Origin of the sequence: Methylomonas aurea (assembly GCF_024505045.1) — a bacterium.
Taxonomy (GTDB): domain Bacteria; phylum Pseudomonadota; class Gammaproteobacteria; order Methylococcales; family Methylomonadaceae; genus Methylomonas; species Methylomonas aurea.
On sequence record NZ_JANIBM010000004.1, the window covers coordinates 57,672 to 115,342 of the forward strand.

Genomic DNA, 57,671 nt, shown 5'->3' on the forward strand with positions numbered 1-57,671 from the left:
GACGGTTAGCGAAGACGGTCTCACCATTGCTTTCGAGTTGCGCGACGACGTCACTTTCTCCGACGGCCAGCCGCTGACCGCCGACGACGTGGTGTTCAGCTTCAATTTCATCATGACCGAGGCGATCCAGGCGCCGCGCGAACGTGCCTATTTGCAGAAGATTCAGTCGGTCAAGGCCGAAGGCAAATACCGGGTGGTGTTCACCTACAAGGAACCGTATTTCGAAGCACTGTCCCTGGCTGGCGGCATGAATATCCTGCCCAAGCATTTTTACGAACCTTACTTAAAAGAACCGCAAAAATTCAACGAATCCAAAGGCCTGTTGTTGGGTAGCGGCCCGTATAAATTGGCCGATCCGAACAGCTGGACCCCGGACCGGGGCAACGTGGAGCTGGTGCGCAACGAGCGCTACTGGGGTGACGTGCAGCCGGCCTACAACCGCATCTTGTGGAAAATCATCCAAAACGACAGCGCCCGCCTGACCACCTACCGCAACGGCGATATCGACTCCTACTCGGCGCGAGCCTCGGAATACAAACAACTGCAAAACGACGCCCAGATTCAAGCCAAGAGCCAAAGCTTCGAATACATGCCGCCGGTAGTCGGATATAGCTACATCGGCTGGAACCAGCTGCGCGGCGGCAAGCCGACTCGTTTCGCCGACAAGCGCGTGCGCCAGGCCATGAGCTATTTGACCGACACCGGCCGCATCATCAAGGACGTGTTCCTGGGCTATGCCGAGCCGGCGGTCAGTCCGTTCGGCAACGCCAGCAAGCAGCACGACGCTACCTTGCAGCCGTATCAGGCCAATTTGGACAAGGCCAAGGCTTTATTGAAAGACGCCGGCTACGAAGACCGCAACCAGGACGGCGTGTTGGAAGACAAAACAGGTCAGCCGTTCGAATTCAAACTGACTTACTTCCAGGCCAACGAAGACACCAGCCGCATGGTGCTGTTGTTGAAGGATCTGTACGCCAAGGCCGGCGTCAAACTGGTGCCGTTCCCGCAGGAATGGCCGGTGATGCTGGAGAACCTGGATAAAAAAGACTTCGACGCGATCACCCTGGGCTGGACCAGCAGCATCGAAACCGATCTGTACCAAGCCTTCCATAGCTCGCAGGCGGTCAGCAAAGGCGACAACTTCATCGGCTATCAAAATCCGGAACTGGACAAATTGATCGACGCCGCCCGCCGTACCGTCGACGAAGGCAAACGCATGCCGCTGTGGCAGCAGGCCGAACGCATCCTCTACGAAGACCAACCCTATACCTTCCTGATGCGCCGCAAAAGCCTGTTGTTCGTCGACAAGCGTATTCGCAATCTACAAATGACCAAACTGGGCTTGAACCTGGGTTCGCTGCCGCTGGAAAACTACGTGCCGCTGGCCCAGCAAAAATACACCCAATAAGCCGGAGGACGCCGGATGCTGACTTATCTGCTGCGCCGCCTGCTGTTGATGGTGCCGACTTTGCTGGGCATCACCATCGTCGTGTTCACGGTGATGGCCGCGTCGCCGGGTGGCATCAGCGCCCAGACCCTGGTCGGCGGCATGGACATGAAGCCGCAGGAAAAGCAGGCCCTGCTGGACTATTACAACAAGCGCTACGGCCTGGACCAGCCGGCGCCGCTGCAATACCTGCGCTGGCTGAACAATGTTTCGCCGGTCGGTTTCGTCGCCGACGAGCAGGGCCGCCAGTCGTTCTCGCTGAGCAAAGGCATGGACCTCGGTACCAGTTTTCAATACGGCCGGCCGGTCGCCGACATCCTCGCCGAGCGCATCCCGATTACCTTGCTGCTCAATCTGGTGACGATACCGTTCACTTACGCGCTGGCGATCTGGATCGGCATGAAATCGGCGACCGAGCGCGGCGGCGCGTTCGATGTCGGTTCCAGCCTGGCGATGTTGGGCTTGTGGTCGATCCCGACCATGCTGGCCGGCGTCCTGCTGCTGGGTTTCTTCGCCAACGTCCAATATTTTCAATGGTTTCCCACCGCCGGCCTCAGCGCCCGCGAAGCGCTGGACATGCCGTTTTTGCCGCATTGGGACGACAGCGGTTTCGTGCGCGGCTTTTTGCTGGATCGCATCTGGCACTTGGTGTTGCCGGTGATTTGTCTGTCCTACGGCGGCTTTGCCGCGCTGGCCAAGCTGACCCGCACCTCGATCCTGGAGAACCTGCACGCCGACTATGCCCGCACCGCCCGCGCCAAGGGCCTGTCCGAAAACGACGTGTTGTGGAAACACGTGTTCCGCAACAGCCTGTTGCCGTTGATTACCGTCTCGGCCGGCTTGCTGCCGAGTTTGCTGGCGGGTTCGTTGATCGTCGAGAACATTTTCAGCATCAACGGCATGGGCCAACTGGCGGTCGAAGCGGTGAAGGGCAGAGACCGCGAGCTGGTGTTGTCGATCACCTGGATCAGCGGCTTTTTGACCCTGATCGGCTATCTGATCGCCGACTTCTGTTACACGCTGGCCGACCCGCGGGTGAGTTATGACTAGGCCTGTGGTCAGCCGGCAATCCTTCGCCGCTCGCATCTGGCGCCGCACGCTGGACGGCGTCGGCGTCAAATTCGGCTTGGCCTGGGTTGGCGTGTTGGTGTTCTTTGCGGTGTTCGCGCCATTTTTGGCCAACTCGATGCCGCTATTGATGAGCAAAAACGGCGAAATTTCCGCGCCGGTGCTGCGCTATCTATCGATCGAGGACGCCTGGATTCTGGCGGGGTTTTTCATCGCGTTGGCGGTGTCGCGGTTGCCGTTGGCAGGCGGCGCCAAGTTTTTACTGTTTCTGGCCGGCACCGGGCTGGCTGCCTTGATTGCCAACCTGACCGTGCAACCGCCGGCGCTGGTGATTTACGACGATTTTCGCGGCCCGGAATACAGCCAGGTCGATTGGAAAGTCATGCCGCCGATTCCCTATGCGCCCGGCGATTACCTGCGCGACCTCGGTAGCAAGGGTCTGGAAGCGCCGTTCGCCAGCGCGGGCCACGTCCATTGGCTGGGCACCGAAGAAAACGGCGCCGACGTGTTGAGCCGGATGATCCACGCCAGCCGCATCGCTCTCAGCATCGGTTTCATCGCCACCGGCATTGCCCTGGCGATCGGCATCGTCGTCGGCGGGTTGATGGGCTATTTTTCCGGTGTGGTCGATATGCTCGGCATGCGCCTGGTGGAAATCTTCGAGGATATTCCCACGCTATTTCTACTGCTGACCTTCGTCGCCTTCTTCGGCCGCAGCCTGTACATGATGATGGTCATCATCGGTGTCACCGGCTGGTCGGGCTATGCCCGCTACGTGCGTACCGAGTTTCTGAAACTGCGCAAGCAGGATTACGTGCAGGCGGCGATTGCTAGCGGCTTGCCGCTGCCGTCGATCCTGTTCCGCCACATGTTACCCAACGGTGTCGCGCCACTGCTGGTCGCGGTCAGCTTCGGCGTGGCCGGGGCGATTTTGTCGGAAGCCACCTTGAGTTTTCTCGGTCTCGGCGTGGTCGATGCGCCGTCTTGGGGAGCGATGTTGGACCAGGCGGTCAAGTCCTCGACCTTCAACTGGTGGATGGCGGTATTTCCCGGCGGGGCGATTTTCATGACGGTGTTCGCCTACAACCTGATCGGCGAAGCGTTCAGGGACGCGATCGATCCGAAATTGTCGCGCCGCAACGGAGGCGAGTCGTGAGCGCGCCGTTATTGCAAGTCAAAAACCTGCGCACCTACCTGCACACCGGCGCCGAGCCGGTTAAAGCCGTGGAAGACGTCAGCTTCGAGATTCCGCAAGGCGAAACCTTTTGCCTGGTCGGCGAATCCGGCAGCGGCAAGTCGATCAGCGCCTTGTCGGTGATCCGTTTGTTGCCGGACGGTATCGCCAACCATCCCAGCGGCCAAATTCTGTTCGAGGGCCGCGACCTGCTGACCTTGCCCGATGCCGATATCCGCCAGGTGCGCGGCGCGCAGATTGCGATGATCTTCCAGGAACCGATGACTTCACTGAACCCGGTGTTGACAGTCGGCGAGCAAATCATCGAAGCGCTGCAACTGCATTACCCGGACATGAACCCGGACGAGGCGGAGCAACGCGCGGTCGCTGCCTTGACCCAGGTGCAGATACCCAGTCCCGGCTCGCGCTTTCGCGATTACCCACACCAACTGTCCGGCGGCCAGCGCCAGCGAGTGATGATCGCGATGGCGTTGGCCTGCCAGCCAAAACTGCTGATCGCCGACGAGCCGACCACTGCGCTGGACGTCACCGTGCAGGCCGAAATCCTGCGCCTGATGCGGCAGCTGCAAGACGACACCGGCATGAGCATGCTGTTCATCACCCACGACTTCGGCGTCGTCGCGCAAATGGCGCACTGGGTCGGCGTGATGCAGTCCGGCCATCTGGTAGAAGCCGGCCGCTGCCGCGACGTGCTGGGCAATCCGCAACATCCTTACACGCAAAAACTGTTGGCTTCGGTGCCGGAGAATCTGGCCAAGCCCGATGTCTCCGCATCCCCGAAAGCCGTTCGCGCTGAGCCCGTCGAAGCGCCGCCACCACTCACCGAAATACCACCACCTCTCTCCGCTCACGCTGAGAAGGATCGAAAATCGCTTTCCGTTTTGGAACGGGCCGGTCTGAAGCTGCAGGCGGCATCGGCTACCGCAGTTGATGTCATTCCGGTCGAGGCACAGGCAGCCGCTGCGCGGGTTGAACCCACCGCGAACCTGCAACCAGCCGAGCCTGCAATTGGAACAAAACTGCAAGCCGCTACCGAAAGCGAAGCGCTAATCCAGATCCGCAACCTGAAAGTCTGGTTCCCGGTGCGCAAGGGTCTGCTGCGCCGCGTGGTCGATCACATCAAAGCCGTCGACGACGTGTCGTTGGATATCCCGCGCGGCGAAATCGTCGCGCTGGTCGGCGAATCCGGTTGCGGCAAAACCACGCTGGGCCGCGCCGTGCTGCAACTGGAGCCGCCGACCGAGGGCAGCATCAAGATAGCCGGCCGGGAGCTGGTCGGCTTGTCCGCCAAAGAATTGCGGCCGTTGCGTCGGCAAATGCAGATCGCCTTTCAAGATCCGCAATCGTCGTTGAATCCGCGATTATTGATAGAAACTACCTTGACCGAACCGATGCAGGTGCACGGCATCGGCGCCAGCCGCGACGAACGCATCGCGCTGGCCGAGCAACTGTTGGACGACATGCAGCTCGGCCGCGAGGCGCTGTGGCGCTATCCGCACGAATTCTCCGGCGGCCAACGCCAGCGCATCGGCCTGGCGCGGGCTTTGGCGTTAAATCCGGAATTCATCGTCTGCGACGAAATCACCAGCGCGCTGGACGTGTCGGTGCAGGCGGAAATTCTGCAATTGTTGCTGGACATCCGCCGCCGGCGTAATCTGACTTTGTTGTTTATCACCCATAACATTGGGGTGGTGGAGTATTTGAGCGATAGGACGGTGGTAATGTATAGAGGGAAGGTGGTGGAGCAGGGGGCGACGGCGAAGGTTTGCGGGGCGCCGGAGCATGAGTATACGCAGAGGTTGTTGTCGGCGGTGCCGAGGTTGGTAATTTGATTTTAAATTGATCTAGACAACTCTTTAATAAAAGGACAGTAAAATACCTGTAGGCGAGTTTATATATTGGCTTTCAATTTTTTAGCTAATCGTTGTCGAACAAAAATTAAGATTTCGAAGTTTTTATTTTTACAAAGGGAATATGAAACCAACTTCAGCTGCAAAACAATTGTTTTTTAACACCGTCAAGATAGATACGAAAACTGCTGCCGGTGGATCAGGAACGGGAACAGGATTTTCTTTTGTCTATAGCGAAAATGGCGAGCATTATCCGTTTATTGTTACAAATAAGCATGTTGTCTCCAATGCCGTTGAGACTGGAATAACTTTTATAACAAAAAAAGACGGGAAGCCTCAATTAGGTAACGGCTTCAGATTGGTAATTGATAGAAGTCTTGATTTATGGCATGGCCATCCCGATGAAGATATAGACGTTACTGTTATTCCTCTTGCGCCATTAGAGAATAGTTTAAAAGAGTTGGGTCAAGAGGTTTTTATTCAGCCAGTCTCCGAAGAAATTATTGCTTCGCATGATGATTTGAAAGGCTTAGATGCGCTGGAAGAAATAACTTTTATCGGTTACCCAAACGGTTTATGGGACTCTAAAAACCTTACACCAATCATGCGAAAGGGATATACAGCAACACCTATCGAATTAGATTTTCAAGGTCGCCCTATTTTTTTAATTGATGCATCGGTTTTTCCAGGATCAAGTGGTAGTCCTGTATTCGTATTTAATCAAGGAAGTTATGTGAAAGATGGAAATATTAACCTGGGTAGTAGATTAATATTTGTTGGCATAGTTGCTGAAGTATTCGTTAAACAGGATTTAAATGATTTGCTTGAAATATCTGTGCCAGTTGCTAATAAAAAGCTTGTTACTATCTCGAATCAAATGATAGATATTGGTGTGGTCTTTAAATCTACGACTGTTATAGAAACTATTAAAAGCTGCATAAATAAATACGAGGGCCATAGGTTGTGCTGAACGAAGCCCGCGTAGGTACGATTAGCAAGTAGCCTCGATGGAATCGAGGTTTCGAAGGCAGACACCCTTCAATTGCCGATGTGGGTTTGGTTGTTGTCAGGCTGACGTCCTCGATTCCGCTCGCGCTGCATCTAGGCAAAAGCTTCCGTAGGTACGATTAGCGGTAGCGTAATCGTACGCATGGTGTGAATTTGCCACGACCTGTTTTTATGTCGGGTCTCGGCCCGACAGCCGAGATACTTTTCTTTGCTTGTCCAAAGAAAAGTATCCAAAAGAAACGACACCCCATGCCGCTTGTTTCCTGCGCTCCTCGGGTTTGAGCGGGGTTTTTCGAAGGGGCATCCCAGCCCCTGCGAAAAACGCGCGGCTTCCCTGCCGCGCCCCTTCGGGCTGTTCCGCTCAAACCCTCCGGTGCTCGGCGCGGCATCAGGGGAGGAAAGCCATCCCGATTGCGCGGTATGGTTGCATAGGGTGTGCTGAGCCAACAGCGAAGCAAGTAGCCTCGATGGAATCGAGGTTTCGAAGGCAGACACCCTTCAATTGCCGATGTGGGTTTGGTTGTTGTCAGGCTGATGTCCTCGATTCCGCTCGCGCTGCATCTAGGCAAAAGCTTCCGTAGGTACGATTAGCGGTAGCGTAATCGTACGCATGCTGTGAATTTACCTAATGTGGTTCACGAAACACATCCGGATGTTTCGCCCTGCGGGTGCTCCGCATGCAAATCGGCTATCCTGCCGATTTGTCGACCCGACAGCCGAAATTCTTAAAAGAAAGTATCCAAAGACAAATCCGCAGGGAGCGGATTTGGACGCCTGCGGCGCACGAAGTGCGAGCGCCTGGATGGCGCGGTCAGCAGGCCGCCCATGCCGCTTAATCCTGCGCGCCGGCGATTTGACGAGGGTTTTCGGAAGCGCTGTCCTAGCCCTCCGAAAACGAGCGGCGTCCGTGCCGCTCCCCTGACGGGCAACTTCGCTCAAACCCTCCGGTGCTCGGCGCGGCATCAGGGGAGGAAAGCCATCGCGATTGCACGGTATGCATGCGAAGGATGTGCTGCGATAACGGCGAGGCGCATCGGTCACGTTTCCTGGTTGCCAAGGTCCTCCGGGGGAACCCATGAAACAGGCGAACGTTCCCGGCATTTGCGGCTAAGCTTGCACTTCATTCCAACTTTTCCAGGCCGCTGATATGAGCCGATATCCCACAGCAATCGATCCCGCAATGGTTGGCGAGTATCCGGCTTATGCCAAGTCTGGCGCGGGTTATTTTTTCGACGAGGTGTTGGAGTATCGGGTCTGGTGTCATCCGCAACGTGGCGCGGCGGACGAGTTCGATGGCGAGGATTATTACTACGCCTTCGAGATTTACGAGGAGGCGTTGGAATTTGCCGAACAAACCGCAGGCGCGGAAGCGCCTTTGGTGTTGATCCGGCAGTGGGAATGGATCAATGAGGCGTCTCCAGGCGAGTTCATCCATGAACGCGGAGAACGGGTGGCGGAATGGTTGCCGGAGTGGCTGGTTCGCGGTGCCCGCCAACCCGGTCAGATCGAGGCTTTCATCGCTCGCGGCGGATGCGGGTAGATTAACCGCAGGTAGCGCACTAGGGTAACGATTCCATTCGGTCCAACAACGCAAACCACCTGTAGTCGCGGTTTCCGCGCTCGGGGGTGGGAACGCCTGTGGGGCTGACTATTTGTGGTGTCTCGGCTTTTTCGCTAAAGCGGGTATGGGTTGCCACGAACGACCGCGGGAACCTGACTATCAGGCTAAATCCGGCTTTCACCCGGCCGGCGGCCAAGGCGCCAAAGCCCCTCAAGGCTGGACCGAACCGCGGTAGCGCGCCCGATATCGACGAAACGTTGTACCAAGCGGGGGATGACTTTGTTGGCGACGGCGAGGTAGTCGTGTTGGGCGTAGCGGAAGAAGGCCTACCCGCAGCTACGGCTAAGCGGCAGCGTACTCATACGCATCATGTTGAACTTGAGCGACTCATAGTCCTATCGCTACAGGTAGCTGAAGGTCCAGCGGTGTATTACATGTCATGAAAATGTCACCGAATTGCAACTTAAATTTCTTGAGCACTGGTTAGCATTGTTTTTGCGAATTCTGTGAGGCAGATTTTTTGCGAAACATCCAAAACCAATAACCGACTTGCTTTAGGAATAACCCATCATGAAAGTCTTTAAATTGACGTTGATCGCCGCTGCCGTGGCGTCTGTTGTTTCCCCTTTGGCTGCTCAGGCGGCTTCGACCGATTTCGACAACTTCACGGCGTTGTCTTCGTCGGTAGCAGCAGGCAGCTTACCGGAAGCAGCGCCGCTGCAATTGGCTAACCCGAATTGGACCCAAAGAACTTTGGATGCCAATACCGGCGTCCGCCGGGGCGACAACTGGGATATGAACACCCAGAATGAAACCGGCGCGGAAAAAGGGCGTTACATTTTTACGCCTTACGAAGTTTTCCCTAATCCAGGCCAAAGTCCAGCGGCAGGTGTAAAACGTTTCGACTTGTGGACCAACACTTCCTTGGAAATCGTCGCGCCTGGCAGAAACAATTTCGTTGCCGGCGATGCTTCTCGCTGGACCCCTTGGGGCGCCTACTTGACAGGTGAAGAGTCTTGGGGAGCCGGTAGCAGCTACGGTCGCTTGTTCGAAGTGACAAACCCAACCGCCACCACTGGCGATTCGACTACCAATTTCCTGCAGCGTACTGTGATTCCTCGCACTTCGCACGAAGGCCTGGCGTTCGACAGCAACAATAACCTGTATTTCATCGACGAATTTAACAGCGGTAGCATCTATAAGTTTACCTCGGCCAACCCATTCGCCACCAACGGCAACGATTTCTTCATTGCCGGTCAAACCTTCGCCTTGAAAGTCGGCGCGGGCAACAATGCCAGCGTGGCCGGCGCATTCACTTGGGAGGCCATTACCAATGCCAGCGGTTCCGCATTGGCTGCAACGGCCTCGGCGGTGTTGAACGACGGCACTCTGGATGGCCGGGTTGCGGCTGATTTGGTGGGAGCGACCGCTTACAACCGTCCGGAAGACTTGGAAATCAGAACCCTGGCCGACGGTTCGCAACAATTGTTCGTGGCTACCACCGGTACCCATGATGTGTGGACGATCGATCTGGCTACCAGCTCGATCAAACAATTTGCGAGCAGGGCTACCATCAACCAAGCCACCAATGCTGCTGTGGGCACGGAATTGACTGCTACTGACAACCTGGCGATGGATGCGGAAGGTAACATTTATATCATCGAAGACCAGCCGGCCGGCTCTGCTGACATTTGGTTTGCCAAAGATGCCGACAAAGACGGCGTGGCCGAGTCTATCGGCCGCTGGGCAACCATGAGCACAGCGGGTGCGGAACCAACCGGTCTGTACTTTGACATCAACGATCCCAACGTCGCTTATCTCAATATCCAACACACCGATAGTGATATTGATCGTTTGATTGAAATCCGCACGCCTGCTGCCGTACCCGTTCCGGGTGCGGTTTGGTTATTCGGCTCCGCTTTGGCGGCTATGGTTGGCTTGCGCCGTCGCAGCGCCTGAGTTAGCGCTGATCGTAGGCCGCTATTCCCTCGTTCCCACGCCTCTGCGTGGGAATGCATAAGCGGCTATGAGATAGCCGCGTTAGCCTGAGATTCGTAGTGTAGAAGTCGCGAGCTTTGCGACAGCCCCCCCAGCGCGCGATGCGCTGAGCTATTGCTTTGCGCTCACGTTTGCTTCCAGCCCGCTGGCCGTGGCCGAGCCATGGGCACCGTGTAGAGCCGCGCCATCGAGCTTGGCATGGTTGAAATCGGCGTTCGCCAGATTGGCGCCGGACAGGTTCGCGCCGGATAGGTCGGCCCAGCGTAGCCGTGCACCCCGCAAGTCGGCGTTTTGCAGTTTGGCGTAAGCCATGACGGCATGGGTCAAATTGACCCCGCGCAGATCGGCCCCGGCCAACACCGCATTGTTCATTTCCACCCGGGCCGGAGCCATGCCTTGGTTGGCCATGTCGGCGCCGAAATCGGCTCCTGCCAGGCCGGCTCCGCTCAGATTCGCGCCGTTCAGCAAGCCGATTACCCGGCTGCCGGCCAGATTGGCGGCAGTCAAATCCGCACCGTCCATCACCACCGCATACAAGCTGGCGTCGGACAAATCGGCTCCGCGTAAACTGGCCTTGCGCAGTTGCGCCCGGTTCAGATTCGCGCCGTGCAATTTGGCTCCATCGAGACGGGCGCCGTCCAGATTGGCGGAGAACAGGTCGGCGCCCTGCAAGTCGATGCCGGACAGGTCCAGGCCGGACAAGTCCCTGTTTGCCAACTTCAATGGCGCGCCGGCAGCGATCTGTGCCGAAATTTGCTCGCGGCTCAGTTCCGCGGCGGGCGCCATCAACGGATCGCCGGCCAATAGGGTGACGGTAAACAAGATAAGGGGGTTAGAGGCCATAGTGTCGTCCCGTTTCAGCGGATGATGGCGGCAGTCTAAAACGCGCTGTCCTGAAAAGCGCCGCTGGAACGGAAAAAAGGAAATTCTCGCAACGGCCGCAGGCCCTAGGCGGATGCTATGGGGTATTTGCCAATCCGGACATTGCGGGCAAACTTATCGGCTGTTGCCGCGGCCGCCAATACGGCGTTAATGGTCGGGGCGGCGCGGCATCGAATTTGCGCAATTGGCGGCGGCGTCGGACTCAGTTATCAGCAGGGAAACAAGTTTTGCAGATGGCGCTTGTAAAACCGGTTTTTCGAACGCGCTTTCAGAAAGTCGCTGAACAGTTGTTCCGGAACGTGGCAAAATTCCTGAGATGGGCGGTCTTTGAAGGAAACGCGCATTCTGTGGCTGTCTTTGTCGTAACCGACCACCTCTATCGTGCTGGATTTAACGGCTTGCATTTGCATAACGGCCTCCGTGGGATTCAGGGTTTCGATGTGGCGGTCAGGCATGCGAAACGCCGAATAGTTCCGGATAAATCCCGATTTTGCCGCTGGGTAATCCGGCATTTTTTTAGCGGCCGACCGGCCGCGGTAATTTTGGTTTCAATCGATTTTTGGAGGCTTTCACAATGAAAACACTATTGGTCACCGGCGCCAACCGCGGCTTGGGTTTGGAATTTTGCCGGCAATACGCGGCGGCCGGTTGCAACGTCATCGCGGCGTGCCGGCGGCCGGAGCAGGCCGGGCAATTGCAGGCTTTGGCCGGCCGATACGCCAACCTTGAGATTGAAGCGCTGGATGTCGCCGATTTCAGCCAAATCGAAGCCTTGGCGGCCAAGTTGGCCGAGCGCCGAATCGACGTGTTGCTGAACAACGCCGGTGTTTATGGCGACCGCTCAGGGCGCGGTTTCGGTAGCCTGGATTACCAAGCCTGGGCCGAGACGTTGGCGATCAACGTCTTGGCGCCGGTAAAACTGGCCGAATGCTTTTTACCGCAGTTGCAGCGCAGCGAGACCCCGTTGATTGCGTCATTGAGCAGTTTGATGGGCAGTATGGCCGACAACAGCAGCGGCGGCAGTATTTTGTACCGCTCCAGCAAGGCCGGTTTGAATGCGGCAATGAAAAGCTTATCCATCGATTTGCGTTCCAACGGCATCGGCGTGTTGATCTTGCATCCGGGTTGGGTCAGGACCGACATGGGCGGTCCGAACGGCTTGATCGACGTCGAGGAAAGCGTCAGCGGCATGCGCCGCCTGATCGACAGCTTCGACTTGGCCGACAGCGGCCGTTTCGTCAAATACGACGGTTCGCCGTTGCCGTGGTAAGCGGCCTGCCGCCGCCAGCTAACCTCAATTTGCGGCGTCGCTGGCTGGTTGCGGTGGCACACTAGTTGCTCCGGCGGGCGGGTGCCGAATCCGCAATAGCCGGCATCGGTATTATTGGCAGAGCAGCCGCATAAATCGCCGATGGACCAAAAGCCTGCTTGGCCGTGGTCTTGCGGCCGGCGCGATAACGGGCAGAAATTCGGAATCGAGATGGATGCGGTCGATTCGTCGAGCATGCAGGCCATTTCCGCCCGCAAAAATTGGCAGTTGATAGCGGCTTAGAAGTTCGAAGACCCGTCGAATGCAGCTGCGGGCGCTAGCCAACATTTTCCATTGACCTGGCAGCAGCCTGCGCGCCGGGCCCAAGACTGTCGCAGGTTTGTCATTTTTCTCCGTACAAAAACCGGTTTTTCTTCAGCGCGCGTCGAGACAGAGCGATATTGCTTGCATAATAATTTCGATTCGATATCATTTAGTCGGCGGCCGGCAAATGAGTAAGTTGGTGGTGGCCCGATAGCGGAGTGAATTCCGCGTTTATAACTAAAACTGAAAAAGTGCGAGGGCGGTTTTATGCAAACACCTGCCAAATTATTACTGGAAAACAAAGCCTGGTCGGAAGCCATGGTCAAGCAACGGCCCGATTATTTCAAAAATTTGGCTAAGGAGCAGCGTCCGGAGTTTCTTTGGATCGGTTGCGCCGATAGCCGGGTGCCGGCCGACACCATCGTCAAGGCCGAGCCCGGCGAAATTTTCGTGCACCGTAACATAGCCAACCAGGTCATCACCACCGATTTCAATGGCTTGAGCGTATTGCAATACGCGGTCAACGTGCTCAAGGTCAAGCACGTCATCGTCTGCGGCCATTACGGCTGCGGCGGCGTCGAAGCGGCTCTGCGTTCGCAACGCGGCGACTTGGCGATCGCCAACAAGTGGCTATCGCATATCAAGGAAATTTACCGGCTGTACCAGGACGAACTCGATAACCTGCCGCCGCGCAAACGGGTCGACCGCCTGGTGGAATGGAATGTGATCGAGCAAGTGCACCGGTTGGCCCATACATCCATCGTCCAGGCGGCGTGGGATGCCGGGCAATCCTTGAGTTTGCGCGGTTGGGTCTACGGTTTGAACGACGGCCTGCTCAACGAATTGGTGCACATGGACCAGCAGTCGCCGATCCACGAAATTTACCAATATGCCGGCTGACGCCTAGTTTTGGCCAGGAGACTTAGCATGAAAACCCATTTTTCCTCCTACTTGAAGTATCTGCGCCAGGATATCCCGGCCAGCATCGTGGTGTTTTTGGTGGCGCTGCCACTATGTCTCGGCATCGCGCTGGCGTCGGGCGCACCGTTGTTCTCCGGAGTGATCGCCGGCATGGTCGGCGGCATCGTCGTCGCCTGGTTCAGCGGCTCGCAACTCAGCGTGTCCGGCCCCGCCGCCGGTCTGACAGTAATCGTCTACAACGCCATCGAAACTCTGGGAAATTTCAAGGCTTTTCTGTTGAGTCTGGTGATTGCCGGAGTTATGCAGATGGGGCTGGGATTCCTGCGAGCGGGTCTGATCGGCGCGTTTTTCCCCGCTTCGGTGATTAAAGGCATGCTGGCGGCGATTGGCATGATTTTGATCATTAAACAGACACCGCATGCCACCGGTTACGATGCAGGCTATGCCGCCGACGAGAGCTATCTGCCGGAAACCGCCAGATCGAGTTTTCTGGAGTTTACCCAATCGCTGAACGGAATTTCGCCAGGGGCGACATTGGTGGCCTGCGTTGCTTTACTGATTCTGGTCGCTTGGGAAAGCGGCTTCATTAAACGCTCCCCCACATTGAAAATGATACCCGGCCCGTTATTGGCGGTAGTGTGGGGTGTCGCATTCAATAATTGGGCCTTGGCTTACGCGCCGGAGTGGGCGATTGCCGAGAAATATCTAGTGTCGCTGCCGGAATTGGGCTCTACCAGCAATTTCGTCAACCAGTTGCGCCTGCCGGATTTCAGTTACCTCGACAATCCGAAAATTTACAGCGTAGCGGCAACCTTGGCCATTATCGCCAGTCTGGAAACGCTGTTGAGCATCGAAGCGGTCGATAAACTCGACCCGCACAAACGTATCTCGCCGACCAACCGCGAGTTGAAGGCGCAAGGCTTGGGTAATTTGATCAGCGGCCTGATGGGCGGTTTGCCGATCACCGCAGTAATCGTGCGCAGTTCGGCCAACATCAATGCCGGCGGCCAAACCCGGATATCGTGTTTTCTGCATGGCGTGTTATTGATGGTCAGCGTGCTGTTTTTCGCCCACTACCTGAATATGATTCCGCTATCCTGCCTGGCGGCGATTTTGTTGCAGACCGGCTACAAATTGGCGAAACCGGCGATGTTCTTCGAGTTTTACCGTAAAGGCCTGAATCAATTTCTGCCGTTCACGATTACCGTATTCGCCATTTTATTTACCGACTTGCTGCAAGGCATTGCCATCGGGATGGCCTGCGGCATTTTCTTCGTACTCCGTGCCAATTTCCATGTGGCGATGTCTTTGACCCAACACGGTTCGCATTACCTGCTGAGGCTGCACAAGGATGTGTCTTTTTTGAACAAGGCTTTGTTGCGTAACCATTTGAGCAATATTCCGGACGATAGCGAACTGATTATCGACGGCGGCAAAACCCTGTTCATCGACCATGACATCCTGGAAACCATTGCCGACTTCCTATTGGCAGCGCCGGAACGGAATATTCAGGTGGAGTTGCAGGGATTCGATTTGGCGTTCCCGGCGTTAGGCTATGAACCGGGCTTTGTGCCGAAGCTGGTCGGATCGCTCGGGCACGCCTGAGCTATCCTAACCGATTCAGGAGTCCGGAAATCTCGGAGCCGCTGAACCAAAAAAACTCCGGTCGAGGTATTCGGACTTAACCGGCTTCTGTAGCCTTCGCAGACGGCCATCCCGAATTTTCCAGTAACGCCATCGCTACTTGGTGGCGAGAGCTATCGTTTTGTCCGGATGATTATGTATAGAGTCAAGCGGCTTTTAACGGTTTGGTGGATTGCCAATTGTGCGGCGTTAACGCCGTCTGTCGCACCGGCGGAAAGTGACGTAGCGCAGTCGGCCGGCCTGTTATCGGCGTTAGTGCCGAGCATGGACCCCAATGCATCCGAGGCGTTCAGCCACTGGCGCTTGAAGTGGGGCGGTTGGCTGAATGCCGGGGTTAGCTATAATGCGAATCAACCGGCCGACCGATTTAACGCTACTGCCAGTTTTTCCGACCGGACCGAAGAGTTGCAACTGAACCAGTTGTACCAATTCTTGGAACGTAGCGTAGTCGGTAACGGTTCCGAATGGAGCTGGGGTGGGCGCTTGGATTTCGTCTTCGGCAGCGACGCCTTTTATACCCGTTCGATGGGCGATCCCGCCGACCACTGGGATGCGCACCTGTTGCACCAACGAATATACGGTATCGCGTTTCCGCAAGCCTATCTGGAATTGATGGTGCCGGTGGCCAACGGTTTGCGCTTGAAATTGGGCGAGTTTTACACCGTGATCGGTAACGAGAGCGTGACGGCGCCGGATAACTTTTTTTACTCGCATTCCTACGCCATGCAGTTCGGCGAACCGTTCTCGCACACGGGGCTGTTGGCCAGCTATTCGCTGAATAGCGAATTGGAACTGAAAGCGGGCGCGGTGACCGGTAGCCCTTATGCCGGCTGGGACGGCAGCTTCCAGCATCGGCTGGAAAATTGGGGCTTCATCGGCGGCGTGAACTGGAATATGCCGCAAACCGGATCATCGTTGGCGTTGAGCGCTGCGCACGGCGGTTTGAGCGAGCCCGACTCGCGCGACGTCAATCTTTACAGTGCGGTCTGGAAACAGGAATTCGCGGAGCGCTGGCATGTTACCTTGCAACACGATTACGGTTGGGTCCGGCCATCGGCGAGCGGCGCCGGCGCCGAGTGGTACGGTGTCGTCGGCTACCTGCATTACGATTTGTCCGAACGCCTCGGTTTGGGGCTGCGCCTGGAATGGTTTCGCGACGACGACGGCGTCCGGGTGGGCGTCCCGGCCAGGAAACCGGAATTGCAAAGCCAGGCGGCTAACTACTACGCCGCTACCATCGGGGCGAATTGGAAGCCATGGCCATGGCTGGCGTTGCGGCCAAGTCTGCGTTACGACATCAGCGACGGCTGGCGGGCCTTCGATGTCGGTAACAGTCATCAGCAACTATTGGTTTCGACCGACTTGATCATCCAGTTCTGATGAGGCTGGCTTAAAGCGGTGGCGGAAGCGCGGCTTGGATAAAGTCGATAAAGGCTCTGGTCTTGCCGGGCATCAGCCGCCGGCCGGGAAATACCAGCCAGGCCGTGGTTTGCGGCAAGCACCACTCCGGCAAGACCCGCTGCAATTCGCCGCTTTGCAGGTAAGCCGCCGCATAGGAATCGGGAGCGGCGACGATGCCCCGGCCGCGGCAGGCCAGCTTGACCAGCAACTCCGGCGAATTCGCCAGAATCCGGGCCGGCGGCAAACCCTGCCAGCGGCGCCCGCCGCAAGCGAGTTGCCATTGCGGTTGCTCGCGGTAACGGCCGGGCAGGCTCAGCGCGTGGTAGCGGCCCAAGTCTTCCGGGTGTTCCGGCGGCCCGTGCCGCTCCAGGTAGGCCGGCGCCGCGTACAAGCCCCAACTTTGTCGGTTCAGGCGTTTGGCGGTCAAGCTGGCGTCGTCCGGCAGATCGCCCATCCGGATCGCCAGATCGAAATTCTCGCCGACCAGATCCACCCGCCGCGCGGACAAGTCGATTTCCAGCGCAATCGCCGGGTAAACGGCGCTGAACTCGGCCAACACCGGTACCAGAAACAGCGTGGCAAAGTCGTTTGGCAGCGAAATGCGCAGCGTACCGCTGGGTTGGGTTTGCCTGTGTTCGGCCCAGGCCCGGGCCGCGTCGATTTCCTCGCCGATCTGACGGCCGTGCTGCAACAGGCGCGTCCCGAATTCGGTCAATTGCAACTGGCGAGTGGTGCGCTGCAACAGGCGTTCGCCCAATTGCTTCTCCAAGTGGCTGATGCGGCGCGATAAAGTCGATTTCGGCAAACCCAGCAATTCCCCGGCCTTGGAAAAACTGCCGGCGTCGGCGACTTTGGCAAACAGCCATAAATCGTTGGCCTCGATAGTCATTAATTGTTCCTCCTGTGGAACAATGTTATCCGTTTTCAGGTCTTCTGCCCATTATCAGCCAAGCGTATAGTTTTCCCGACTTCAACATTTAGGGAGACCGCGATGAACATCCTGCAAATCAATTCCAGTATTCGGGCCGAAAACGCCCATTCCAACCGTCTGGCCGATAATTTGGCCGAGTCATTGCGCCGCCGTTTTCCGAACGCGCGGCTCACCGTGCGCGATCTGGCGAAAACCCCGCATCCGTTGCTGGACGAGGCGGCTTTGATCGCGCTGAGTACGCCGGCCGAACAGCGCACCGCGGAACAGGCGCAACGGGTGGAATTGGACGACGCCCTGATCGCCGAAATCCAGCAAGCCGACCGGATCGTGATCGGCGCGCCGATGTATAACTTCGGCATTCCGGCTCAGTTGAAAGCCTGGATCGATGCGATTGCTCGGGCCAGAGTCACGTTCCGCTATACCGAACACGGCGTCGAAGGTTTGCTGAAGCATAAAAAAGTCTATGTGATTCAAACCGCTGGCGGCGTGCACAGCGGTTCGGCGACCGACAGCCAATCCCTTTACCTGCGCACGGTGTTGGGATTTTTGGGGATGGACGACATCGAATTCATTTACGCGGAAGGACTGGCGTTGGGTGAGGGCGCCGGGCAAATGGCCTTGCAAGCCGCGGCAGACAAAATCTCGGCTTTGGCCGCTTAACTTTTCGAGATTGGAGATTGGTCATGAACTTACAAATCAAACCAGCCGAGACCGTGCAACAATCGCGGCATATCGAACAACTGGTCGAGGGCAGGGCGACTTCCGACGGCGCCGGCGTCAAATTGACTCGGCTATTGGGCCAGGACTTGCAGCGGCGGCTGGACCCGTTTCTGATGCTGGACGCATTTGCCAGCGAGTCGGCCGACGATTATATCGCCGGCTTTCCGAACCATCCGCACCGCGGCTTCGAGACCTTGACCTATCTGGTGGCGGGACGCATGCGCCACCGCGATAACGCCGGCCACGAGGGCTTGTTGGAAACCGGCGGCATGCAATGGATGACGGCCGGCCGCGGCATCGTTCACTCGGAAATGCCGGAACAACAAGACGGTTTGCTGGCCGGGTTTCAGTTGTGGATCAACCTGCCGGCGGCCGACAAGATGGTGCCGGCTTGGTACCGCGACGTGCAAAGCCCCGACATTCCGCAATTCGGCGTCGCCGGCGCCCAGGTGCGGGTGTTAGCTGGGGCCAGCCACGGCGTAGTCGGAGCGATTCAGCGGCCGAAGACCGAACCTTTGGTGCTGGATCTGGCCCTGCCGGCCGGAACCCGATTCCAACAGCCATTACCGGCCGGACATAACGCGTTTTTTTACGTCTACGCCGGCGAGGTCGACGTGGCCGGGCGCCGAGCCGGCCGGGGGCGCATGGCGGTGTTGAGCACGAATCCGCCGGCCGACGGCGTCGCTTTGCACGCGCTGGCCGACAGCCGGGTACTGCTGGTTGCCGGCGCGCCGCTCGGCGAAGCCATCGTCCAACACGGCCCGTTCGTCATGAACAGCCGCGAGCAGATCGAACAGGCGGTATTCGATTACCAGCACGGCCGCTTCGTCTTCCACGGTGAGGACTGAGCTGCGTTCTCCGCGTGGAGAGATAACCATGCTCTTGAATATCCGTTCGTCCCGAGCTAGCTCGAAGGGCTCGAGACGAACGGGAGTTTTCGGGGCCAAACCACTTTCTTTAGATAAAACCTTCATACCTTCGACAGCTTGCGTTACCCGATTTGCTAGCAAGCGGTTCGAAGACCTCATTCGTGCGAATCCGTCCGGCGCAAAACTATTTACCGGACGTTCCTCCTGATTCGGTGTAAATTAGCCCACATTAACGGCCTTTCGGTCGGTGTCTAACCGAAAACGGTATTCGGTGTCGAGTAGCAATGCCGGAAGGGGGAATGTGTGGCAGAACGCAGAAACGATTTATCGATTTGGCATCCGAGTTCGATTAGCTAAGCTTATGCCGCTCTAGTGCTTTGTACCTAATTTGAACCAAATCCGAATCGCCATGCTTTGTTTGACCGGAAACCGCCGCGCCGCGTTGCTGGCCGCCTGTTTGTTGCTGAATGCCGCGGCCGCGTGCGCCGACGACGGCTTCGCCGCGCCGCCGGCCGGCGAAGACGAACAGGCGGTATTGTTCGGCGAGCTGCCGTCGGTCTTCAGCGCCTCTCGCCACGAGCAGCCGATCACCAAAGCGCCGGCCGCGGTCGACGTCATTACTTCGGAGCAGATCAAGCATTACGGCTGGCGCACCGTGGCGGCCATGCTGGGTAGTTTGCCCGGCTTTTTGGCGACCTACGACCGCGCCTACCAACGCGTCGGCGTGCGCGGCTTCGCGCCGCCCGGCGACTACAACACCCGGATCCTGGTGCTGATCGACGGCCACCGGGTCAACGAAAGTTTGCAGGACTATGCCGGCCTGGGCCGCGATTTTCTGGTCGATGTCGAAAACATCGAGCGGGTGGAAGTGGTGCGCGGCCCGGCATCGTCCTTATACGGCAGTAGCGCGGTGTTTGCGGTGGTCAACGTCATCACCCAGCGCGGCCGCGATTTGCAGGGGGCGCGGCTGGGCGGCGAGGTGGCCAGTTACGGCAGCGAGCAGGGCCAGGTTAGTTACGGCCAGAAATTCGCCAACGGTCTGGAAGGCCTGGTATCGGCCAGTTACTACCATAGCGACGGCCATAATTCGCTGAGCTACGGCAATCTGGGCTCGGCCGATTGGCTGGACCAGGAACAGGTCGAGCGCCTGTTCGGCAAACTGGCCTGGGGCGACTTTACCCTGAGCGGCGGCTATATGCAGCGCAAAAAATACCTGCCGGCCGGCAGCGTCGGCGCCGACTTCGGCGTGCCCGGCAGCAATTACCACGACCGCCGGGCCTACGCGGATTTGAACTATCGGCATACCTTCAGCGGCGATTGGGAAGCCACCGGCCGCTTGTTTTGGGACGGCTACGAATTCGACGACGATCTGAACAGTCGACCGGCGCCGCAGCAATTGTTGACCAACCAGGATTATTGGCAGGGCAACTGGCTGGGCGGCGAGGTGTTATTGAGCCACACTTTTTTCGACAGCCACCGCTTGACGCTGGGTAGCGAATACCGCCGCAACTATTCCCAGCACATGGCCAATTACGATCTGCAGACCGGTTTCCAATGGGCCGACAACCGCTTGAACAGCAGTATCGCCGGCGTGTTCCTGCAAGACGAATGGGCCATTCTCGACAATCTGAGTCTGCACGCCGGCGCTCGCTACGACCATTACGACAATTTCGGCGGCACCGCCAATCCGCGGCTGGGCCTGATTTACCAGCCTTTCGCCGATACCACGCTCAAGTTGCTGTACGGCACGGCATTCCGGGCGCCGAACGCCTTCGAGACCTATTACACCTGCTGTTCCGGCACCTGGATCGGCAACCCGGCCTTGAAACCGGAACAAATCAAGTCTTACGAAATCGTGCTGGAGCAGAAAATCGGCGAGTATTTCAACCTTCGCCTCAGTCCTTATTACAACAAGCTGAGCAATTTGATCAACCAGGTCGATGCCGGCGTCAGGCAGTTCCGCAACCAGGGCAACGCCGAAGCGCACGGACTGGAAGCCCAATTGCAGGGCCATTACCGCAGCTTCGAAGGCCGCATCAGTTACACCTACCAGCAAACCCGGATCGCCGGATTGGAGCAGGCGCCCAATTCGCCGTCGCATATGGTCAAATTCAATTTGAGCGCGCCACTGTGGCAGGACAAATTGTTCGCCAGTTGGGAATTGCAGTACGTCAGCCAGCGCGCCAATCCGGGCTACGCCGTGACCGGCGATTACACCGTCAGCAATCTGGTGCTGTTCTCCCGTAAATGGCTGCCGGGCGTCGAATTGACCGGCGGCATTTACAATTTGTTCGACGAGGATTATGCCGATCCGCGGATTCCGCCCAATGCCAGTCTGCCCGACCACATTCCTCAGGATGGCCGCAACCTGCGCCTGAGGTTGGCCCTTGAATTCTAAAACGGTGTCTGCGGCTCGACAGTGGGTCGTCGGCGGCTTGTCCGGTTGGCAGCGGCTGCCGGCGCTATGGCTACGGTTGCGGGCCAAGTCCGGATTGGGCCGTGGTTGCGCCCGGATTTGCTTGGGGCTCGCCGCGCTTTGCCCCGGGGCTAGAGCCTTGGCAATCGATATTCTGGTGTTGCAAAGCCACGACTCCGCACCGTATCGGCAAACTGTGCAAGGTTTTAGCGCCGCTTTAACGCAGCGCGGCTTGCAAGCCAATATCGAAACCCGCACAGTCGGCGGTGCCGGCGAAAGCGGCATCGATACGCGGCCGGGCGGCCAGGAGCCGCAATTGCTGTTCGCTTTGGGAACGCCGGCCACGCGAGCCATACTCGCCGGGGGGCAATCGGTCCCGATCGTGGCCGGATTGTTGCTGGACAGCGAAGATTTGCGCGGCAAACCTCGCTTGACCGGCGTCGGCCTGGATTTTCCGCCGGCATTGCAATGGCGTTGGTTGCGGCGGCTGTTGCCGGACGTCCGCCACATTGCCGTGATCTACGATCCGCACCGCGGGCTATCGACGTTCGAGGCCTTGCAACAATTGGCCAGGGCCGACGGCGTCGAGCTGGTGCCGGCACCGGCCGCCGCGCCGGAAGACCTGCCGAGGTTGCTGAAGGAATTGCCGGCCCAGCTCGATGCCTTGTGGGCGGTCGACGGCGTGGCCGCCTTCAATGCCGTTGCGGTGCGAGAGTTGTTGTTGTATTCGTTTCGTAACCGGACGCCGCTGATCGGCTTGTCGGAACAATGGGTCAAGGCCGGTGCGATTTACGCGCTGGATTGGGATTATGCCGATCTCGGCGCCCAGGCGGCCGAGTTGGCCTGGAACATCCTGGCCAACGGCGCGGCGCCGGCCAGCCTGCCGCCGCAATCGCCGCGCAAAGTCCGGGTGGTCTACAACGGCCGCACGCTGGAACACATGAAATTGAGCCTGCCGGAGCGCTGGCTGCCGGAAATCAGCGAGGTGGCGCCATGAGCCGAAGCTCGATGAACATGGCGACACGCTTCAATTTGTTGAATGCGGTGCTGGTGCTGGTGACTGCGCTCGGCGTCGGCTTTATCGCCACCTACACCCAATTGACCCGTCAATTCGAGGCGCGCCAGCAGCATAGCCTGGCGCTGGCGACGATGTTGGCCGAGACCAGCGAATATGCGGTGTTCACCGGTCAGGGCAAATTGCTCGAACATCAATTGGAACGTCTGCGCAAGGTGCCGGGCCTGGCCTATGCCGTCATCGTCGACGCCCAGGGCCGCGAATTGGCGCGGATGTCGGTCGACGCCCGCTACGACTCCAGGCCGGCGCCCCAGTCCGGCAAAGCGCCGGAGAGCTTCTGGAATTGGTGGCAGGCCTCGCACCGCCACGGTTTGTTGGAGATCGTGCAGCCGATTACCAGCGGCGGTTTTCAAAACGAGGATGCGCTGTTTCTACAAGCGCCGACCAGCAGCGCCGTAATCGGCGAGGTGCGGCTGGCGATGAATCTGGACGATTTCGTCGCGGTCGTGCGCCACGCGGTGCGCTGGGGCTTGCTGGTGGTGGCGGTGATTCTGCTGATCGGCCTGGCCGTGTCGTTGGCGATGACGGCCAGGATCGCGTCGCCGCTGAAACGTTTGGCCGATGCCGCGCACCAATTGATAGACGGCCGCATACAGCCGGTGGATCTGGACAGCGGCGGCCCGGAAGTGCGCGAATTGGGGCATGCTTTCAATTTGATGGTGTCGTGGTTGACCGACTACCGCGCCGAAGTGCAAAGTTACCAGAGCATGCTCGAGCGGCAAGCGTTCTACGACGAACTGACCGGGCTGGCCAACCGTAATTTGCTGAAAGACCACCTGCAATTGGCTTTGAACCAGACCCATCGCCGGCGCAGTTCGATGGCTTTGTTGTTTCTCGACCTGGACCGCTTCAAGTACGTCAACGACACGCTGGGCCACTCGTTCGGCGACCAATTGTTGCAGGAAGTGTCGGAGCGCCTGCGCAATGCGGTCAGGGCCACCGATACGGTCGGGCGCATGGGCGGCGACGAGTTCGTCATCATTCTCGACGACCTGGACCGCGAACCGGCCGTGGCTCGCCGGGAAGCGGCGCGGGCGGCGGAACAGATCGGGCAAGTGTTGCACCAGCCGTTTTCGATTCGCGGCCACGATATCAGCACCAGCTTCAGTATCGGCATCGCCTTGTGCCCGCACGACGGCGACGACCGCGAAGCGTTGATCCGCTACGCCGACTGCGCGATGTACGATGCCAAGACCCAAGGCCGCAACACCTACCGCTTTTACGAGCCGGCGCTACAGCAGCGCGGCGCCCGGCGCCTGAATCTGGAAAACGGCTTGAAACGCGCCCTGGAACTGGGCGAACTGATGCTGTATTTCCAGCCCAAGTACGACTGTGCTCGCCGCCGCCTGATCGGTGCCGAGGCCTTGCTGCGCTGGCAGCACAAGCAAGAATGGATCTCGCCGACCGAATTCATCCCGTTGGCGGAGGAAACCGGCCTGATTCTGCCGCTCGGCGAATGGGTGTTGGAAACCGCATTGCTTACGCTCGCGGATTGGAGGCGGCAGGATTTGGTCGACCCAGAGTTCCATATCGGCGTCAACGTGTCGCCGGCCCAATTCTGGCACCCGCAATTCGCGCAACGCACGTTGGCGATCTTGCAACGTTGTCTGCCCAGCGGCCAGGGTTTGTTGGAATTGGAATTGACCGAAAGCTGCCTGCTCAGGCCGTCCGAGGAAAGCCAGCGTACCTTTAATGCCCTGCGCCAGGCCGGTGTGCGTTTTGCCGTAGACGACTTCGGTACCGGCTACTCCAACTTAGGTTATTTGAAACAGTTTCCGCTCGACGTGTTGAAGATCGACCAATCCTTCGTCCGCGACTGTATCGAAGATCTCAGCGATGCCACCATCATCCGCGCCATCATCGCGATGGCGCGCGGCCTGGGGTTGGCCGTGATCGCCGAGGGCGTCGAGACCTTCGAACACGCCGACTTTTTGAAACGTGAAGGCTGCGAGTTGTTGCAAGGTTACCTGCTGGCCAAACCGATGCCGGCCGACCAGTTCGCCGAGTTTTGCCGGGAGTTGGCTTTCCATCCGTTATTGGCGGCAAGCCATTCCGCCGGCGCCGAATTGCCGAGTTAGCCGGTTCGGTCCGGGATGGCCGGGGCGGTTCGACGTTTGCAACACTGTTGGCTTGCAAATAATTTGAGCGCGCTCCGGAACCATGTTAGATACACAGCAACACTGACCCTATTGCCGGAGGCCGCCATGTCCGATTGCCGCTTAGCCAAATCTGCCCGCCGTACCGCGATCGGTTGCGGTTTGTTGTTAGTTGTCGCGGCTGCTGCCGGCCATGCCGCCGACTGCGGCATGGCGCAAGCCTTCAAGCAGCCGGACGGCAACGCCAAAACCGGCCTCACCCCGGTTTGGTCGGATCGCGAGGCCAAGGCGCTGTTTTTCATCGAAGCGTTGAACGTCAATACCGACGGTACCCGCCGCTCGTACAGCGTCGACGATTTTTGGGGTGAGGAAAAAGCCTTGAACAACCTGTGCAACGCCATGAGCGATGCTTGTGCCGGACTCGGCAAAGATGGGCTGCGCAGCCGGCGTTTGCTCACCCAAAAAGCCTTCGCCGCCGGATGGCCGGCCGCGCTATTGGCCCAAACCAAAATATCGCCGGCGATCATTCCGTTCAAGGGCGGGAAACCCTGTCCGCCGGTGGACGGATTTTTGGTGTCCGCCACCGCGTTGCACAAACCGAATGTGGCCGACGTCTGCGACATCGGCAACTATGCCGATGCTTTGGTCACGCCGGCCCTGGTGCTGCCGAAAAATCCCGCTAAGAACACCTTATCGGAATTTGCCAAACGCCATGCCAAGGTCGGCGATTTGGCCGTGGCGCTGGTGCCGGGCAGTTCCGCACCGGTATTTGCCGTGGTCGGCGATACCGGCCCGGCCAGCGAACTGGGCGAAGGTTCGGTCGCCTTGAACGGTAAATTGCTCGGTAAAAGCGCGCCGCCGGCCAACTACCAGGAGGTGCGCGGCAAGGGCGCATTCAAAGGCAAGGCCTGGACGGTACCGCAAGCGATGGTGCTGATCTTCCCGGCCAGCGGCGACAGCGCCAATCCCTACCTGACGCCGGAACGCATCGACACGGCGGCGAAAAAACTGTTCGAAGATTGGGGCGGCGTGGCACGGCTCAACGCCTGCGCCGCCGATTACCGCCGGTAGTGATATGTTGCGGATTTCGGCCGATGCGGATGCAAAGCGTAATTGCATGTTCTGATGAAAACTTCCTCCGATTACGCTATTGCTAATCAGAGCGAACTGGCCAAGCATGAGCAACCATCGGGTGGCGATCCATCATTCGGTGCTTGGTGCAGCGGCAGCACCGGCCAAGATTCCACCATCCATGTTAAGTTCCGCACCGTTCATGTAAGCAGCCTCGTCGGAGGCGAGCATGATGGCTACGGCCGCCACTTCATCCGGCCGGCCGAAGCGTCGCATCGGGCAATCCTGCACGAACTCGCGCATCCTGATTTCCCGCTCAGGCCCCTCCCCGAGCATCGGCTCCCACATGGGGGTAAGGACGGCCGCCGGGTGGATCGAGTTGCAGCGTATCGGCAGACCCTGTTCGGCGCAGTAGAGCGCAACCGTTTTGGTGTGGTTGCGGACAGCCGCTTTCGACGACGCATAGGCGGCCGCGGCGGGAATGCCGACCAGGCCGGAGCGCGAGGAAATATTGATGATCGACCCCGCGCTCGCCGACCGGCGCATTGCCTGAATGGCATGCTTGCAGCCAAGGAAGACGCCATCGAGGTTGGTGCGATGCACCGCATGCCAATCCTCGAGCGAGGCATGCTCCGGATCATGAACGAAACAGCCGCTCTCGAATCCTGTGATGCCGGCGTTATTGACCAGCACGTTCAAGCTGGCGCGTTGGTCGAGGACCCGTGCCATGACAGACTGCCATTGACCTTCATCGCGCACGTCAAGATGGACATAGCGTGCCTGGCCGCCCAGGCCGACGGCCAGCTCCTGGCCCGGAGCATCGTCAATATCGGTCAGATAGACGAAAGCGCCATTGTCGACAAAGGCCGTAGCAATCGCAGCCCCGATGCCACGCGCAGCACCGGTGACCAAGGCGGTCTTGCCCTCAAGTCGTTTCATAATGTTGTTCCTCATGGTGAACTGTCCCTTTGTCGGACGGGGCGTTAGATGAACTGAACCAGACTGCTTGGCAGGCGACGAACGCCATCAACCCCGAAAGCCAATCGATGCCGAAGTCCTGCAAACAGCGTAATCCCCTTCTCGAGGATGACTGGCACCCACGACAGTGTCAGCTCGTCGACCACCCCATCTACCAACCCCTGACGGACTGCTTCCGCCGTCCAGACACACATCGCGAGAGCCTGGTTCCCACAGTTGCTTCAGGACTTCATCTATCGAACCGGCTTGGGCCGTTTCCCCGTAGCGGGGAGACAAAGGGCGATGCGTCATCAGCACGACAACCCGTTTTCCCGAATAGGGCCACTCATCGAAACAGCGCAGCTTTTCACCGGTATTGCGCCCCATGGCCAGTGTATCGGCAGGGCTCATCTGGCGATTATAGCCAGTCTCAACCGGGCTGCCGCTAGAGTAGGGGCGAACCAGGCGAGATCGCCATGCGGGCCGGCGATGAATCCATCAAAACTCAAGGCGAGAAATCCGCTGACGATTGGTCGATCCCTGTGGCACTGCTAGAATTCGAGATTTAAACGTGCCCACTTGTTGCGCCGATTACAGAATGGTCATAGAAAACACACTCACGTACTTGCCCGTCGTGGAGCGGCAGCGATGAAAGTTGCTTTGGTGCCCTATCAATACCGCTGGCAGGATGACTTTGCTCGCCATCGTCAGGCCATTGAAAAAGCGCTATCGGACTTTGTCCCTGACGTCGAGCATATCGGGAGTACCTCACTGGGCGACATCGCCGCCAAACCCATCATTGACATCCTGGTTGGCTTGCAGGACGAACAATCCCTTGACGCCGCGGTCATCCCGCTACTTGACGCCGGCTACACCTACATCGAAAAGTTCAATGCCGGCATGCCCTATCGGCGCTTCTTTGTCGCACTGGTTGCGCTCAAGGACATTCCGTTGCCGCGCATCCTCGGTGATAAGGACGAACTGGCTTTCGGGCGTGAGTACGACTCCGTCGCCAATATCCATGTCATGACCAGAGGCAGTTACCACTGGATACGGCACCTCGCATTCCGCGATTATCTACGCACGCACCCGGAGGTCAGGAAGTCCTACGAGGCCCTCAAGCTCAAGATTGCGGAAATCGATTTCGCCGATCCTCTCGAATACAACAGCCACAAAGAGGATTTCATCGCCGAGCAGCAGGAGAAGGCGGTGGCTTGGTTCGTCCGGGTGCATGGAATCGAAATCCAGGATCGCTTGGCCTGAGTTTCCTTGCTGAAGTTATGGGGATGAACCCGCACAGACGCGAATTTGCCGAATGAGATCGTCCGGTGTTGCAGACGCTGTATGTCGCTTAACGGGCTGCGGCTTTTCCGTGGCTCGATCGCTAGGATGCGGTAAACAACGTGCGCGGCATCGTTCGCGAATGGTGCGGTTCGTAAACGTACTACACCCTAAGCCTGCTTTTGGCTGGACATTTGCCATTGGCACTGTTGTTTCGTCTGGCGGCTTTGGGTCGAACTGACAGGTACCGCGCTGGCTCTGACATCGACATCGGTCACTTGAAAATGGACTTTGCTCATCGTTGCAATTCCCCAAATAGCTTGGCCAGCTTGTCGCGATTGGCTTTTGCCCATACCAGCAGCCGGACATTTCGCGCGGGGCGTGTGCAGTGGATGATTCCCGGAGTGCCCCCTACATCTCGTAATGTTTTGTGGCCTCCGGTTGAAAATAGATCATGTCGATCCGGATGGATTTGAGCCCTTCCGGAAATTGCCATTCAACGGTGCTGCCAACGGAAAAACCGATAATCGCAACTCCCAGATCGGAAAGAATGGATAGTTTACCTTGCTGGATATCTTCATCGTTCGGGAACACCAGCGTATATGTCATCGTCTTTCCCGTGGTTATGTCGGTGAGGCGGACACAGGTATTCATCGTGACGACATAAGGCGGGATCTCTTCCGGCGGCAGAATGGTGGCTCGGTTGAGTTCGCCTTCCAGCGTATCCAAGAGAGCCGACTGCGTGGAACCGAATTGTCTTGCCGTTATGATCAAATCCCGTAAACGGGCGCAGTCGAGCGCGGAAAGAATGATGTTTCTGGCTTTCATGATGTCTTTCATGGTCGTCGCTTCGCCGTGTGAATGATGATAGAGAGCTTGTGTCGGACTGTTCTTTCCAAATTGAAATAGTCTGATTGGGCTTCCGACTTAAGCCGGGACAAAAACAAGCGTTTCTGCGCAGTCCTTTGTCGAGTTAACGATCAAAAAAAGCACATAAGGAGCCCGCAACTCACCGTTCGATTATCAATCAGCTGGTTGGTCGTGGCAACAAAAGTCTTCGGCAGCTAACTCGATACCATGCGCTCCCGGGAGAGGTAGGCCGAACAGCGAGAGGCGCAACGGTCGCGATCGATGTGCCTACTGGTGTTATAGCCTGCGTTCGACCGGCAAAGCCTATTCGGACCGATACGATTAACCGGCGAGTTTGTTTGCTAAACAATCGAGCATGTTTAGGCGAGAGTTAGCTGTGGCCCGGTGGGCGCTGTACTGGCGCGGCAACGGGGCGGCGTCCGCCGGCGACGCAGAGCAGCACGATGGCCGCGGCGATGACCTGGCCGGGTTCGATCGCTTCGCCCAGTACCAGCGCCGCGCCGGCGAGGCTAAAAAACGGCTGTACCAGTTGCAACTGGCCGATCCGGGCAATGCCGCCCAGCGCCAAGCCTTTGTACCAGGCGAAGAACGCTAAGTACATGCTGACGACGCTGACGTAGCCGAATCCGGCCAGGCTGCGCCAGCCGACCGCCGACCATGCCGGCGGCACGGCCTGCCAGACGACGGGCGCCAACAGCGGCGCCGGCAACAACAAGGCCCAGCTGATGGTCTGCCAGGCGCCCAATTCCCGCGCCAGCCGGGCGCCTTCGGCGTAACCGAGGCCGACGGCGGCAACCGCCGCCAGCAATAACAGGTCGGCGCCGTTCGGCTTACCGCCGGCGCTGAATCCGCAAAAGCCGACGATGGTCGCGCTGCCGATCAAGGTTGCCAACCAATAACGCGGCCCCGGCCGTTCGCCGGCCAGCCAGGCGGCGAACAGCGCTGTCGCCAGCGGCGCCAGTCCGACCACTACCGAAGCGTGGCCGGCGGCCGCAGTTCGCATCGCCAAAGTCGACAACAACGGATAACCGACCACGACGCCGGACGCGGTCAATGCCAGCCGGCCCCATTGCCGGCGTGACGGCCGCGGTGCTTTGGCCCACCATAACATCGCGGCCGCCAGCGCGGCGGCAACCAGCGCCCGGCCCAGGCCGACGAACACCGGGTCCAGGTCGGCGACCGCCAGCCGGGTGGCCGGTAAGGTCAAACTAAAGCCCAGGATGCCCAGCATCCCGAATGCGGCGCCTTGCCGCTCGGGCGGCGTTCCGTGTTTCGTAGTCATCGCTTATTCTCGCTATCGAATGAAAAAACGCCGCGTTGATGATCGGTCTGATCCAGCGGCGATTGACGGCGATATGCTAGCCGGCTAAGCTGGTACCTACACAGACGTACTTGTGTGAAATTCTAGCGATACAGATGGCGTGTAACCCTCTCTGTATCGGTCCGCGCCACCCTGATCTGTACCACTAGCCCGATGACGTTGCTGTACCAGGAAATTGCCGAACATCTCGATCAGGCGATCGCTCAGGGCGTTTACCGGCCCGGTGAGCGCTTGCCCAGCGTGCGCCAGCTCGGCGAGCAGCACCGGGTCAGTCCGGCGACCGCGGTACAGGCCTTGCGCTTGTTGGAAGACAGCGGCCGGATCGCCGCCCGGCCGCGTTCCGGCTATTACGTTACCGAACGGCGCGAATCGGTATTGCCGGAGCCCGCAACCTCCGCGCCGCTGCTACAACCGACGCCGGTCAGCGGCCAGGCCTTGGTGTTGCAGCTGGCCAAGGCGGCGGCCGAACGGCGCAGCGTCCCGCTCGGCGCGGCGGTACCGGCGGCGTCGTTTCTGCCGACCTTGAAAATCGAACGCGCGTTGGCCGGTTGCGCCCGCCGCCATCGGCAGCGCATCGCCGGCTACGAATTCGCGCTGGGCAATCCGGAGTTGCGCCGCCAGATCGCCAGACGGATGTCGGAAGCCGGCTGTACCTTGAGCGCCGACGACATCGTCGTCACCAACGGTTGCCAGGAAGCGATCGCGCTGGCGTTGCGGGCGGTGACCGAGCCGGGCGACATCGTCGCGATCGAGTCGCCGATCTTTTACGGCCAGTTGCAGGTGATCGAATCGCTGGGTCTGAAGGCCATCGAAATCCCGACCCACCCGCGCGACGGCCTGTCGCTGGCCGCGTTGCAACTGGCCTGCGAGCAATGGCCGGTCAAGGCTTGTCTGGTGGTGCCCAATTTCAGCAACCCGTTGGGTTATTTGATGAGCGAAACCGGCAAACGCGAATTGTTGGCGTTGGCCAGGCGCCACGACTTCGCGCTGATCGAAGACGACGTCTACGGCGATCTCGGCTTCGCGGCGAGCCGGCCGCCGGTGGTCAAGGCCTGGGACGAGGAGGGCAGGGTGCTGCATTGTTCGTCGTTTTCCAAGTCGCTGTCGCCGGGCTTGCGCATCGGCTGGATTGCACCGGGGCGTTACTTGCAGCGCATCGAATATCTGAAATACGTGGCGAATCTGGCCTCGCCTTCCTTATCGCAGATCGCGACCGCCGAAATCCTGGCCGACGGCGGTTTCGAGCGCCATCTGCGCCAAATCCGCCGGCGTTACGCCGAGGCGGTCGACCGGATGACCGATGCCGTGGCTCGCCATTTTCCGCACGGCACCAAATCCACCCAACCCGCCGGCGGCTTCGTGTTATGGCTGGAATTGCCGGAAGGCAGCGACGCCTTGGCCTTGGCGCAACGAGCCTTGTTGGAAGGCATCAGCATTGCGCCGGGGCCGATTTTTTCTGCCAGCGGCAAATACCGCAATTTCATTCGGCTCAATTGCGCCTGCGACTGGGACCGCAACGTCGAACGGGCGCTGGAGAAACTCGGCCGCTTGGCAGCGGCCGGCTGAAACCGCTTTGCGCGGATCGTTCAATTAGACCTTCGCTTCCGGATAGCCCGCGACTATTGGCGGAGCCCACCATAATTCGCGGCATGCTGCGGGCTGTTCGAAGCGATTGGTTTCTTCAAGTTATTGAATTCAATCTTTATTCCGCTTTGGCATGCCTGTTGCGATAGTGCAGGTGCGGCGTTGGTCTGGCCGCATTTTCGTAACGGGTTTTCAGGAGTGGGTGTTATGCACAGCAGCGAATTGGCCGGAAAAAAGGCGATTGCTTGTTTGGCACGGTCGCGCTACCGAGGCGGGTTTGCGCATGGCGGCGGAACGATGCAGCTTCGCTTGATTTTTGCCGCATGTTTAGCGTTAGCCAGCACGCCCGGCTGCGCTGCCGATTCGCTGGCAGAGACTTTCGGTAGCATCGTGGCGACCAACGGCACAATCCATTTGCCGCCAGCGGTTCGCAGCCGCTGGCAACATCTGGGTTCTTGGTTGGTGGCCGACCCCAACGCACCGGGACACGGTTTTCACGACGTTTACACCCAACCCGACGCAGCGGCCTACTACCGCCGACACGGCCGGTTTCCGGACGGCGCGATGCTGGTCAAGCAGATTAGTGCGATCCGTCACGCGCAACTGACCACCGGCGCGGCGGATTACGCCGGCGACGCCAAGGTTTGGTTTGTGATGGTGAAAGACGCGATAGGCCGCTTTGCCGGCCATCGCGATTGGGGCGACGGCTGGGGATGGGCCTTGTTCGAGGCGAAAAATCCGCAAGCCAACGTGTCGCAAGGCTACGTCGCCGCCTGCCGCAACTGCCATTTGCCGGCGCAATCCAGCGACCGGGTGTTCGTACAGGGCTATCCCGGCCTGCATGCCGAGTAGCGACAAACATTTGCAACCGGCGTGAGGATTTGACGATCCGCGCCAAGCCACAATCCGCATCGCCCGTTTCGACGGGAAACCATTTTTTATCGAACGAGGACTTTATGAACAACACCATCAAATCATTGGCCGCCGCCGTCGCGTTACTGTCGCCGTTGGCCGGTCAGGCCAGCCCTGCGCCTTACCAAGAAACCGCCTATACCTTGTCCAACGCCGCCACCAATACGGTGTTGGCGTTTCGCTTGAACGCGGCCGGCAAAATGCAGCCGGCCGGCAGTTACGCCACCGGCGGCGCCGGTACCGGTGCCGGCTTGGGCAACCAGGGCGCGTTGGCCTTCGGCGAAAACCAGCGCTACCTGTTTGCGATCAACGCCGGCAGCAACGATGTGTCGGTGTTCAGAGTGCGCGACAACGGTCTGGAATTGGTGGATCGCGCCGCCGAACCCGGTTTGACGCCGGTCAGCCTGACCGTCGCCCACGACCGGGTTTATGTGGTCAACGCCGGCGACGATTCGATTTTTGGATACCGTTTCGATGCCCGTAGCGGCCGACTTTATCCGTTGGAGCAGTCTTACCGCAAACTGGGCGACGAGGGCAGCGGGCCGGCGCAGATCAGTTTCGACCGCGACGGCGATGCGTTGGTGGTGACCGAGAAAGCCGGTAATAAAATCGTCAGCTTTACCCTGGATCATCGCGGATTGCCGGAGCAGAAGCATAGCTTGGCTTCGGCCGGCAACACGCCGTTCGGCTTCGCCTTCGGTAAGCGCAATCAGTTCTTCGTTTCCGAAGCGCAGGGCGGGGCGGCCAACGGCGCCACCGTCTCGGCCTACCGCTTGCACGAAGACGGTAGCGTGCAATTGCTGGACGGCGCGGTGGCCGTGGACCAAACCGCCGCCTGCTGGCTGGCGACCACCCCGAACGGCAAGCTGGCCTTCACCGCCAATACCCCGGCCGGCTCGATTGCCTCGTTTGCGATCGGCCGCCACGGCCAGTTGGAATTGCTGCAAGCCCGCGCCGCCGAGGAAAGCCGCCCCAACGACTTGGCGGTATCCGACGACGGCCGCCGCTTGTACAGCTTGAGTAACGGCGACCACAGCATTGGCGTGTATAAAATCGGCGTCGACGGCGAGTTGCAGGCCGTGACCCGTTTGAACACCTTGCCGGCCGGCGTTACCGGACTGGTGCTGCGCTAAACCGAGTCCGGCTGCTTGATGGCTATCAGGCAGCCGGTTTTTCTATTGCCAATGACGTTGGAGAACTGCAATGCCGATGAACCGCCGCGAATTTTTGGCCGCGACCGGCGCGGTACTGCCAAACGCAAGACTTGGCCAATTCCGGCGCACGGTTAACGCCTTTCGCCAAACGACGTACCGGTGCTGCGACAGCTAGCGCGGAATCTCCTGTTATTTGCCGTCGCTTTTGGCGCCGAACTCCTTGATAGTATTGGTGAACTGCTTCAATTGGGCGTCGATGCGGCCGTTGAACGAGTCGGGCGGATAGGCGCCGGTGGCGTCGGCGGTGCCGACTTCGATGCCGCTCAACAATTCCATCGCTTCGTCGACCGTCGTGACCGGATAAATATGAAATTGCCCGGCCTGGGCGGCGTGGACCACGTCCCAGCGCAGCATCAGATGCGACACGTTACTGGCCGGAATGATCACGCCCTGGCTGCCGCTCAGACCGCGGGCGGCGCAGATGTCGAAAAAGCCTTCGATTTTTTCGTTGACGCCGCCAATCGGTTGCACCTGGCCGAGTTGGTTGACGGAACCGGTCATCGCCAGATCCTGGCGCAGCGGCACTTGCGCCAGTGACGACAGGATCGCGCACAACTCCGCCAGCGACGCGCTGTCGCCTTCGACGTGGCCGTAGGACTGCTCGAACACCAGGCTGGCGGATAGCGAGAACGGGCTGTTGCGGGCGTAACGGGCGGCGATGAAGCTGGACAATATCAGTACGCCCTTGGAATGGATCGCGCCGCCCAATTCGGTTTCGCGTTCGATGTCCACCACCTTGCCGCTGCCCATCCGCGTCGTCGCCGTGATCCGCGACGGCTGGCCGAAGCTGAACTCGCCCAGTTGCAACACCGACAGGCCGTTGATCTGGCCGGCGACGCGGCCTTCGGTGGCGATCATGATCGTGCCGCGGCGGATGGTTTCGTACAGCCGCTCGCGCAATTGGTCCAGCCGGTGGTTTTTCTGGTCGATGGCCTGTTGCACGTCGCTGTTGGCGATCGCGGTATGGCCGTTTTCGGCGGCCCAATAGTCGGCCTCGGCCAACAGGTCGCGGATGCTGCGCAGATGAGTCAGCAGCTTTTCCGAGTCGTCGGCCAGCCGCGCGCTGTGTTCGATGATGCGCGCCACGGCCGACCGGCTCAACGGCCGCAGTTTTTCGCGGCGGGCGATGGTGGCCAGCAAGCGGGCGTATTCCAGTGTGTTATGTTCGCGGTCGATATGGCTGGCAAAGTCGGCGGCAACCTTGAAATAATCGGCGAATTCCGGATCGTAGAAATTCAGCAGGTAATACAGCATCGGCTCGCCCAGCAGCAAAACCTTGACATCTAGCGGAATCGGCTCCGGTTCCAACGAGGTGGTGCTGATCAGGCTCAGCGCCCGCTCCAGCGATTCGATGCGGATCTCGCCGGCTTGCAGCGTGCGTTTCAGGGTTTCCCAGGCGTAGGGTTGCAACAGCAACTTGCGGGCGTCCAGGATCAGATAGCCGCCGTTGGCTTTATGAAACGCGCCGGGCTTGATCATCGTGAAGTCGGTGACCAGCGAGCCCATTTGCGCCTGATGGTCGATGCGGCCGAGCAGGTTGGCGTAATTGGGCAAATCCTCGCACACGACCGGCGCGCAGCGTTTGTGGTTCAGGCTGACCATCAGGTTGACCCGGTAGCGCTTGAACGGAGCCGGTTCCTGCGGCAATTCCATGAACGAAAGCACCTTCTCGCTGTGGGGCATGAAGTCGCGGACATGGTCGATGATGTCCTGTTGCACCGCGCTCAGATACTCCTGCACCGCCTGGTTTTTGGCGTATTTTTCCTTCAATTCGTCGATGGAATGGTGCACGGCCAGTTCGGCGACTTCCCGGTTCAAGGCCTGGATCTTGCGTTTGGTCTCCTTGCGCCATTGCGGAAATTTCTTCAGCGCATCCTGTACCTTTTCCTGCAAATCCAAGACCGTGTCATGAAATTGATGCTGGCGCTCCTTGTCCAGCTTGTTGAATTGGTCCGGCGTATAGGGTTCGTTGTTGTCGTCGGCCGGCAGGAAGGCGTAGCCGTTCGGGGTCTCGGTGAAAATGATGTGGGCCTGTTCGGCTTCCTCGCGCAACCGGTTGATGGCTTCCTGCTCGCGTTGGCGCGATTCGTTTTCCAGCTCGCCGGCGCGCGAGCGGTATTCGTCGCCGTCGAAGGCGGCCGGGATGCCGACGCTGAGTTCGTCGATCAATTCGGCCATATCGTCCTGAAAGCCCTTGCCCTCGCCGGGCTCCAGCCGGATCGCCTTCGGCTTGGCCGGCTGGCTGAAGTTGTGCACGTAGCACCAATCCGCCGGCGGCGGTTGCCGGCAGGCCTCGTGCTCGGCCAGTTGTTTGATCGTGGTCATTTTGCCGGTGCCGTCCGGCGCCAGCGCGAAGATGTTGTAACCGCTCTTGTCGATGCGCAGGCCGAACTTGATCGCGGCCACTGCACGGTCCTGCCCCAGCAGCGTGTCGACGTCGTCCAGTTCGTCGGTGGTGGTAAAGCTGAACTGCTCCAGCTTGCACGGTTTATACAATTGCGACGGCTCTAGCGGTTTGATGGTCATGGCCTATGTTCCCTGTCCGGTCTTGGCGCGGCGTTGGTGTCGGTCTATGGATTCGAGTTTCGGTCCGGTCGAATATGGCAGCGATCCGGGCCGAAGCATGTTGCAGGATAAGCGGATTCAGGTCAAATTCCCCGGAATTGCCTGTCTGGGCGGCTGATTTTACTGAGGTTAGGCAATGTCGTTCAGTTAAGGATGATAGGAGCGAGCCATGCTCGCGATCAAGCGCCTTCGGTCGCAGGTATGGCCTGCTCCTACGGGATTTGCACATGCCGGTCGGTTCCTTAACTCAACGACATTTTGGGGTAGGGGGATTTGGTGTCGCTATCGCGACGGGTGTTTTGAAGTCGGGTCGCGGCCCGACGGCCGCGATACTTTCGCTACGAAAACCATCCCTGGTTTTCGCCCTTCGGGCCAGCCTATCGGCTGTTCAAATTCGTTCCAGACGAATTTGTGCTTGTCCAAAGAAAAGTATCCAAAGAAAAGGCCATCCGGATGCCGCTTCGATCCTGCGCGCCGAAGGGTTTGAATGGGGTTTTCCGAAGGGGCTTCCCAGCCCATGCGTAAAACGCACCGCATCCCTGCGACGCCCCTAACGGGCAAATCCGTTCAAACCCTCCGTTGCTCGGCGCGGCATACGGGAGAGAACCCCGCCGCGAAGTGTAAATCCAGCTAATATTTGGGCAGCTTTGTAGGGCGCATTAGCGATAGCGTAATGTGCCGAATGTTTTGGTGCCAACATGCGGCGCAATACGGCTACGCCTATTGACGCCCTACGAATTGCGCCTTACGGCCTTGCCGGTGCTCGAACCAGCCTTCAATCAACTGTGGCAAGGCGACACCATTGAAACAAACGCCATCAAATCCGGCAAATTCCTGATGGTGTGTTTCGTTAACTAAACCCGCATATTTAAGCCCATTGTATCGCGTTACCTGGCTTTCGAATTTATGCTACCATCCGATTGCCTTACTATTTTCGTTGTAAGGTAAACTCAGTTCTGATTGACGGCGGCTGAAATTGATTATAATTGCTTAAGGATTATTGAATTGTGGAGGTTAATATGAGGTATTTATTCGCAGGTAGGCAGGCAGGAAAAGTTAGCGTGACATTTTATTTATTAGTTACATTATTTATTTCATTAACCCCCATGGTCGCATGTAGTAGCACCATTTACGATCTGCGTTTGTGGAATGTTGATGATTATTTTTCTGCAACTCTCTCAAATGTCCTAGGTAGTGATCAGCAGCTTTTATTCGTTAACTATCAAGGTGACTCTGGGTATGTTGACATTACTAATTCATTATCTGCAGGCATCAATACGATACATCTCGAACTAATAAACTATGGTAGCGGATGGACATATTCTTATGATTTTAGAAGTAATGGCATCTCAATAGATACCGGTACTTGTGGTCTTGCTGGTAGTGTGGGTTGCACTGATGGCGATCCAAGCGGCGTAATGTCAGGCGTAAGGTTTTCAAAAGATATTCAGGTAAATATCGCAGCTGTTCCGCTACCTACAACATCCTTGTTGTTCTCAGCAGCACTACTCGGTTTAGGTTTGTTACGTAAAGCTGGTAATACTTAGCCACGTAGGGTGGGCACGGTTTTTGTGCCCACGCGGAATAGAATATATACCGTTGACGGTGGGCAGCTTTTTAGGGCACATTAGCGATAGCGTAATGCGCCGAATGTTTTAATGCCAACATGCGGCGCAATACGGCTACGCCTATTGACGCCCTACGAATTGCGCCTTACGGCCTTGGCTTCGGCAAAGTAGAAAGTAATTAAGTTGCGATTATTTTATCGGGAAAAGAGCGCATAGAAGAACAAACAGGAGTAACAGTCGGCTTAGTAGATCAAATATGCGAATTCCCACGATAGTACGCCCCACATAACCATGCCAGCGCCGCGAACAATTAAATGCAGATCGCCAATAACAAATCAGTCCGAAAAACATAAAAGCAAATTCAAGGATGCCCAAGGTAATTGAAACACCGGGGTGCAGCTTGTATCCAAATGCAAACAGATTCGCAAACCCCAATTTGCTGCCAATTACCATTGCTAATATCCATGGTAATGCTACAAGCAGTAGGAATGTAGGTAGAGCTTTTGCTTGGCCTTGCCATGCACTTCGTAGCCAATTCATCATGATATGCGCCTAACGTTGTAAGGGTGGGCACGGTTTTTGTGCCCACGCGGAATAGAATATATACCGTTGACGGTGGGCAAAAAAGCGTTGCCCACCCTACGTTTTTTGATTTTTCGTTAGACTTTGGGAGTGGTTTTCTCCCGTTATTCCGCCCCGAGCATCGCAGCTCTTGTGCCCCGTGGGTATTTGGCGGGAATTGCCCGGAGGGGCGCGGCAGGGATGCCGCGCGTTTTCGGAGGGCCAGGGATGGCCCTTCCGAAAACCCTCGGCAAAAGCGACAAATTTGCCTGGAGCAAATTTGAACAGCCGATAGGCTGGCCCGCAGGGCGAAAACCATGGATGGTTTTCGTAAAAGCGCAGGATTAAGGCGGAATGTCGAGTGGCCTTTTCTTTGGATACTTTCTTTTGGCCGAAAATTGCTCCTGCATTTTCGGCATTCGCCACATCCTTGTGGCTCGCCACGCAAAAGAAAGTATCGCGGTTGTCGGTCCGCGAACCGACATCAAAACAATCGTCGCGTCAGCGACACAAAACCAAATCGGATTGCATCAAGTTTTAGCCTCGCTTCCGCCGAAACCCACCCAAACTTACCACCACCCCACTAATAAACATAACCAAAGCCCCCGGCAACGGCACGGCGGTAATATCAAAGCTACGGCTGGCATTAATTCCCATCGGACCTTGGTTCAAAAAGATCAGACCTTGATTGAAGTCGGATAAATCGGAGGCGATCGCCAACGTCACTTGGCCGGCGACCAGCGCTTTGAAATGCAACGTCGCCAGATTGAACGCCAATGCGGTCGATGCATCGCTGATGATGCCGGGAAACGCCGAGCCGGCGGCGTGCAGATTGACCAGCAAGCTGTCGTCGGAGAACAGCGGATTGATCGTGCTGCCTTGAAATTCCACCAGGCCCGAGATCGAGCTGGCGGAGTTCAAGCCGAAAGCCAACAGCTCGTCGCTGCTATCGGCCGCGAACAGATCGTGCGCGACCAGATCGATAGCGAATACATCGCCGACCCGGATTGAATTGCCGGCGGTTTCCAGGCTGAAGGAAAGGGTAGCTGCCTGGCAATGGACCGTGGTCAGCATCAGGCTGGCGCCGCATAGCGCCAGAATACGAAGCAAGTTTTGCATATTGTGATCCTAAAAATTAACCAAGGCCGTCGGCAAACGGTTTGCCGGTGGCCATTCGGATTTATTGAGCGCTAACGGATGCGGTGTAGCTGTTGAAATGGCCGTACCAGGTTCGATAATCGGCGTACGTCACACAGCCGGTCGCGTCGTAATCGGCTTCGGCGTTAAACCCTGTCTTACCCACGCATTTGCCGACTTGAGCCTTGATCAGGCCGGCGTCGCTGTTGTCGACATCGCCGTCGTTATCCAGGTCGCCGGGGACGAACAGTTTGACCAGCAATGGATCGTGGTCGGATGAACGATATACATCTGCCGCGTAGAAGCTGGTGACTTGATTGGCCGATTTGAACTCGGTGTTGTAATCCAGCGCGCGCGGTTCGTCGGCGTTGATGTGCCATTCGCTAGCGCTTTTGACTTGCGGCGCTAGCGCGCTATTGGCCAGCGCGTGGTCCAGATAACCGGCCGCGCCGTCGAACACGTAGCTGTACGCCGCCCGATTGCCGATCATCGTTTCCAGCAGGTTGCGGTAACCGGCGTTCTTCAGTGCGGTAATCGGGTCTTCCTGGGCATAGCTGTTCAGGTCGCCGACGATCAAGCTGTTGGCCGCGCCTTGCTGGGTCGGGTCGCCGGCCAGCCAGCTTGCCAGCGCCGTGGCGGCCTGGGTGCGGGTCTGGTTGCAGTTGCCCTGGCCGTCGCCGGTATCCGGATCGTTGACGTCGTCGCAGGCGGAGCCTTTGGATTTCAAATGGTTGACCGCAACCGTCAGCAGTTTGTTGGAGGCTTTGTCCAAAAAGGTTTGAGCCAGGGTAGGGCGGTTTTTGCTGTCGATGAATTGCGGGTTAACAGACGAATCCAGAATCACCACCTTACCGGCCGCTGTGACTTTCGCCGGCTTATAAATGATGCCGACCGCGATTTCGTCCGTGCCGACTTTGCTCAGGCCCGGATTGACGAAGGCGTAAGTGCCGGCGCCGGCCAGTTGATTCAAACCGTTCACCAGGTCGGCGATGGCGCTGGTGCTGCCGTAGCCGTCGTTTTCGATTTCCATCAAGCCCACCACATCGGCATTCAGCGCATGGATGGCGGGAATGATTTTGGCGCGCTGGCGGTTGAATTCGGCCAAGGTATTGGCGCCGCGCGCGGTCGGGAAGCCGCCGCCGACACCGTTGCCGTTGAAGTAATTCAACACGTTGAAGCTGGCGACCTTCAACGAGCCCAAACCGGTGGGTGCCGGGTTGGCCGGACGCGCGTTGCTGGCGGTAAACGCCAACGGTTGGGTCGGCTGCAAACGGTAGACGCCGAAATCGTAAGCCAACACGCCGGTGGCGCCGGATACCGTATTGCCGGAGCGCAGGCTGTTGGCCGCGCTCAAGCCGGCCGGTTGCGGATAGATCACCGGATCGGGATTTTGCTGGTTGCTGCCGTCGTCGACTAACAATTGGTTCAATTCATTTTGTGCAGCAACATCGTTGGCGGCTTGGCCGGGCGCAGCGACTTGGGTCGGCGTCCACAAACGGCCGCCGGACGACAACAGGAATTCGCCGTAACGGGCCAGATTGTAGTTCTCGGTCACTGTCAGGGTTTGCGGCAGTTGTACCAGCATGCCTTCCCAACGTTCCGGCTCGTTATTGGCGTTGTCGAACGGCAGGTTGATGGCCACCGGCGCGGGCAGGGCGTTGCCGCTGGAACACACTTCAACAGCAGCGACGTTTTCCAGCCGGGTCATGCCGAAGGTTTCGGCGACGCTGCCGACGATGTGGACCCGGTCGCCGGCGTTGACCGGCGTGCTGGCCAGCACGAACAGGCCTTCGGAAGTGGCCGGATTGGCGTCGGCATCGCTGCCTTGCTGGACGAAGAAACCATTCAAATTGCCGCTGCCTTGAAAGTCGGCGCTGACCACGGCTTCGACGTGTTGCACCGTGCCGTTCAGCGGGCTGACGCCGCCGCTTCCCTGAATCGCGCTGATCAAGGTTGCGGGCTGGCCGCATTGTGACGTGGGCGGTGGCGGCGCGATGCCGCCGAAGGTTTGGCCGGCGTTGATGCTGCCGAACGATGCGGTCGATTCGGCGGCCCAGGTAAAGTCTTCGTAATTCGAGCCGCTGCCTTTCAATTGCAGCGATTGGCCGGCTGCACCGCTGCCGGATTGGGAAACGCCGATGTCGACGCTGACCATGCCGTTGGCCGGGCCGTTGGTCGCGCTAAAGGTGCCTTCGTAACTGAGGAACTGCACCACTGCGTTACCGGCATCAACCAGGGCGATGCCATCCGGCGCGCCGTTTTGCAAGCCGGAAATGGCGCAGCTGACGCTGCCGAAGCCGTTGTTTTGATTGGGAATGCTGCCGCTCAGATTGCAGACCGGCGTGTAGCTGGCGCCACCGTTGCCGTTGTAGGGCACGACTTTCCAGCCGCTGAGGTCGGTGCCGGCCGGGCCGGCGATTTCGACGGCTTCGCCGCTGTCGCTGCCGGCGTTGTCGTAGTGGATTTCGTTGATGAATACCGGGGTGGCGGCTTCGGCGGCAGCGCCGATTGCCGCCATCGCCGCCAGTAACGGCAAGCGGCTGAATTGGTTTGCGATCATGGTCGGATAGTCTCTGGATGGCAATAACCGCTAACAGGCTTGGAAGCCTGGCCGACTCGCAGAAAACCCCGCCACCGGTTCAAGGGGGTAGCGCCGAGGCGGGACCGGTTGTAACAACCGATTCTGCAAGCCCGGTCGCATTTTGCGGGATAAGCCTGAGCCGCAGGTTAAGATACGGTGACGGTTTGCGGACGTTTTGGTGAAACGTATTACACCCGGCGGCCGTTCGATGTCTAGCCGGGGAGGGGCAGGCCGGTTTCCGCTTGCGCTTCCGGCATCGGTTTTTCCTGTTTTAACCAGTTCACCAGCTCCAGGCGGCCGTCGGCGTGTTCGACGATGGCGGTGCAGCTTTCGACGAAATCGCCGGTGTTGACGTAGGTGAAACCTTCGATGTCCTTGATCTCGGCGTGGTGGATGTGGCCGCAGATCACGCCGTCCAAGCCCTGGTTTTTGAGGGTGCGCACGATGCTTTCCTCGTAATCGGAGATGAATTGCACGGCGTTTTTGACTTTGAATTTGACGAAGGCGGCCAACGAAAAATGCGATTGGTAGCCGATCAATCGGCGGCAGATGCGCAGGAAGCGGTTGATTTCGATCAGCCAGTCGTAACCGACGCTGCCGATCTTGGCCAGCCAACGGTGGTGCCTGGCGATGGTGTCGTATTCGTCGCCGTGCACGATCAGGAAGCGTTTGCCGGCGGCCGTAGTGTGGATGTCGGAGCGCTTGACGACGATGTCGCCGAACACGTATTCGTCGTATTCGCGCACGTTTTCGTCGTGGTTGCCCGGGACGTAGATGATTTGGGTGCCGTGCCGGGCTTTGCGCAGAATTTTCTGGATGATGGTGTTGTGCTCACGCGGCCAGTACATCTTTTTCGACAAGGCCCAGAAGTCGATGATGTCGCCGACCAGATACAGTTTTTCGCTGTCGTTGTGTTTCAGAAAATCCAGCAGCGCTTCGGCGTGGCATTGGGTGGAACCGATGTGCAAATCGGAAATCCAGATGGTTCGGTATGTAGAAGCAGTCATAAATACGCTGGGTATGGATAGCGGATGTGGGGTATTTTTCTGGCTGTTTATGACAGCAGTATGACGCTTCCTGCAAGCGGGCGCCGGAACGGCGGATTTTGCCGGCCGCTTCCGCTTGTCACAATTCCGTCATCCGCGGTGCGCGGCCCCGCAAGGCCGGTCGATCGGCGCCGCGATGTCACATTCCTGTCACCTTCAGCCGTTACACTCCGGGCGTAAAACTTGCGCGTTAACCCGATAGAGACTTGGCTATGATCACTCCGACAGACACCGGCGGCAATCCGCATACGCTGCACGAATACGACAACGATCTGAGCCATTTGTACGGCCTGCTGCTGGAAGTCACCGACTTGTTGATCTACCAGTTCGAGCAAGCCATGCAAGCCATGGATTACGGCGACGCCGAATTGGCGCAGAAAGTCATTTCCCGCCAAAAAAAGCTGAAACATTACGAAAGTAAAATCGACGACGGCGTGTTGAGCGTGATAGCCCGGCATTGCCCGGTGGCCAACGATCTGCGCCTGGTATTGTCGGTATCGAAAATTTCGGCGGAGTTTTCCAAAATCGGCGACGAAATATGCGAATTCGCCCGGCTGGTGACGGTGTTGTTCGATCCGAATACCAGCGACCCGAACGAGAAGTTACTGGCCGACATCGTCAAGATGGGCGGCTTGGTCAAGGCGATTCTGGATAAGCTGATGGTGGTGTTCGAAAACCGCGACTCCAAGCAAGCCTATGCGCTGTTGCAATGCGACCAGCTATGCGAAAACGAATTGCAGGAAGGCATCAAGCACCAATTGGCCTATGTCCTGCACGACGCCCGCATGATCCGCCGGGCGCTGGACATCATGCAAATGATGAAGATTTTGGAGCGTTGCGCCGAGCATTGCCGGGTTATCGCCGAGCACGCCGTGTACATGCTGGACGGCGTTGATATCCGCCATGGCGGCCTGCTGCGCCAGCAAACGTCCGGCCGGAACAGCGTTTGACCGGCCGCGGATACGCCCGATTGTCTTAGCCCATTCCGGAGCCCAACCATGAGCATGATTCTGCCGTTTCCGTTTTACGGGTTTGCCGACTATTGCAACGAACTCAAGGCACTGGGTATCGATCCCGGCTATGTGATGTACACCGACCGCCACGCCAACAACGACCAACCTTCCGCCAGGCTGGTTGCGGCCGAACATTTGCCGGCGGCGCAGGCCTATATCGAAGCACCCAGCGATGCCGCGTTCGTCAGCCTGGTGCAGGCCGGCGTGCTAATGGACACCGAATGGGAGCGGCGCACCGCCGGCTGGCTGCTGGTATCGTTTACCGGCTGGGAAGTCCTGCACAAGGCCTTCAGCCGCTTGAACGCGAAGCTAGACCATTCGGTGCTGGATATGGCGGGGTGAAGGTGGTTGCGAGTTTGGCGAGTGCGTAATTTGCGTGCCGATCTGGAGCGATGGCTGGGTTGGTTTGCCTTTCGATTGAGCCAGTTTCGTAGGCTTGAATATCCAAGGTGCAAGTAAGCCGTTTTGGCGTTCCCGGTTTTTAACGTTTGCCGGAAACGCTGGCGCTTATTCCGGCCTACCGAAGCCACTTTTGGGTTGCAATCGACGCAAACAAAAAAGCCAGGCTGGACCTGGCTTTTTTAGTTTCACGCCAAGCCGGCGGCTATTGATGAATTTCCAAATGCAAGGCGCGGTATTCTTCGGTCAGTTTGTGCGACGGCGCGTAGTGGACTAGCGGTTGGGCGTCGCTGTGCGATTCGCGGACTTTGACCGAGGTCGAGATTTTGGTTTCCAGTACCGGCAGGCCTTCCGCGATCAGGTCTTCGACCAGTTGCCGCGGCAGATTGGCTTGCTTTTGGTATTGGTTGACGACGACGCCTTCCACTTCCAAATGCGGGTTGTGGTCGGCCTTGACTTCGGTGATCGCGCGCATCAGCGTGTACAGCGCTTCGCGGGCGAAGGTGTCGCAGTCGAACGGGATCAGACATTTTTCGGCGGCAATCAGGGCCGATAGGCTGTAGAAGTTCAGAATCGGCGGCGTGTCGATATAAATGTGCTCGAAGCCTTCCAGCCGTTCCAGCGCTTCGCGCAGTTTGTAGATTTTATGCCTCGATTCCAGCCGGCTTTGCAGGCCTTCCAAATCGGAATGCGACGGCAGCACGTACAGGTTGGGGAAGGGCGTTTCGTGGATCAGGCCGTCCAGGCCTTCCTTGCCGCCGCCGAACAGGCCCAGCCCCAGGCTGTCCTTGAAAAAGTGGGCAATGGTTTTGTCGGAATCCGCAACCTTGCTGCCCAGCAGGTATTGCGTCGAATTGCCTTGTACGTCGAGGTCGATTACCAGGGTTTTTTTGCCTTCGACGGCACTGATCGCCGCCAAATTACAGGTAATGGTGGATTTACCGACGCCGCCTTTCTGATTGAAAATCACCCTGCGCATAATCGCCCTCGATCAAGGAAAAATAAAGCCCGCATTATAAGGTTTGAGCCTGCAATATCAACAACGGCTGAAACTGTTGCCTTTACATTCCGGGCAAGCCGGGATGATGCTGGTGGATTTGAAAGCGATTTGCTTGCCGCAAGCGTCGCAGGTGAAGGTGCCGGGGCCGGCCACTTCGCCGCTTTGGTAGGGGTGGTACAGCTTGGCCTCCATTTCCAGCGCCGCCAATTTGACCCGGGTCTTGTCGGCGATGTCGAGAAAGGCTTCGAGCGCGAAGTTCTCGATCAGTTCGATATCGAACTTCAGCCACTCGGACAGCGAGTTGTTTTCTTCTTTTAGGCTTGGCGATGTGGCGACGTGTTCGACGTCGCGCATCACGTAGTCGGCGATTTTGTTGATTTCTTCCTGGGTATGGCCGCCCAGCGCGGCGGTTTTTTCCTTGGCGATTTCCAGCGCATCGGCCACCGTATGCAGCGTGTCGTCCATCGCTTCGTACAGATGGCCCATCAAGTCGTCGTATGCTTTGATCAGTTTGTTTTCGCCCATGCTTACTCCCGCTATTTATAGTATTCGCGCTTTAGATTTAAGCGCCTGTAAGGTATTCTAGCGCCTTTTTACAGCAAAAGACGAACAGGATGGAAGAGCATTACAACCCCGCGGCGATCGAAGAAAAAGTCCAAGCCGATTGGGAAAAATCAGGCGTGTTTACCGCAACCGAGGATACCGGCAAGGAAAAATACTACTGCTTGTCGATGTTCCCCTACCCGAGCGGCAAGCTGCACATGGGCCACGTCCGCAACTACACCATCGGCGACGTGATCAGCCGCTTCCAACGCATGCAAGGCAAACACGTGTTGCAACCGATGGGTTGGGATGCCTTCGGCTTGCCTGCGGAAAACGCGGCGATGCAGAACAAAGTACATCCGGCCGACTGGACCTATTCCAATATCGACTACATGCGCGACCAGCTCAAACGTCTGGGCTTCGGTTACGACTGGAGCCGCGAGCTGGCGACTTGCGATCCGGAATACTACCGCTGGGAACAATGGTTCTTCATCCGCCTGCTGGAAAAAGGCTTGGTCTACAAAAAAACGGCGCCGGTCAACTGGTGTCCGCACGACCAAACCGTACTGGCCAACGAACAAGTCATCGACGGCTGTTGCTGGCGTTGCGACACTCCGGTCGAGAAAAAAGAAATTTCGCAGTGGTTTTTGAAAATCACCGCCTACGCCCAGGAATTGCTCGACGATCTGCAAAAACTGCCGGGCTGGCCGGAGCAGGTCAGAACCATGCAAGCCAACTGGATCGGCCGCTCCGAAGGCGTGGAGATGGATTTCGCGGTCGAGGGCTTCGATTCGCCGATCCGGATTTACACCACCCGTCCCGACACCGTGATGGGCGTGACTTATGTTGCGGTCGCCGCCGAACACCCAGTCGCCAAAAAAGCCGCCGAAACCAATGCCGAGATTGCTGCATTCATCGAATCCTGCAAGCAGATGGAAACCTCGGAAGCGGCAATGGAAACCATGGAAAAACGCGGTATCGCCTCCGGTTACAACGCGATTCATCCTTTGACCGGCGAGTCGGTGCCGGTCTGGATCGCCAACTTCGTGTTGATGAGTTACGGCACCGGTGCGGTGATGTCGGTCCCGGCTCACGACCAGCGCGATTACGAATTTGCCAAACGCTACGGCATCGCGATTAAAGAAGTGATTGCGTCGGCCGACGGTAGCGACGATAGCGTCGCTGAAAAAGCCTTCACCGACAAAGGCGTGCTTAAAAACTCCGGCGAATTCGACGGTCTGGATTTCAAACAAGCCTTCGACGCTATCGCCGCCAAATTGGCCGACCTCGGCAAAGGCGAGCGCAAAACCAATTTCAGATTGCGCGACTGGGGCGTATCCCGCCAACGTTACTGGGGCGCGCCGATTCCGGTGGTTTATTGCGACGACTGCGGTACGGTGCCCGTCTCCGACGACCAATTGCCGGTGACGTTGCCGCGCGACGTGGTGCTGGACGGCTCGCAATCGCCATTGGCCGCGCATCCGACCTTCCCGCACACCGCTTGCCCGAAATGCGGCAAACCGGCGCGGCGCGAGACCGATACCTTCGATACCTTCATGGAATCGTCCTGGTACTTCGCCCGCTACGCCAGCAGCGATTGCCACAGCGCGATGCTCGACCAGCGCGCCAACTACTGGCTGCCGGTCGACCATTACATCGGCGGTATTGAGCACGCGATTCTGCATTTGCTCTACTCGCGCTTTTACAACAAATTGCTGCGCGACGAAGGCTTGCTGGTCTGCGACGAGCCGTTCAAAAACCTGCTGACCCAGGGCATGGTCGTCGCCGAGACTTTTTACCAATTCGACGAACACGGCCATAAAAAGTATTTCAACCTGACTCAGATCGAAGTCGAGCGCGACGCCAAGGGCAAGATCGTCGGCGCCAAGTTATTGGAAGACGGTTCACCGGTCACGGTCGGCGCGATCGAGAAGATGTCCAAATCCAAGAACAACGGCGTCGATCCGCAGGTGCTGATCGACAAATACGGCGCCGACACTGTGCGTTTGTATACGATGTTCACGTCGCCGCCGGACCAGTCTTTGGAATGGAACGACGCCGGCGTCGAAGGCGCGTTTCGCTTCCTGAAGCGTTTGTGGCGGCAAGTGTACCTGCACGTCGAAGCCGGCCTGCCGCAAGCGGCGCTGGACAAGGCCGCGCTGAGCGACGATCAAAAAGCTTTGCGCCGCCAGTTGCACCAAGCCTTGCAAAAGGTGACCGACGACATGGCCCGCCGCCACACTTTCAACACCGCGATTGCCGCCAATATGGAGCTGGTCAACGCCTTGAACAAATTCGAGGACGACAGCGCCAACGGCCGGGCGGTGCGTCAGGAAGTGTTGGAAAGCATTGTGCTGATGCTGGCGCCGATCATTCCGCACGCGGCGCAGCAACTGTGGAGCGACCTGGGCCGCGACAGCGATATTGTTGCCGCGCCTTGGCCGGAACTGGACGAGTCGGCGTTGGTGCAAGACAGCATCGAGATGGTGGTGCAGGTCAACGGCAAATTGCGCGGCAAATTGGCGGTTGCGGTCAGCGCCTCCAAGGAGCAGATCGAAACCTTGGCTTTGGCCGATGCCAACGTGCAGCGCTTCCTCGAGGGTAAGCCGGTCAAAAAGCTGATCGTCGTGCCGCAAAAACTGGTGAATATCGTTGTTTAACTGCGTTGGTAAAAAACCGATGAAGCGCTTGTTTCGATTCCTGATCCTGGCTGCAGCGCTGATGCAAGCCGGTTGCGGTTACCATTTGCGGGGCTCGATCGAGATGCCGGCAGCGCTGAAGAGTCTTTACCTTTTCGGCGCTTCCGGACCGTTACAAAACGAAATGCAGCAAATCATGCGGGCTTCGAAGGGCAAATTGGCGCCGACGCCGAACGACGCCGGCGTCGTCGTCAAAGTTTTGAAGGAAGACATGCGCAGCCGGGTGTTGTCTATCGGTTCCACCGGTAAATCCAGCGAATCCGAGCTGGAGTATTACCTACGCTTCCAATTCTTCGACGGCAAGGAGAATGCGATGATGGACGAACAGGTCATCGAATTATCCCGCGAGTTTTTCAACGACCAGACCGCGGTGTTGGCGAAAACCAACGAAGAGCAGTTGATCCGCGGTGAGATATACAAGCAGGCGGCCAGGATGATCTTGGCCCGCGCCCGGGTGGCGATCGACAACCAGAAGTAAAAACACGTGCGCTTGAAAGTCGAGCAGTTGGCTGCGGCGTTGCAAAAAGCCGTGGCGCCGGTCTATCTGGTCAGCGGCGACGAACCTTTGCAACTGGGCGAAGCTGCCGACGACATCCGCCAGGCTGCACGCGCGGCCGGCTACACCACCCGCGAAGTGATTGCGGTCGAGTCCGGCCACGAGTGGCCGCAACTTAGCCTGGAAGCCGATTCGCTGTCGATTTTTTCCGATAAAAAATTGATCGACTTACGCCTGCCTTCGGCCAAGCCGGGAACGGAGGGCAGTAAGGCCTTGATCGCCTATTGCCGGCATCTGCCGGACGATACCGTGCTGCTGGTGACGGCCGGCAAACTGGAGTCGGCGGCGCAAAAATCGCAGTGGTTTCAAGCATTGGACGGCGTTGGTGTCATCGTCCAGGTTTGGCCGCTGCAGGGCCAAGAGTTGTTGAACTGGTTGCAGCGCCGCGCCGAACGCAGGGGCATGCGGCTGGACAACGAGGCCTTGAAAAGTCTGGCCTCCCGTGTCGAGGGTAATCTGCTGGCGGCCGCGCAGGAGATCGAAAAGCTATACATCTTGCACGGTGGGATTTTGATCAGCAAAGCCATGGTTGAGGATGACGTTGCCGACAGCGCCCGTTTCGACGTGTTCAAATTGACCGATGCTTTACTGGCGGGAAAATTGAACCGGTCTTTGAAAATCCTGAACGGCTTGCGGGCCGAAGGTGTAGCCGCTTCCATCGTGTTGTGGGCGCTGAGCCGGGAAACCAGAACGTTGTTGCAGGTCAAAACCGAGTTGAGCCGTGGCGTTAACCCGGAAGCGGTGTTTAAGAAATTTCAGATTTGGGACAAACGCAAGCATCTGGTGCAAGACGCCGTTCAGCGGTTTAAAACCGAGCAGTTACAAGCGATTTTACGGACGGGCGCGGAAGTCGATCGCCGTATAAAGGGGCAAGCCGCCGGCGACGAATGGGAGGATTTGTTCGGTTTGTGTTTGCGGTTTTCGGGAATGTCGGAACTGTGACTGCGCGACTGAGTTAGAGGCTACCGGCCCCGGCGTGATGGGCCGGGGTCGGTAACTCGGTAAGTGCTAGCGCTGCGAATTACGTGCTGGCTTTTTTACGTTGGCCAACGCCCAATAAGCCGGCCAGGCCTGCGCCGAACATCCATACCGCCGGCGGCAACGGCACCGCGGTCAGGTTGATCGAGCCATCGACTGCGGCCAGCACGCCCTCGGCTTTGTTATGGCCTTGCACGCTGGTGATGCCGGGTAGCAAGGTCGCGTTTTTCAAATCGATTGAAAATAATGCGCTGCCGCCGCCGATTGGGGCGCTATACACACTGGAATTGGAACTGCCGAAGAGTCCGGAGAAGCTCAGGTCCAGTTGCTCAATGCCTTTGCCCGAGGCAAGAGAAATAAAGCCGCTACCGCCGGTCAGCGTGCCGGTCAGAATAGCCGTCCCGTCGTTGAAGCCGCTGTCGCCGCTGAAGCTAAAATCCGGTGTCGTGTCGAAATATAGGCCTACGTTGCCTCCGGTCAGCGAGAAGCTTTGCAAGCCGCCTGGCAAAACGGAATAGGTGCCGCTGAAGCTGGCGACCACAGTGAGTTCAAAGCCGTTACCGTTACCCGATGCACCGCTGACGTTCAATTGCGGGACATTGATGCCGCCGGAATTGGTCAGAATGTGGTCGTTCACATAGGTCTGAAAATAACCGCTCAGCGTGCCGTCGTTGTTGACTTTAACCAAGCCGACACCCAAACCGAAATCGTAGGTGTCGAATGGGCCGACCACGGCCTCGTCGCCTGCGGCCCCCGCAGCGGCAGTGTAGTCGGCCGTGCCGCTCCACGGTAACGCAGCCGATGCGATAGGAGTTGCCGTTGCCAAACCGAGCAGCAAAAGGCTTTGTTTAACATGATGCGAGATTGCGTAATGTTTCATTTCAGTCCCTCAATAAGTAAAAAATATCGATCCCCTGCGCCATGTTTATACTCGTTTCTGTGAAATAATTCAAATTACAATTCAATTACCTAGCTCGCGGGCCATGGCATTTTTCGTGCCGGGGTGTCCGGTTTGCCGGCGAGACGCGGGGAGACGGCAAACCGCATAGCAGGGTCGATTCCTTCCAATATTCGTGGTTTTTTGGCGGGCGAGCATAGGCTACAATTCCGCCCGTTTATTAAACGTCGTTACAACCGAGGATTAAACAATGGCAGAATTCAGAAAGTACAAATGCAAAACCTGTGGACATATTTACGACGAGGAATTGGGCGACCCGCGTAACGGCGTTGCCCCCGGCACCCGTTGGGAAGACGTGCCGGAAGACTGGGGTTGCCCGAAGTGCGGCGCGGTCAAAGCTATGTTTACATTGATGCGCTAACGGCGTAAATCGGCAGGTAAGAAAAAGGGCGCCAAGTGCGCCCTTTTTTGTTGGCTGGAATTAGCCCGGTTTTACGCCAGTTTGGCTTTGATAAAACCGACCAATTCGGAAAAAGGCACTTCCTGGCTCTCGCGGTCGGTGCGGCCCTGGTATTCGACGGTACCGCTGTCCAAGCCGCGGTCGCCGATGACGATACGGTGCGGAATGCCGATCAGTTCCATATCGGAAAACATAAAACCGGCGCGGACCTTGCGGTCGTCGAGCAGGACTTCGATGCCGGCCGCGGTCAACTCCTGGTAAACCTTTTCCACGGTATCGACCAGGCGGTCGGACTTGTACATATTCATCGGGCAGATTGCGACCTGGAACGGTGCCAACTCGTTGGGCCAGATGATGCCGCGCTCGTCGTGGCCTTGTTCGATTGCCGCGGCGACGACCCGGGAAATGCCTATGCCGTAGCAGCCCATGACCATGATTTGGTTCTTGCCGGCTTCGTTGACGATGGCGGCGTTCATCGCTTCGCTGTACTTGGTGCCGAGTTGGAAGATATGGCCGACTTCGATACCGCGGGCGATGGTGATGTTGCCTTCGCCGTCCGGGCTGGGGTCGCCTTCGCCGATTTGGCGGATGTCGTGTAGGCATTCTTGGGTTAATGCGCAGTCTCGCTCCCAGTTGACGCCGGTGTAGTGAAAGCCTTCGTCGTTGGCGCCGCAGACGAAGTCGCTCAAATTTTCCACGGCATAATCGGCAATGATATGGCCGAGGAAAGGCTGGTTTTCCTGACAGACCGGACCGATGTAACCCGGGCGGCAGCCCAGGGCTTCCTGGACTTCGTCGTCTTTGGCAAAGTCGAAGTTACCGATGATTTTGCTCAATTTGATTTCGTTCAGTTCATGGTCGCCGCGCAGTAAAACCATGTAATAAGCGTTTCGCGCTTCGCGGTCTTGCGGATTGGCGGGGCGCTGGACCAGAATTAGGGTTTTCAGCACTTTGTCGGCGGTGGTGCCTAAAAATTCGCAGACTTCGGCAATGGTTTTTTTACCCGGGGTCGCCGTCTTTTCCAAATTCCGGCCGGGTTCGGGACGATTGAACGGCGGGCGGCGGACTTCGGCTTTTTCGATGTTGGCCGCGTAATCGCTGGTGTCGGAAAAGGCGATGGCATCTTCGCCAGACGCCGCCAGAACGTGGAATTCGTGCGATACGGCACCGCCGATCGAGCCCGAATCGGCCATCACGGCGCGGAATTTCAGGCCGAAACGGTTGAAGATGTTGGTGTAGGTCTGGTACATCACATCGTAAGTGGCTTGCAGCGATTCCTGGTCGAGATGGAAGGAATAAGCATCCTTCATGACGAATTCGCGCGAGCGCATTACGCCGAAGCGCGGACGGATTTCGTCGCGGAATTTGGTTTGGATCTGGTAGTAGGTGATCGGCAGTTGCTTGTAACTGCGCAACTCGTTGCGGGCCAAATCGGTAATGATTTCTTCGTGGGTCGGGCCCAGGCAGAAGTCGCGTTCGTGGCGGTCTTTCATTCGTGCCAATTCCGGGCCGTATTTTTCCCAGCGGCCGGTTTCCTGCCACAGTTCGGCCGGTTGCAGGGCTGGCATCAACACTTCCAAGGCGCCGGCTTTGTTCATTTCCTCGCGGACGATGTGTTCAACCTTGCGCAGTACCCGCAATCCCAGCGGCAGCCAGGTGTAAACCCCGGCGGCCAGTTTGCGGATCAGGCCGGCGCGTATCATCAACTGGTGGCTGGCGATTTCGGCGTCGGCGGGTATTTCTTTTACGGTGCTGAGAGGAAATTGGGAAGTGCGCATGGCGACCTTTGGGTTGGTTGATCGAAAACGCTATTTTACCGGTTATTAGGCTAAACGACGAAGACGCGCGCGGGATTAACTCTTTTAGATGCCGCTTGCCGTTGCCGTTGGAAAGGAAATTTGGGAAACTTGACCGGATAAAGATCCTTGCGAAGGAAGTTATGATTAAAGTTTTACTCGTTGACGACCATGAATTGGTCAGGAGCGGTATCGAGGCGCTGTTGGCTGCGGAGCCGGATATTTACGTGGTCGGCGTATGCAATTGCGGCGAGCAGGCTCTGCAACTGGTCGCTCAAAACCCGCCCGACGTGGTTTTGATGGATATCAACATGCCGGGGATTGGCGGGTTCGAGGCTTGCCGCCGCCTGTTACAAACCCAGCCGAATGCCAAAATCATTGCATTGTCGGTACATAACGACGGTCCGATTCCGCAACAATTGCTGAAACTGGGGGTGGTCGGTTTCGTGTCTAAAGCGTCGCCGGTCAACGAAATGGTCGCGGCGATTAAAACCGTCATGTCCGGAAAGCGTTACCTGTGCCAGGATGTGGCCAGCAATCTGGCATTTCAATTTTTGCCGGGCGCCGACGTTTCGCCGTTTCTGCAATTGTCCCAACGCGAGGCCGAAGTGGTGCGGATGATTCTAAACGGCAAAAGCATACAGGAAATGTCGGAAGCGCTGGCCCTCAGCGACAAAACCATCAACACTTACCGCTATCGGGTCTACCGCAAATTGCAGATTAAAAACGACGTGGAATTGACCAGACTGGCGGTGAAGTTCAATTATCTGGACGCCGTCTGAGAGTGGCTGAGGGTTGGGTTAGAGCCCAACCCTCGGTAGAGATCAAACCAACGTGCGGGCTTTGACGAAGGCTTCGCGGAAATCCAGGAATACCGGGGTTTCGGTTTCCAGCATTAGTTTCAACAATTCGTGCTGCAATTGGTACTTGATATTACCGACAGCCAAAGCACCGACTCCGACCGCATTCGGCGAATGCGCCGCGGAGGCCAGCGGCGCCGCGAAATCGTTCAATTCTATGCCTTCTATGCCCAGTGGCGGCACTGCATTGACGTCGCCGGCGACTTTCAATTGTTTGGCTTGCGCCAACACGGTAGAGTTGATGACGCGAATGCCGGCTTTTGCGGTGCAGAACACGATGTCGGCATCGGCAATCAGTTGCGCTTTCTCTTCGTCGTTGCGCGCCACGGCCGCACCCATGCTGGCGCCGAAGCGGCGGTTGTATTGTTTGGCTGCATCCTTGGCGGTATCGATCGACAAATGGTCCACCAGCAAGGTTTCGGCGCCTTGCAAGGAAGCGATGACGCCGGTGGCGATGCCGACCGGGCCGGTGCCGCCGAATACCAGCGCTTTCAAACCTTTCAATTCCCGGCTGTGATGGTCCTTCAACGCCTTTTCCACGCAGGCCACCAATGCGGCGGCGGTCGTGCAGGCGCCGCTGGGGTCGGCAAACACCGAGACTTGGAATGGTGGAGCCATGGCCGGTTTGGTGGCTTGCAGCATGTCGATGGCCAGCCCCATATCGCGGCCGCCGATGAACAGGGCGGTGCGTTTGTTGCCGGCCGGACTCCGCGAAAACACCGCATCCTGCGTCAAATTGTGTATGTTCTCCAGTTTGACGTTGGCGTAGGGAACAAGTACATCGAAACCGGCGTCGAGCGCCATGTTGATGTCAAACGGGCTATTGTTCGGCATCGGGTCGAACATGTGGAGTATGCTGCGTTTTGCCATTGGTACCTTACCCTGTGTGTGGTGGCGGACTGGACTTGGAGTCGGTTACTTGCTGGTTTTGATGAATTCGCGCGCGACTTCAAAAGCGTGCTCGAAGTGCAAAAACAGCGGCTGGTCGCTTTCCAGCATGCGTTTCAGCAAGCGGCTTTGCGCCTGGTACTTGATATTGCCGATCGCCAATGCGCCGATGCCCACCGCGCCGCTGACCGAGCCGGCAATCGGTTTGCCGTTGTCGAACGCGTCGACGCCGGCAATGCCGGACGGCGGTACCGCGTTGACGTCGGCTGCGACCTTCAATTGCGGAGCGCTGGCGATCATTTCGGCGCTGAGCAGTTCGATGCCGGCCGCTCCGGTAGCAAAGACGACGTCGGCGGTTTTGATGTATTCGGCTTTGTCGGAATCGGCGCCGGCGGCAATCGAGATTTTGCCGTCGCCGAATTCTTCGCTGCACAATTCCGCGGTGCGCTCGGCTCTATCCAATTGGCGGCCGATGATGCGAACTTTGGCGCCGGCCTGGGCGGCGATCACCGCTGCGGCTTGGCCGACCGGGCCGGTGCCACCCAGTGCCAGAACGTTTTTGCCCTGCAGCGTGGTGCCGAATTTATCGGCCAGTTCTTTTTCGACAGCAGCTACCATGCCGGCAGCGGTCGTGAAAGCGCCGCTGGGATCGGCGAATACCGAGACTTCGAACGGCGGAACCATGGAGTTTTTCGCCATCTTCAGCATGTCCATGGCTTGTTTGGTTTCGCGGCCGCCGATAAATATCGCGGTGCGTAACAAACCCTTCGGGCTGCGCGAGAAAATAGCGTCTTGAACCAAGCCCCGGACTTCGCTCGGTTCAACGTTGATATAAGGCACCGCTGAAATCCAGCCGGCATCCATCGCCATATTGACGTCGAACGGGCTCAGGTTTTTGGCTGTTGTCAGCATGTGAAGAATAAACGGTTTTTCCATGGTGGCCTCTTAAAATTTGATTAGCCGGTTAGTATAAAAGAAAAGGCGAAACGATAACAATTTTAGGCTAAAAGCGAAATTACGCCTTATTTTAGCCGGGCGGGTACATGCGGCTCGATGATTTGGTACATGAGCTGATGCATTTTCGGGTTGCCGGTGATAATGTTGCCTGACTGTAAGTATTTGTCGTTAAAAGAAAAATCGGTTGCGACTCCGCCCGCCTCCTGCACCAGCAATACGCCGGCGGCAATATCCCATTCCTTGACGCCGATTTCCCAATAAGCGTCCAGCCGGCCGCAGGCCACATAAGCCATGTCCAGCGCGGCGGCTCCGGCGCGGCGAATGCCGGCGGCGTCGGCACAGACCGCCTTGAACATACCGAGGTAAGGCTCGATGTTTTCCATGGTTTTGAACGGAAAGCCGGTCCCGATCAACGCCCCGCGCATCGTGTTCTGCTTGGTGACGCGGATGCGGCGGTTGTTCAGCATCGCCCCGCCGCCGCGTTCGGCTGTGAACAGCTCGTCGCGGGTCGGATCGTAAATAACGCCGATCTCTAATTTGTTCTTGTTTTTCAATGCGATCGAAACGGCGTAGTGCGGAAAACCGTGTAGAAAATTGGTAGTGCCGTCTAATGGATCGATAATCCAGGTGTAGTCGTTGCCTTTGGCCTCGCCGCTTTCTTCGGCGAGTATGCCGTGGTCGGGGAATGCGGTACGGATGACTTTGATAATTTCCTGTTCGGCTGCTCGGTCGACTTCGGAGGCGTAGTCGTTGCGGCTTTTTTGGTCTACGGTGAGCTTTTCGATATTGAGAGAGGAGCGTTGAATCAGATCGCCGGCGTTCCGCGCTGCGCGGACGGCTATATTGAGCATCGGATGCATAATCGAGTTGAAAATGAGCAGTTGGAAAACGCCGATAGGATAGCAAACTTTGTTAGAATCGCCGCTTTTTCAAGTGCGGCAGGTGGGCGTTGCTGTCTAATTTTAAAGTGGTTTTGGTGGAGACTTCCCATCCCGGCAACATCGGTGCCGTGGCGCGCGCCATGAAAAACATGGGCATGAACCAGTTGCGTTTAGTGTCGCCCAAGTATTTCCCCCATGCCGACGCCACCGCCAGAGCCTCCGGAGCCGACGACGTGTTGCGCAATGCCGGTTGTTTTGCCTCGCTGGCGGATGCATTGGCCGATTGCCAGATTGTGCTGGGAGCGAGTGCCAGAGACCGAACCATCAGTTGGCCGAGCCTGACCGCGCGCGAGGCCGCCGAAACCTGGGCGGTAGCCGGCGACGTTGCGCGGCCGAACATCGCACTGGTTTTTGGTAGGG

49 protein-coding genes (2 of these 49 cut by a window edge) are annotated in these 57,671 nt (G+C 57.9%); 30 read left to right on the forward strand and 19 right to left on the reverse strand.

All coding sequences use genetic code 11. The features are described from left to right. From NP603_RS04980 to NP603_RS05010, 7 genes are all read left to right on the forward strand, one after another. A protein-coding gene (locus NP603_RS04980) for a peptide-binding protein (protein ID WP_256609817.1) crosses the window boundary here: on the forward strand, positions 1-1,408 show its 3' portion. 440 nt of this gene lie to the left of the window's left edge; 1,408 of the gene's 1,848 nt are visible here — the last part of the coding sequence; its start codon lies off the left edge, out of view; its stop codon occupies positions 1,406-1,408. Positions 1,409-1,423: 15 nt separating this feature from the next. Then, positions 1,424-2,497, forward strand: coding sequence for an ABC transporter permease (locus NP603_RS04985; RefSeq protein WP_256609818.1), 1,074 nt, complete (start codon positions 1,424-1,426; stop codon positions 2,495-2,497). Further along, complete coding sequence (locus tag NP603_RS04990; protein WP_256609819.1) at positions 2,490-3,671, forward strand: ABC transporter permease; 1,182 nt, start codon at positions 2,490-2,492, stop codon at positions 3,669-3,671. Before NP603_RS04985 ends, NP603_RS04990 begins: the two co-directional genes overlap by 8 nt. Beyond that, entirely contained in the window at positions 3,668-5,542 is a 1,875-nt protein-coding gene (locus NP603_RS04995; RefSeq protein WP_256609820.1) for an ABC transporter ATP-binding protein, read from the forward strand. Before NP603_RS04990 ends, NP603_RS04995 begins: the two co-directional genes overlap by 4 nt. 142 nt (positions 5,543-5,684) lie before the next feature. Continuing rightward, complete coding sequence (locus NP603_RS05000) at positions 5,685-6,530, forward strand: trypsin-like peptidase domain-containing protein (protein ID WP_256609821.1); 846 nt, start codon at positions 5,685-5,687, stop codon at positions 6,528-6,530. 1,185 nt (positions 6,531-7,715) lie between these two features. After that, positions 7,716-8,108: a hypothetical protein gene (locus NP603_RS05005; protein WP_256609822.1), complete on the forward strand. Its 393-nt coding sequence runs from the start codon at positions 7,716-7,718 to the stop codon at positions 8,106-8,108. 591 nt (positions 8,109-8,699) lie between these two features. Continuing rightward, positions 8,700-10,088 carry an alkaline phosphatase PhoX gene (locus NP603_RS05010; protein ID WP_256609823.1) on the forward strand — a complete coding sequence of 463 codons (1,389 nt, stop codon included), beginning with the start codon at positions 8,700-8,702 and terminating at the stop codon, positions 10,086-10,088. Positions 10,089-10,238: 150 nt separating this feature from the next. Here the strand turns inward: NP603_RS05010 and NP603_RS05015 are convergent, their stop codons facing one another. Together NP603_RS05015 and NP603_RS05020 are read right to left on the reverse strand one after the other, a co-directional pair. Beyond that, entirely contained in the window at positions 10,239-10,970 is a 732-nt protein-coding gene (locus NP603_RS05015; RefSeq protein WP_256609824.1) for a pentapeptide repeat-containing protein, read from the reverse strand. A 248-nt stretch (positions 10,971-11,218) separates the two neighbouring features. Next, positions 11,219-11,464 carry a KTSC domain-containing protein gene (locus NP603_RS05020; protein ID WP_256609825.1) on the reverse strand — a complete coding sequence of 82 codons (246 nt, stop codon included), beginning with the start codon at positions 11,462-11,464 and terminating at the stop codon, positions 11,219-11,221. Positions 11,465-11,583: 119 nt separating this feature from the next. On the opposite strand from NP603_RS05020, the gene NP603_RS05025 reads away from it, so the two are divergent. The 4 genes from NP603_RS05025 (at position 11,584) to NP603_RS05040 (ending at position 16,527) form a co-directional block, all read left to right on the forward strand. Next, on the forward strand, positions 11,584-12,279 hold the full coding sequence (locus NP603_RS05025; protein ID WP_256609826.1) for an SDR family oxidoreductase: 696 nt from the start codon (positions 11,584-11,586) through the stop codon (positions 12,277-12,279). Between the two features lie 570 nt (positions 12,280-12,849). Then, on the forward strand, positions 12,850-13,482 hold the full coding sequence (locus NP603_RS05030) for a carbonic anhydrase (protein WP_256609827.1): 633 nt from the start codon (positions 12,850-12,852) through the stop codon (positions 13,480-13,482). A gap of 27 nt (positions 13,483-13,509) precedes the next feature. After that, positions 13,510-15,108: a SulP family inorganic anion transporter gene (locus tag NP603_RS05035; RefSeq protein ID WP_256609828.1), complete on the forward strand. Its 1,599-nt coding sequence runs from the start codon at positions 13,510-13,512 to the stop codon at positions 15,106-15,108. A 174-nt stretch (positions 15,109-15,282) separates the two neighbouring features. Beyond that, entirely contained in the window at positions 15,283-16,527 is a 1,245-nt protein-coding gene (locus NP603_RS05040) for a porin (protein ID WP_256609829.1), read from the forward strand. Between the two features lie 10 nt (positions 16,528-16,537). Here the strand turns inward: NP603_RS05040 and NP603_RS05045 are convergent, their stop codons facing one another. Continuing rightward, positions 16,538-17,437, reverse strand: coding sequence for a LysR family transcriptional regulator (locus NP603_RS05045; RefSeq protein ID WP_256609830.1), 900 nt, complete (start codon positions 17,435-17,437; stop codon positions 16,538-16,540). A 102-nt stretch (positions 17,438-17,539) separates the two neighbouring features. On the opposite strand from NP603_RS05045, the gene NP603_RS05050 reads away from it, so the two are divergent. From NP603_RS05050 to NP603_RS05075, 6 genes are all read left to right on the forward strand, one after another. Further along, entirely contained in the window at positions 17,540-18,139 is a 600-nt protein-coding gene (locus NP603_RS05050) for an FMN-dependent NADH-azoreductase (protein ID WP_256609831.1), read from the forward strand. Between the two features lie 23 nt (positions 18,140-18,162). Then, positions 18,163-19,047 carry a pirin family protein gene (locus NP603_RS05055; RefSeq protein WP_256609832.1) on the forward strand — a complete coding sequence of 295 codons (885 nt, stop codon included), beginning with the start codon at positions 18,163-18,165 and terminating at the stop codon, positions 19,045-19,047. Between the two features lie 430 nt (positions 19,048-19,477). Continuing rightward, positions 19,478-21,466: a TonB-dependent receptor plug domain-containing protein gene (locus tag NP603_RS05060; protein ID WP_256609833.1), complete on the forward strand. Its 1,989-nt coding sequence runs from the start codon at positions 19,478-19,480 to the stop codon at positions 21,464-21,466. Further along, positions 21,456-22,481, forward strand: coding sequence for an ABC transporter substrate-binding protein (locus tag NP603_RS05065; RefSeq protein WP_256609834.1), 1,026 nt, complete (start codon positions 21,456-21,458; stop codon positions 22,479-22,481). Before NP603_RS05060 ends, NP603_RS05065 begins: the two co-directional genes overlap by 11 nt. Beyond that, a complete protein-coding gene (locus NP603_RS05070) occupies positions 22,478-24,637 on the forward strand; it encodes a putative bifunctional diguanylate cyclase/phosphodiesterase (RefSeq protein WP_256609835.1) in 2,160 nt (719 codons plus the stop codon). The genes NP603_RS05065 and NP603_RS05070 overlap by 4 nt, the downstream gene beginning before the upstream one ends. A 126-nt stretch (positions 24,638-24,763) precedes the next feature. Further along, entirely contained in the window at positions 24,764-25,726 is a 963-nt protein-coding gene (locus NP603_RS05075) for a glycoside hydrolase family 75 protein (RefSeq protein ID WP_256609836.1), read from the forward strand. Positions 25,727-25,858: 132 nt separating this feature from the next. On the opposite strand, the gene NP603_RS05080 is transcribed toward NP603_RS05075, so the two are convergent. Continuing rightward, on the reverse strand, positions 25,859-26,665 hold the full coding sequence (locus tag NP603_RS05080) for an SDR family oxidoreductase (RefSeq protein ID WP_256609837.1): 807 nt from the start codon (positions 26,663-26,665) through the stop codon (positions 25,859-25,861). A 666-nt stretch (positions 26,666-27,331) separates the two neighbouring features. Here NP603_RS05080 and NP603_RS05085 point away from each other — a divergent pair. Then, entirely contained in the window at positions 27,332-27,946 is a 615-nt protein-coding gene (locus NP603_RS05085; RefSeq protein WP_256609838.1) for a GrpB family protein, read from the forward strand. 188 nt (positions 27,947-28,134) lie between these two features. On the opposite strand, the gene NP603_RS05090 is transcribed toward NP603_RS05085, so the two are convergent. From NP603_RS05090 to NP603_RS05100, 3 genes are all read right to left on the reverse strand, one after another. Next, the gene (locus NP603_RS05090) at positions 28,135-28,263 is read right to left on the reverse strand and encodes a hypothetical protein (RefSeq protein ID WP_256609839.1); all 129 of its coding nucleotides are present in this window, start codon (positions 28,261-28,263) and stop codon (positions 28,135-28,137) included. A 112-nt stretch (positions 28,264-28,375) separates the two neighbouring features. Beyond that, positions 28,376-28,804, reverse strand: coding sequence for a GreA/GreB family elongation factor (locus tag NP603_RS05095; RefSeq protein ID WP_256609840.1), 429 nt, complete (start codon positions 28,802-28,804; stop codon positions 28,376-28,378). 400 nt (positions 28,805-29,204) lie between these two features. After that, a complete protein-coding gene (locus NP603_RS05100) occupies positions 29,205-30,116 on the reverse strand; it encodes a DMT family transporter (protein WP_256609841.1) in 912 nt (303 codons plus the stop codon). Between the two features lie 192 nt (positions 30,117-30,308). Here NP603_RS05100 and NP603_RS05105 point away from each other — a divergent pair, with 192 nt between their 5' ends. From NP603_RS05105 to NP603_RS05115, 3 genes are all read left to right on the forward strand, one after another. Next, on the forward strand, positions 30,309-31,721 hold the full coding sequence (locus NP603_RS05105; RefSeq protein WP_256609842.1) for an aminotransferase-like domain-containing protein: 1,413 nt from the start codon (positions 30,309-30,311) through the stop codon (positions 31,719-31,721). A gap of 315 nt (positions 31,722-32,036) precedes the next feature. Then, a complete protein-coding gene (locus NP603_RS05110) occupies positions 32,037-32,591 on the forward strand; it encodes a cytochrome P460 family protein (protein ID WP_256609843.1) in 555 nt (184 codons plus the stop codon). Between the two features lie 104 nt (positions 32,592-32,695). Further along, entirely contained in the window at positions 32,696-33,784 is a 1,089-nt protein-coding gene (locus NP603_RS05115) for a lactonase family protein (protein ID WP_256609844.1), read from the forward strand. A 210-nt stretch (positions 33,785-33,994) separates the two neighbouring features. Here NP603_RS05115 and NP603_RS05120 read toward each other — a convergent pair whose 3' ends face one another. Beyond that, the gene (locus NP603_RS05120) at positions 33,995-36,391 is read right to left on the reverse strand and encodes a Lon protease family protein (protein ID WP_256609845.1); all 2,397 of its coding nucleotides are present in this window, start codon (positions 36,389-36,391) and stop codon (positions 33,995-33,997) included. A 1,100-nt stretch (positions 36,392-37,491) separates the two neighbouring features. Between NP603_RS05120 and NP603_RS05125 the strand changes: the two genes are divergently transcribed. Then, positions 37,492-37,977, forward strand: coding sequence for a hypothetical protein (locus NP603_RS05125; RefSeq protein ID WP_256609846.1), 486 nt, complete (start codon positions 37,492-37,494; stop codon positions 37,975-37,977). Positions 37,978-38,187: 210 nt separating this feature from the next. Here the strand turns inward: NP603_RS05125 and NP603_RS05130 are convergent, their stop codons facing one another. The 4 genes from NP603_RS05130 to NP603_RS05145 form a co-directional block, all read right to left on the reverse strand. Next, the gene (locus NP603_RS05130) at positions 38,188-38,541 is read right to left on the reverse strand and encodes a hypothetical protein (RefSeq protein WP_256609847.1); all 354 of its coding nucleotides are present in this window, start codon (positions 38,539-38,541) and stop codon (positions 38,188-38,190) included. A 555-nt stretch (positions 38,542-39,096) separates the two neighbouring features. After that, the gene (locus tag NP603_RS05135) at positions 39,097-39,678 is read right to left on the reverse strand and encodes a hypothetical protein (protein ID WP_256609848.1); all 582 of its coding nucleotides are present in this window, start codon (positions 39,676-39,678) and stop codon (positions 39,097-39,099) included. 61 nt (positions 39,679-39,739) lie between these two features. Then, positions 39,740-42,256, reverse strand: a complete 2,517-nt coding sequence (locus NP603_RS05140; RefSeq protein ID WP_256609849.1) for an ExeM/NucH family extracellular endonuclease — start codon at positions 42,254-42,256, stop codon at positions 39,740-39,742. 233 nt (positions 42,257-42,489) lie between these two features. Then, positions 42,490-43,284 (reverse strand): UDP-2,3-diacylglucosamine diphosphatase, encoded by a 795-nt coding sequence (locus NP603_RS05145; protein WP_256609850.1) that lies wholly within the window; start codon positions 43,282-43,284, stop codon positions 42,490-42,492. A 251-nt stretch (positions 43,285-43,535) separates the two neighbouring features. Between NP603_RS05145 and phoU the strand changes: the two genes are divergently transcribed. Both phoU and NP603_RS05155 read left to right on the forward strand, forming a co-directional pair. Then, positions 43,536-44,273, forward strand: a complete 738-nt coding sequence (phoU, locus tag NP603_RS05150) for a phosphate signaling complex protein PhoU (RefSeq protein ID WP_256609851.1) — start codon at positions 43,536-43,538, stop codon at positions 44,271-44,273. A gap of 48 nt (positions 44,274-44,321) precedes the next feature. Further along, positions 44,322-44,678 carry a hypothetical protein gene (locus NP603_RS05155; RefSeq protein ID WP_256609852.1) on the forward strand — a complete coding sequence of 119 codons (357 nt, stop codon included), beginning with the start codon at positions 44,322-44,324 and terminating at the stop codon, positions 44,676-44,678. A gap of 262 nt (positions 44,679-44,940) precedes the next feature. On the opposite strand, the gene NP603_RS05160 is transcribed toward NP603_RS05155, so the two are convergent. Further along, positions 44,941-45,714 carry a ParA family protein gene (locus NP603_RS05160; RefSeq protein WP_064022412.1) on the reverse strand — a complete coding sequence of 258 codons (774 nt, stop codon included), beginning with the start codon at positions 45,712-45,714 and terminating at the stop codon, positions 44,941-44,943. Positions 45,715-45,771: 57 nt separating this feature from the next. Beyond that, positions 45,772-46,260 (reverse strand): zinc ribbon-containing protein, encoded by a 489-nt coding sequence (locus tag NP603_RS05165; RefSeq protein WP_256609853.1) that lies wholly within the window; start codon positions 46,258-46,260, stop codon positions 45,772-45,774. Positions 46,261-46,349: 89 nt separating this feature from the next. Here NP603_RS05165 and leuS point away from each other — a divergent pair, with 89 nt between their 5' ends. From leuS to holA, 3 genes are read left to right on the forward strand one after another with little or no spacing between them, the layout of a single operon-like run. Next, a complete protein-coding gene (leuS, locus tag NP603_RS05170) occupies positions 46,350-48,938 on the forward strand; it encodes a leucine--tRNA ligase (protein WP_256609854.1) in 2,589 nt (862 codons plus the stop codon). A 19-nt stretch (positions 48,939-48,957) separates the two neighbouring features. Then, a complete protein-coding gene (locus NP603_RS05175) occupies positions 48,958-49,455 on the forward strand; it encodes an LPS-assembly lipoprotein LptE (RefSeq protein ID WP_256609855.1) in 498 nt (165 codons plus the stop codon). Between the two features lie 6 nt (positions 49,456-49,461). Then, positions 49,462-50,475, forward strand: coding sequence for a DNA polymerase III subunit delta (gene holA, locus NP603_RS05180; protein WP_256609856.1), 1,014 nt, complete (start codon positions 49,462-49,464; stop codon positions 50,473-50,475). A 79-nt stretch (positions 50,476-50,554) separates the two neighbouring features. On the opposite strand, the gene pepA is transcribed toward holA, so the two are convergent. Further along, positions 50,555-51,391 (reverse strand): flocculation-associated PEP-CTERM protein PepA, encoded by an 837-nt coding sequence (pepA, locus tag NP603_RS05185; RefSeq protein WP_256609857.1) that lies wholly within the window; start codon positions 51,389-51,391, stop codon positions 50,555-50,557. Positions 51,392-51,659: 268 nt separating this feature from the next. Between pepA and NP603_RS05190 the strand changes: the two genes are divergently transcribed. Continuing rightward, positions 51,660-51,830: a rubredoxin gene (locus tag NP603_RS05190; RefSeq protein ID WP_140910939.1), complete on the forward strand. Its 171-nt coding sequence runs from the start codon at positions 51,660-51,662 to the stop codon at positions 51,828-51,830. A 71-nt stretch (positions 51,831-51,901) separates the two neighbouring features. Here NP603_RS05190 and NP603_RS05195 read toward each other — a convergent pair whose 3' ends face one another. Beyond that, positions 51,902-53,647 (reverse strand): proline--tRNA ligase, encoded by a 1,746-nt coding sequence (locus NP603_RS05195; RefSeq protein WP_256609859.1) that lies wholly within the window; start codon positions 53,645-53,647, stop codon positions 51,902-51,904. 161 nt (positions 53,648-53,808) lie between these two features. Here NP603_RS05195 and NP603_RS05200 point away from each other — a divergent pair, with 161 nt between their 5' ends. After that, positions 53,809-54,447 (forward strand): response regulator, encoded by a 639-nt coding sequence (locus NP603_RS05200; protein ID WP_256609860.1) that lies wholly within the window; start codon positions 53,809-53,811, stop codon positions 54,445-54,447. A 42-nt stretch (positions 54,448-54,489) separates the two neighbouring features. Here the strand turns inward: NP603_RS05200 and NP603_RS05205 are convergent, their stop codons facing one another. From NP603_RS05205 to NP603_RS05215, 3 genes are all read right to left on the reverse strand, one after another. Next, positions 54,490-55,395 carry an NAD(P)-dependent methylenetetrahydromethanopterin dehydrogenase gene (locus NP603_RS05205; RefSeq protein WP_256609861.1) on the reverse strand — a complete coding sequence of 302 codons (906 nt, stop codon included), beginning with the start codon at positions 55,393-55,395 and terminating at the stop codon, positions 54,490-54,492. Positions 55,396-55,440: 45 nt separating this feature from the next. Next, positions 55,441-56,349 (reverse strand): NAD(P)-dependent methylenetetrahydromethanopterin dehydrogenase, encoded by a 909-nt coding sequence (locus NP603_RS05210; RefSeq protein WP_256609862.1) that lies wholly within the window; start codon positions 56,347-56,349, stop codon positions 55,441-55,443. Positions 56,350-56,435: 86 nt separating this feature from the next. Next, a complete protein-coding gene (locus NP603_RS05215; protein ID WP_256609863.1) occupies positions 56,436-57,230 on the reverse strand; it encodes an inositol monophosphatase family protein in 795 nt (264 codons plus the stop codon). An 89-nt stretch (positions 57,231-57,319) separates the two neighbouring features. On the opposite strand from NP603_RS05215, the gene NP603_RS05220 reads away from it, so the two are divergent. Next, positions 57,320-57,671 carry the start of an RNA methyltransferase gene (locus tag NP603_RS05220; RefSeq protein ID WP_256609864.1) on the forward strand. Its footprint extends 380 nt past the window's final position, so only the first 352 of its 732 coding nucleotides appear in the window; the start codon lies at positions 57,320-57,322; its stop codon lies beyond the right edge, outside the window.

Excerpts from the sequence above, each read along its gene's own strand:
- NP603_RS05055 (WP_256609832.1), top strand. The coding sequence starts at position 18,163 with ATGAACTTACAAATCAAACCAGCCGAGACCGTGCAACAATCGCGGCAT.
- NP603_RS05080 (WP_256609837.1), bottom strand. The coding sequence starts at position 26,665 with ATGAAACGACTTGAGGGCAAGACCGCCTTGGTCACCGGTGCTGCGCGT.
- NP603_RS05030 (WP_256609827.1), top strand. The coding sequence starts at position 12,850 with ATGCAAACACCTGCCAAATTATTACTGGAAAACAAAGCCTGGTCGGAA.
- NP603_RS05120 (WP_256609845.1), bottom strand. The coding sequence starts at position 36,391 with ATGACCATCAAACCGCTAGAGCCGTCGCAATTGTATAAACCGTGCAAG.
- NP603_RS04990 (WP_256609819.1), top strand. The coding sequence starts at position 2,490 with ATGACTAGGCCTGTGGTCAGCCGGCAATCCTTCGCCGCTCGCATCTGG.
- NP603_RS05195 (WP_256609859.1), bottom strand. The coding sequence starts at position 53,647 with ATGCGCACTTCCCAATTTCCTCTCAGCACCGTAAAAGAAATACCCGCC.
- NP603_RS05090 (WP_256609839.1), bottom strand. The coding sequence starts at position 28,263 with ATGAGCAAAGTCCATTTTCAAGTGACCGATGTCGATGTCAGAGCCAGC.
- NP603_RS05135 (WP_256609848.1), bottom strand. The coding sequence starts at position 39,678 with ATGCAAAACTTGCTTCGTATTCTGGCGCTATGCGGCGCCAGCCTGATG.
- NP603_RS05010 (WP_256609823.1), top strand. The coding sequence starts at position 8,700 with ATGAAAGTCTTTAAATTGACGTTGATCGCCGCTGCCGTGGCGTCTGTT.
- NP603_RS05190 (WP_140910939.1), top strand. The coding sequence starts at position 51,660 with ATGGCAGAATTCAGAAAGTACAAATGCAAAACCTGTGGACATATTTAC.
- NP603_RS05105 (WP_256609842.1), top strand. The coding sequence starts at position 30,309 with ATGACGTTGCTGTACCAGGAAATTGCCGAACATCTCGATCAGGCGATC.
- NP603_RS05115 (WP_256609844.1), top strand. The coding sequence starts at position 32,696 with ATGAACAACACCATCAAATCATTGGCCGCCGCCGTCGCGTTACTGTCG.
- NP603_RS05045 (WP_256609830.1), bottom strand. The coding sequence starts at position 17,437 with ATGACTATCGAGGCCAACGATTTATGGCTGTTTGCCAAAGTCGCCGAC.
- NP603_RS05215 (WP_256609863.1), bottom strand. The coding sequence starts at position 57,230 with ATGCATCCGATGCTCAATATAGCCGTCCGCGCAGCGCGGAACGCCGGC.
- phoU (WP_256609851.1), top strand. The coding sequence starts at position 43,536 with ATGATCACTCCGACAGACACCGGCGGCAATCCGCATACGCTGCACGAA.
- NP603_RS05155 (WP_256609852.1), top strand. The coding sequence starts at position 44,322 with ATGAGCATGATTCTGCCGTTTCCGTTTTACGGGTTTGCCGACTATTGC.
- NP603_RS05025 (WP_256609826.1), top strand. The coding sequence starts at position 11,584 with ATGAAAACACTATTGGTCACCGGCGCCAACCGCGGCTTGGGTTTGGAA.
- NP603_RS05075 (WP_256609836.1), top strand. The coding sequence starts at position 24,764 with ATGTCCGATTGCCGCTTAGCCAAATCTGCCCGCCGTACCGCGATCGGT.
- NP603_RS05140 (WP_256609849.1), bottom strand. The coding sequence starts at position 42,256 with ATGATCGCAAACCAATTCAGCCGCTTGCCGTTACTGGCGGCGATGGCG.
- NP603_RS05005 (WP_256609822.1), top strand. The coding sequence starts at position 7,716 with ATGAGCCGATATCCCACAGCAATCGATCCCGCAATGGTTGGCGAGTAT.
- NP603_RS05020 (WP_256609825.1), bottom strand. The coding sequence starts at position 11,464 with ATGCCTGACCGCCACATCGAAACCCTGAATCCCACGGAGGCCGTTATG.
- NP603_RS05210 (WP_256609862.1), bottom strand. The coding sequence starts at position 56,349 with ATGGAAAAACCGTTTATTCTTCACATGCTGACAACAGCCAAAAACCTG.
- pepA (WP_256609857.1), bottom strand. The coding sequence starts at position 51,391 with ATGAAACATTACGCAATCTCGCATCATGTTAAACAAAGCCTTTTGCTG.
- NP603_RS04985 (WP_256609818.1), top strand. The coding sequence starts at position 1,424 with ATGCTGACTTATCTGCTGCGCCGCCTGCTGTTGATGGTGCCGACTTTG.
- NP603_RS05175 (WP_256609855.1), top strand. The coding sequence starts at position 48,958 with ATGAAGCGCTTGTTTCGATTCCTGATCCTGGCTGCAGCGCTGATGCAA.
- NP603_RS05035 (WP_256609828.1), top strand. The coding sequence starts at position 13,510 with ATGAAAACCCATTTTTCCTCCTACTTGAAGTATCTGCGCCAGGATATC.
- NP603_RS05205 (WP_256609861.1), bottom strand. The coding sequence starts at position 55,395 with ATGGCAAAACGCAGCATACTCCACATGTTCGACCCGATGCCGAACAAT.
- NP603_RS05165 (WP_256609853.1), bottom strand. The coding sequence starts at position 46,260 with ATGGGCGAAAACAAACTGATCAAAGCATACGACGACTTGATGGGCCAT.
- NP603_RS05050 (WP_256609831.1), top strand. The coding sequence starts at position 17,540 with ATGAACATCCTGCAAATCAATTCCAGTATTCGGGCCGAAAACGCCCAT.
- NP603_RS05145 (WP_256609850.1), bottom strand. The coding sequence starts at position 43,284 with ATGACTGCTTCTACATACCGAACCATCTGGATTTCCGATTTGCACATC.
- NP603_RS05085 (WP_256609838.1), top strand. The coding sequence starts at position 27,332 with ATGAAAGTTGCTTTGGTGCCCTATCAATACCGCTGGCAGGATGACTTT.
- NP603_RS05015 (WP_256609824.1), bottom strand. The coding sequence starts at position 10,970 with ATGGCCTCTAACCCCCTTATCTTGTTTACCGTCACCCTATTGGCCGGC.
- NP603_RS05110 (WP_256609843.1), top strand. The coding sequence starts at position 32,037 with ATGCAGCTTCGCTTGATTTTTGCCGCATGTTTAGCGTTAGCCAGCACG.
- NP603_RS05040 (WP_256609829.1), top strand. The coding sequence starts at position 15,283 with ATGTATAGAGTCAAGCGGCTTTTAACGGTTTGGTGGATTGCCAATTGT.
- NP603_RS05130 (WP_256609847.1), bottom strand. The coding sequence starts at position 38,541 with ATGATGAATTGGCTACGAAGTGCATGGCAAGGCCAAGCAAAAGCTCTA.
- NP603_RS05070 (WP_256609835.1), top strand. The coding sequence starts at position 22,478 with ATGAGCCGAAGCTCGATGAACATGGCGACACGCTTCAATTTGTTGAAT.
- NP603_RS05095 (WP_256609840.1), bottom strand. The coding sequence starts at position 28,804 with ATGAAAGACATCATGAAAGCCAGAAACATCATTCTTTCCGCGCTCGAC.
- NP603_RS05060 (WP_256609833.1), top strand. The coding sequence starts at position 19,478 with ATGCTTTGTTTGACCGGAAACCGCCGCGCCGCGTTGCTGGCCGCCTGT.
- NP603_RS05160 (WP_064022412.1), bottom strand. The coding sequence starts at position 45,714 with ATGCGCAGGGTGATTTTCAATCAGAAAGGCGGCGTCGGTAAATCCACC.
- NP603_RS05000 (WP_256609821.1), top strand. The coding sequence starts at position 5,685 with ATGAAACCAACTTCAGCTGCAAAACAATTGTTTTTTAACACCGTCAAG.
- leuS (WP_256609854.1), top strand. The coding sequence starts at position 46,350 with ATGGAAGAGCATTACAACCCCGCGGCGATCGAAGAAAAAGTCCAAGCC.
- NP603_RS05100 (WP_256609841.1), bottom strand. The coding sequence starts at position 30,116 with ATGACTACGAAACACGGAACGCCGCCCGAGCGGCAAGGCGCCGCATTC.
- NP603_RS05200 (WP_256609860.1), top strand. The coding sequence starts at position 53,809 with ATGATTAAAGTTTTACTCGTTGACGACCATGAATTGGTCAGGAGCGGT.